This window comes from Aurantimicrobium sp. MWH-Uga1 (assembly GCF_003325955.1).
In the GTDB taxonomy this organism is placed as follows: domain Bacteria; phylum Actinomycetota; class Actinomycetes; order Actinomycetales; family Microbacteriaceae; genus Aurantimicrobium.
Map to the genome: position 1 here is coordinate 1256558 of NZ_CP030929.1, position 56824 is coordinate 1313381.

Consider the following 56824-nt stretch of genomic DNA (forward strand, 5'->3'; position numbering starts at 1 on the left):
AGCGGCTATTGAAAAAGAAGCTTTGGGTTCATTGCCCCAGGAATTAGCTGGACTTCTCGCTAGTGAGGATTTCAAAGCAGGTGTTGCTTCCTTTGCGACGAGGTCAAAGCCAGAGTTCACTGGCAAGTAGGCTTAACGAACTATGGATTGGCAAGATTCCGCCGATAACCTGCCGTCAGGATTCATCACTGACGAGCAGGTTCGTTCTGTTGCCGGAAAACCTCCCGTCACCGGTGCGTGGCGCGATGGCGATGCACCAGGGAACCGCCAGTTTGCCAATCTAGGACCGTTTGATTTTGAATGTGGTGGCTCACTTCCCCACGTTCGCATTGCCTACGAAACCTGGGGAACACTCAACAACGCTAAAGACAATGCCGTTTTGGTTCTTCATGCCCTCACTGGTGACAGCCATGTTGTGGGGCCCGCCGGAGGCGGTCACACCACAGCTGGCTGGTGGAATGAAGTTGTTGGACCGGGGCTTGCTATTGACACTGACAAGTGGTTTGTTGTTGCACCCAATGTTTTGGGCGGTTGCCAAGGTTCTACTGGACCTGCATCGCTTGCTCCTGACGGATATGAATGGGGCTCTCGCTTCCCCTACACAACAATCCGTGACCAAGCGCGTGCCCAAGCACTTTTTTCTCAAGTAATTGGCATAGACAAGTGGGCGGCGGTTATCGGCGGCTCCATGGGGGGAATGCATGCACTCGAATGGGGTGCGATGTTCCCTGAGCGCGTCGAGCGCTTGGCGGTGCTTGCCGCACCGCCAGCAACAAGCGCTGATGAGATAGCTCTCAACACTGTTCAGATCGAAGCAATCATGCTAGATCCTGCTTTTCGCGCAGGGCACTACTACGAGGCAGCAGATGGCGTGGGCCCCTATCGGGGCTTGGCATTGGCTCGCAGAATTTCTTTCCAGAACTTCCGTACCCCCGCTGAGCTCAATGAGCGTTTTGATCGTTCCTCGCAAAGCGACATCAGTCCTTTAGGTAAGGGTGGTCGTTTTGCAGTGGCCAGCTATCTGGACTTCCATGGCAACAAATTCACTCGCCGCTTTGATGCCAACAGCTACGTCACCCTAGTTGAAGCCATGAACTCCCACGATTTGGGTCGTAATCGAGAAAGCATTGAATCAGTGCTGGAATCGATCACGATTCCCACACTGATTATTGGTATTGATAGCGACCGTTTCTTCCCCCTGGCAGGCCAACAACGACTCGCTGCCCACATCCCCGGAAACATCAACGGCGATGAGCCTGCGCTCTTGAAATCAGACTTTGGTCACGACGCCTTCTTGATCGAATCTGAATTTGTGGGAGAACAACTCAGCAGGCTTCTTGCAACCTAAGTGCGGTATTACTGCTTCGAGGTAAAGTCCTTGAGCCAATCAGTGAATTCGCTACCTAGGTCTTCACGCTCACTTGCGAGCTCCACAATTGTCTTGAGGTAAGAAAGTCGGTCACCTGTATCAAAACGGCGGCCTTCAAAGACCAGTCCAATAACTGGACCAGCTAATTCTGGGTGAGCCGCCATCTCATTCAATGCATCAGTGAGCTGATATTCCCCACCCAAGCCTGGCTTGAGGTTTCTGAGAACCTCAAAGACTCCTGGTTGTAATACATAACGACCAATCACAGCAAAGTTCGAGGGTGCCGCTTCTGCTGATGGTTTTTCAACGAGCTCTGAGACTTCTACGACGTTGTCGTGACGATTTGCTGGCCGAATAATTCCATACTTGTGAACGTCACTTTCAGGAACTTCCATCAACGCAACCACGTTGGCTTGAGTATTTTGGGCAATCTCAATCATGTCTGTGAGGAGAGTGCCGTTTGCTTCAATGAGATCGTCACCGAGAAGCACGGCAAACGGTTCATTGCCCACAAAAGTTTCGGCTTTCGAGATTGCGTGGCCTAGTCCTAACGGATCTCCCTGACGGACATAGTGCAAATCAGCAAGACCTGTTGCCTCTGCAACAACACCTAAACGATCATTGTCACCTTTTTCAATAAGAAGATTTTCTAGCTCAACCGCGCGGTCAAAATGGTTTTCTAAAGCGTTTTTGTGTCGTCCTGTAATCATGAGCACATGTGCAAGGCCTGCGCCAACAGCTTCTTCAACAACGTACTGAATCGCTGGCTTATCAACTACGGGCAGCATCTCCTTAGGTAATGCTTTTGTCGCAGGAAGGAACCTTGTTCCTAATCCTGCTGCAGGAATAACTGCCTTTGTAATGTTGCTCACGACTCAACACTACCTGCGAGGTTGTGAGGCAAGGACGTGGCTTTCGGCTTAGATTCATAAAGAATCCACACTGAAACTGCTAGAAGCACCACTTCTCCGATATTCCTCAACGTCAGCAGACTCAATTCAAGAGGTTGAACGCTCAGTAGACCTGCATAAAGGTAAGGGTAGAAGCTCTGTGTCAATGCCGCCAAGACCAGAGCGATTACTGCAGGGGCAAGGAAGCGTGCGCGCTCCATCACTAGCCCGGCAATAATGGGGGCAGCAAGCCAGCCGATGTATTGAGGCGAACCAACTTTGTTGAACACAATGAGGACCATAGTGAGTCCAAGCGCAACCGCGGGCAAAACATGGCTAGGACGTGAGCCCTTTCGATGAAGCAGCATTCCCCAGCCCAATATGCCCACAAATCCCAGAGCAATGAGGACCGAGGAGAGATCTGCAGCAATAGTCGTTCCTTCACCCGTTACTTGGAAGGTCAGAATGACGGTGTCGTAGTAAACGGCATAACCTTCCTGCCCCAGCGCAGCAAGCCAGAGAAAAGGAGTTGCGAGAGGAGCTTCTATTTGTAGGCCCCGCGTGGTTTGTTGTCCAAGGAAACTGAACAGGTTACTTGCACCACCCAGAATCACCGCAATGGCAAAAATCACTCCGGAGGTGACCAACACAGAGATAAAGACTGTTTTACGGCGATCAACGGCAACCAGCACAGCCGCTAATAGAGCAGCCGGAGAGACTTTGATCCATGTGGCAACAGTGAGCAATGCTCCCGCTACAGCCGGGCGTTCAACAGCAACAAGCAAACCGATTGTTGCCAAAGGAGTGATGACTGAATCTAGCCGCGCCACTGCAATAGGTCCCAACAGTAACAAAAAGGCGAGCCACCACCATGCAGCTATGCGTTGCACCTTGTTTCGGGTAGTTCCCCGAGCTGAATACAGCAAATACGCGAAGGCGGCGGCATTCAGAACAGTGACGAGAACTATCCAGCCCAGGGCATATAAGCCTTGCCCGGCAAGTAGCGGCAGCAATATGGGGACCAAGGCCAAAACGGGATAAACCCACACAGTGTCAATGCCGATTGTTCCTGCACCTTGAGCTGCTTGTGCTGCCCACATCTCATATACGAAAGAGACATCCCCGTATGGGACTGCTTCTGCGACGTAGCCTTGCCAGCCCAGCCAGACGCCGACCACAACAAAAACCGCCCACAACACTAGTGAGCTCCCCCAGATTCGTGACGTCATAACAGTGAAGAGCTGCCCTCTGATATCAGTTCATAAACAGCGTGGGATACCAGCTTGGCAACTTCAAGTGCAGGAAATGGGCCCTGCCTAGCAGCGCGAAGTCCTACTTGCCCATGAATATAGACACCGGTAGCTGCATATTCAGCAAGCTCTGTGAGTTGTGGAACTCGATTGTGGCTCTGCGTAGCAATGATAGCGGCAATAATTCCTGCGAGAACATCACCTGTTCCTGCTGTGGCTAACCACGTTGTTGGTGCTGTCACGCGGGTAATGAACCTGCCACCGGATTCATATTCAGGCGCAGCAATGATTGTTTCGTAGCCTTTGAGAACAACCACGACACCGAGTTCATCAGCTGCTCTGGCTGCCCAGCGCTCATTGGAGTCTTCGCCTTGAGGAACGAGTCGCTCGAGTTCTCCTTCGTGCGGAGTAATGACCGCTGGCGCAGATACTTGGTCCAATAAAACCAATCCCCCAGCATCCACGACTACGGGTTGAAGCCCCAAGCATGCACGAGCAAGATCAGGCAATTCTGGATTGAAATAGGGGTCTGCCACCATGCCAGAACCGACTAGCCAGGCATCGATGGCCCCAGAAACTGTCACTGTTTCAGGCCGTCTAGCCAGAACCAATGATGCAGGTTCTTTTTCGCCGAGGAATCTCACCATGCCGATGCCTGTGCGATGGGCTGCCTCGACTCCCAGAACAGCAGCGCCTGGATAGGTTGCTGATCCTGTAACTACTCCGAGTACCCCATGAGAGTACTTGTTGTCTTTTGGCGTGGGAATACGGATGTGCGCAGCTGCGTCAGCTGCTCCCCATTCGCCGATGTGATGCATGTTCCCAGTCTTGTTCATTTGGGAAAGAACTACCACCGGCGGGTGGCATCGTTGACTTCACCCACAAGCTCTTCAATGATGTCTTCCAGGAAGAGCACACCGGTCGTTTCCCCCTTGGCATCAACAACGCGAGCCAGGTGAATACCTGTGCGCTGCAGTTGAGCCAATACGTCTTCGAGATCAGTGGATTCACTCACGGAAGCTAGTTGCCTAATGCGCTTGGTTTTGATGGGACCTGTGTGGGTTCCTGCTTCAGAAATGTCATCGTCATAGGTGAGCACGTCTTTGAGGTGGATATACCCCATAGGTTCCTGTTGGGCATCACTGATGACGTAGCGAGAGAATCCATACTTCGCTACTGCCTGTTCCAGCTCACTCACGGTGGAGCTTTCACTCAGGGTGACCAAGTTATCTAGTGAAACTTTGATGTCGCCTGCTTTTTTCGTGGTGAAATCAAAGGCAGCAGAGAGGGTTCCCGAACTGTCCTCGATGGTTCCTTCTCGGGTGGAATGGGAAACAATCGTGGCTACCTCGTTGAGAGTAAAAACACTGTTTGCTTCTTGGCGAGGTTCAACCCGACACAACTTCAGCACACCGTTAGCTATCTCGTTCATGACCCAGATCACAGGCTTCACAACGCGTGCAATAAAGACCAAGGGCGGAGCAAGGATCAGGATGGCCTTGTCAGGAACGGAGAACGAGGCGTTCTTGGGAACCATTTCTCCAAAGATCACGTGCAAGAAGGTGACCAGCACTAAAGCGATGGTGAAGCTTATTGCTGAAATCCAGCCAGGTGCCAAGCCCGTTCCATACAGTGCCATCTCCATTAGGTGGTGAATGGCTGGTTCAGACACGTTCAAAATAAGCAGCGAAGCAACAGTAATGCCCAACTGGCTTGTGGCCAGCATCAAGCTCACGTGCTCCATGGCATAGAGCGCCGTCTTTGCAGAAGCTTTGCCCTTTTGCGCAAGTGGTTCAATCTGCGAGCGCCTCGCAGAGATGACAGCAAACTCTGCTGCCACGAAGAAAGCGTTGACGGCTAAGAGAACGACAAGCCAAATCAGTCCAGCCCAATCACTCATCGCTCTCACCACCCTCGTAAACAGGTGCGGGGGTGAAACGGAGACGATCGATGCGGCGTCCATCCATGCGAACGACCTTGAACTCTCCGCCAGGAACGTGGACAGTGTCTCCCTGTTCGGGAATTCGACCTAATTCACTCATTACGAAACCGGCTACGGTTTCGTAGTTCTCGTTTTCTGGGACGGTAATTCCAGCGCGCTCTTCGAGCTCATCTGGTCTGAGAGATCCAGGGAAGGTGAGGTAGTCAGCAGTGGAGACAATACCTGCGCGAGAGCGGTCGTGTTCATCGGCGACTTCACCCACAAGTTCTTCTACGAGGTCTTCGAGTGTGGCAATTCCTGCCGTGCCACCGTATTCGTCGACAACCATGGCCATCTGAAGGCCTTTGCCACGCAACTCTGCCAAGAGAGCATCAAGAGACATGGTGTCTGGAACTCGTAATGGCTCACTCATCAACGCAGAGACGGGAACTTCACTGCGTCGCTCACGCGGAACAGATATTGCGTTCTTGACGTGCACAACACCGACAACATCATCGAGGCTATCTTCGGCCACGGGAAAACGGGAGAATCCCGTTTTCCGGGCCAACTCAAGAACGGCTCGAGCCGAATCTCCTGGTTCTAAAGATTCGATACGTAAGCGTGGGGTCATGACATCACTGGCAGAAAGTTCGCTGAATGCCAGAGTCTTGCCCAGCAAGGTTGCCGTATCTGCCTCCAAGGCACCCTCGCTGGCTGATCGTCGCAGGAGTGATGAAAGTTCTTCAGCAGAACGTGCCCCTGAGAGCTCTTCCTTGGGCTCTAAACCAAATCCTCGCAAAACCGAATTGGATAGTCCGTTGAGGAAAGAAATAACTGGTTTGAAGATGAACGTGAAAGCTGTTTGAAAAGGAATGACAACTTTGGCTGTGGCTTGAGGAATGGCCAGGGCAAAGTTCTTGGGAACGAGTTCACCAATAATCATTGAAAGTACTGTGGCTATCACTACCGCACTGACACCTGCAACGGTGCGAATAACGGCCTCATTCCACCCCAGCGAGGAAAGCGGTTGGAAAAGCAGAGCAGAAAGCGCAGGCTCCATCAAGAAACCTGTCAGCAACGTGGTGAGGGTAATTCCTAGCTGAGCACTGGAAAGATGCGTTGACGTGATCGTCAACGCTTTGATGGTCATGCTGAGGCCTTTGACGCCTCGCTCTCGCTGCGCTTCAAGTTCTGGGCGATCGAGATTGACTAAAGCAAACTCGGCAGCGACAAAGAACCCAGTTCCGACGGTCAGCAGGAGACCAAAGCCGAAAGCAATCCACTCGCTACCCACAAGAACCACCACGCTCTCTGCGTGAGCATGACAGAGCTATGTCGTGGTTTCGGGCTCGCGGGGGGTCGTCCATTGCTCTTGTAGTTTAGCGAAGAAGCTGAATAAAGCCTTGACGTACTACGAAGAGATGCTGAGAAACCGCAGAGGAACTTCAATAGACACATCAGTACCACCTTCAGGAGCTGGACCCCATTCGATACTGCCACTGAGCTCGCCTTGGATGAGTGTTTTCACAATCTGTGTGCCCAGTCCGTCTCCGATTTCTCCCTCGGGCAGTCCAGTTCCGTTATCGACAATGTGAACGCTCAAGAGCTCATCTGTGCGCTGGGCTTCAATAAGCACAGTGCCTTCACGCCCTGCTAGACCGTGCTCAACAGCATTTGTGACGAGTTCTGTGAGAGCAAGCGCCAGTGGGGTGGCATATTCGCTGGGAAGAACTCCGAAGCTTCCAGAAAGCTTCGGGTGAACTGTTGTTCCGTGAATGGCGGCAACTTCAGCACTGAGCATCAGTACTCGGTTAAAGACATCATCAAAGTCCACGTTTTGACTGAGGCCCTCAGACAGGGTGTCGTGAACCACCGCAATGGACGCAACGCGTCGCATCGCTTGGGTGAGTGCTTCACGCGCTTCGTCAGACTGAGTTCTGCGTGCTTGGATACGAAGCAGGGATGCCACTGTTTGTAGGTTGTTCTTTACACGGTGGTGAATCTCACGGATGGTGGCATCTTTGGTAATGAGTTCCATCTCTTGATTGCGCAACTCAGTGACATCGCGGCAGAGCACAATTGCACCGGTTCGCTCACCAAGGTGGCGAATAGGAATTGTGCGAAGCGAGATCGTCACACCCCTGGCTTCGATGTCTGCACGCCAGGGTGCTCGACCGGTCACAACGACAGGTAGTGACTCATCCACGTTGATTTTGCCTGTCAGCACACGAGTAGTGACCTCAGCTAGAGTTTCACCCTCGAGCTCATCATTGAAACCAATACGGTTGAAGGCTGACAGTGCGTTAGGGCTAGCAAAGGTCACCACCCCATCAACATCCAGACGAATCAAACCATCTGTTGCACGGGGTGCCCCACGTCGTGGCGAAGCAGCTGCTTCAAGGTCAGGGAAGTCTCCCGTGGCAATCATGTCAAAGAGATCATTGGCACAAGAATTGAACGTCAATTCCTGTCGACTGGGTGAGCGACTTTCGGAAAGGTTGGTGTGCAGAGAGATGACCGCAATAGGGCTGGTAGGTGCAGGGTCACTTGAGCCCTGGCGGACTCTGCGCACGACAGGAACGGCACGAACTCGAGTAGGAGTTTCTTCATACCACGCTGGAGAAGAAGACTCGATAATCTCTGAGGTTTCGTATGCTTCGTTGACCTGAGCTCGCCACTCTGCTTTGATTTTCTGGCCGACAAAGTCGCGATAGAACAAGGTGGCGGAGCTAGATGGGCGGGCGTGTGAGACTGCAACGAAGGAGCCATCGGTAGTGGGTGCCCACAACACAATGTCGGCAAAGGCCAGGTCAGCAATGAGCTGCCAGTCACCAATAAGCATGTGAAGCCATTCAATATCGGCGGCCGATCCAATTCCTTGGGCTTCCATGATGTTGCTAAGTGTCGACATACCTCTAGCCTAGAGTCATGCGTAAGAAGTGGTTGTGGCGAACACTGGCTGTTCTCGCCGGGATTATGGTGGTGACTGTTGTGGCATTTACGATAAGCCCCTGGCCCAGTGCCTTGATTATTCGTGAGGTATTCCAAGATGGCGCGAAAAAAGTAGCAGCCATCATGGCACCCTATGCACCCACCAGCGGTGTTGATTCTGTCTTGGACGTTCAATACGCCGAAGGCTCAACCGAGCCCTACGTCACACCATCCAGCTTTACGCAGCTGGACGTGTTTTTTCCCACGGGGACAACGGAACCACTAGGAACCGTGATTTGGACTCACGGAGGCGCGTGGATTTCAGGAAACAAGTCCAATGACCGTAGTTACTTTGAAATCTTGGCTTACAAGGGATACACCGTCGTAGGACTCAACTACACCTACGGGCCTGAAGCGCAGTACCCCACTGCAGTTTTTGAACTCAACCAAGCACACAAGTTTTTGCTCGAGAACGCAGACAAGTTCCACATCAACCCTGATGCGATTGTGCTCGCAGGTGATTCTGCTGGAGCGCAGCTGACCAGTCAATTGGCAACCATCATTACTAAGCCCTCTTATGCCGCTGGCATGAAGATCACACCTGCCCTTTCACCGGACCAGCTTCAAGGAGTTGTGCTCAACTGTGGCGTATATGAAGTGATGTCACTTCTGGGACAAAAGGGAATTTTGGGCTGGGGTGATGACGCATCACTCTGGGCGTACACCGGAGACCGCGATCTAGCTAACTCTGCGGCCGTTGCGGAAATGTCCACTATCCACCACGTGGATGGCAACTTCCCCGCAACCTACATCTCTGGCGGTAATGCTGACCCACTGACGGCTGAGAACTCCAAGCCATTCGCTGCAAAGCTGAAGTCACTGGGTGTGAACGTCACGGAGCTGTTCTGGCCGGATGACTACACCCCGCCACTACCACACGAGTACCAGTTCAGGCTGAATCTTGATGCTGCTCAAACTGCTTTGACCGAAACGCTTGCTTTCTTGGACGAGAGAATTGGTTCAAGCACACAGAACTAATTTGTCAGTGGGTCATGCGAATATTCATGAATGAACCCGAAACCCAGCGCAATTATTTACGTTGACGCATTCAATTTGTACTACGGGTCACTTCGCGGGATGTCATTTAAGTGGCTTGATTTAGAGGCTTTGTTTGACCGGTTGCTTCCAGATTTTGACGTTATTTCCATCTACTACTTCACTGCGCGGCTGCGAGAAAATGCGAATCCTCGAGACCCAGATGCCCCAAACAGGCAAAAGACTTATCTCAAAGCACTTTCGACGCTGAAAAGGGTCAAAGTGGTCTACGGGAACTTTTTAGTTCTTCCGTCTTGGGCTCCCAAACGAAGAAGGTCTCGTATTGCAGGTTTCAAGTTGCCAAAAAGTTGGAGCTTTGGTCGCAACACCAAAATCTGGAAAGTAGAAGAAAAAGGATCGGATGTTTCTCTTGGTTCAAGAATGACTATTGATGCTTCTAATCAAAAAGCTGACTTGTATGTGATGGTCTCAAGCGATTCTGATCTGGCTCCAACAATTGACATGATTCTTTCGGAAACAGACGCAAGGATTGCCCACTGTCCTCCTCGACCTAACAAAAGCAAGCGGCTTAGCGCATGCGATTTTGTATTCACTATCCGAATTTCACATGGCGCATTAAGGGATTCCCAGCTGCCTACTGAGATTGTTCTTCCAAATTCCGGAGCAAAAATAAGCGCACCCATAAGTTGGAAAAAATAACGCCCCGAGTTGAATTCGGGGCGTTAGGCCCAGAGACGAAACCCTGGGGGTGATATACATCAAAGATATCAGACTCCTCTGACAGTGATTCGAAAATGTTTCACAACTTTGTTGTCAAGCAACATTTCTTTGAAGTTGAAGCCCTTGTGCAATTCCAGCAAACTTCTTGCGCACCTTGCTGTTGTGAGCCGACATGCTCAATGGTTTTCCGCTTGCGTAGCTAGCGTTGAGTGCTTTCTCATCCAGAGGGAGCTCGTACACTTCGTGCAAACCAGCAAAGCGGCTTAGTGTTTGTGCCGCATGGGAGCTTCCTCTGGGATCAAGTCCAGTTCTGACTTTGTTCACCACAATCAATCGCAGTGACTGAGGGTAAAGATCAACCAGGACATCGTGAGCGCGAATAAACCGAGCTATGCCTAGCGCATCAGCACTGGCAACCTCCACGATGCAATCAGCATGCTTCAGAACTGTGAGAGTAGCCGCATTGCGTCTGGGGGCGAAAAGATCACTGGTGATTTCTTCATCTGTTTCTAGGTTGAATCCCACATCGACAACAATCACGTCATAAGTTTCTGCGGCACAGGCCAGAACATTCTTGACCCGCTCTGCCGTGAGCTCTGGCCACCTATCCGTTCTGGTTATCCCCGATAGAACGCGCAGCTTCCCAGCTGATGTTGAGACGGAGTGAGAGAGATTTTCTATGTCTCCCGCTGTGAGAGTTCCAGACTCTGCTAAGCGGCATGCTGCTGCAAAGCCAGCCGCATCATCGATGAGTCCGAGTGTGGGAGCAATGGCTCCGCCATAGCCATCAGCATCGATAAGGAGCACCGATTGTCCCATCTCAGCTAACTCAGCTGCCACATTGATGGCCACAGTGGTTCGACCTGGCGCCCCGGTAGGTCCCCAGACAGCAATGAGTTGACTCATGAGGTCTTCCCGCGAGTGGGGACAAGAGACAAAGCATCTCCGTTTGCTTGAGACTCTAGGAGGGTAGCAACTTTGTTTTGTGGAACAACGAGTTCAACTTGCACTCCCCCGTTAGATGCTGCCAAACCGGTTGCCTCGGTGATGTGTGCAATCTGAGCACCCGAAATGATGACCGAGGGTGGGCCAAAGACGCCCTGCCCCACTGACATCGATGCCCAGACATCCACAGAAGAGCCGACCACAGCTTCAGAAGCAAGTGGAACATCAAGCTGGACCACCACGTTCGTGGTGGCGACCTGCTTGGCTGTTCCAATTGCACTGACGGGTACCAGTTCCCCTGCTGCCACAGCTTTTGTTACAACGGAGCCAGGCGTGAAGTCCTGTGCGGTGAGGTACGACGTACCTGATTTCCCCAGCTTCACATCAGAGAGAACAAGATCATTCTTGTCGAGAACGTGACCTGGGGTGAGCGTGGTTGAGGCGACATAGACAGCTGTGGTGTTATCTGTCGCCGTGACGAGGGTAAAGCCTCCCAGTGCAGCGCCTACGACGAGCGCTAATCCGATGAATAGTCGCGTATCGAAGCGACGAGTCTTGATTTGAGTCATGAGAAGAATCTTCTCGAAAGCATTCACGGTCCCGAGAAAGTTATCCACAGATTGTTTTCTTATCGGTTATTGGGCCCCGTACTTTCCTAATCTGGATGCATGAATGATTTTGGCTCTACTGATGTGAATACTGACCGTTTTCTTACCGTGTCCGAAGCAGCGGAACTTTTGAAAGTCTCTGTTGCGGATGTCCACGAACTTATCTCCTCGGGGGAACTTCAAGCTTTCCAAGTGGGAAGCCGGGGGCCGTGGCGAATAGAACACCACATTCTTGAGCTGTTTATTGCTGAGCAATACGAGATTTCACGTCGCAGTGCGATGTGGAATAACTCTTCTGTGGCCTCAGCGAACAACATCACTGATTTCTAACCTTTCAAAAGAAAGAAATGCTTCCCAGGGAATGTGGGAAGCATTTCTTTTTTTTTGCTTTTCAGTGTTCTTACTAGTTGTACTTATTCGATACGGACGTAGAGCACTTCCGTCAATGCGCAAATGAGCATTCCATGGGATGTGCGCAGGTCAAGATGGTCCTGTCCCACATGATCGATGGTTCCTCGAATGTTCTGCGTTTGTGAGGCAATGGTTACTGTTTTGCGTCTGCGGCCAATGTCGCGCAGGACGAATGCCAAATTCACCTTCTGTGCGAGCCTAGTGCGTGAAGAAAGTGATTCCAAGGCACTGTCTGTGACCTCACCAACCTGATTTCCTAAGCTCAGGCGTTCACACTCGATTGGAATGCGAATTGACCGGAGAGCGAGAAGGGAAACAATCAGTGCCCCGTGGAGTTCTTGAGGGGTGTCAACCTCAATAGCTACCCAGTCTTTGCCTACGTTCTTGATAGAGCCCGTGATTTCTCGTCCGGCAGTGAGATTGAGAGAAATCTGATGAGGGTCTTGATCTGCCTGGATCGCGATCAGGCGGTCTCGAAGCGTCAGCTTGGAACGCCTCTCACGCTCCTCGTCTTCTAGGCGGTTGAGCAACTCTGCATCCAGCTCACGCTCAAGTTGGCTCTCTAGATCGTGAAAGAGGTTATCTAAGGTCATAGTCAGCGAAGGTAGGCAGCGAAGCTGAGAATCTGCTGGAGTTATCCACATCTTTCCTGAGAATTAGACTTTTGGTCTATTTACTGTGTCACAGTGTTTCCATGACTCCAGCACAAGCTCTCAATACACGGACATCCACCTTCGACCAGGATGAATATTTCGGATATCAACCGACCGCTACCTCTGCACTGCCCGACCCGCAACCGATGGTGGAAAACCTTGCCCGCTCCGTCATGGAAATACTTGCTGACTGCCGAGAACTCGATCAGATAGCACGTTGGGTCAGCGATGAGGTCTATCGCAACCTCCTCAAACGCGTACACATTTCCCGTCGAGCACGTGCAGTAAAGAAAATGCCTGCAGTGCGCCCCACCTTTGGCTTAGGTCGCACCATCATTACAAACCCCACAGATGGTGTTGTGGAATCTGTCGTGATTGTTCACGGCAAAGCCCGCACGCGCTCTATTGCCATCAGGCTCGAAGGTATTGATGGAAGGTGGCGTGCGACCGCAATCCACGTGCTCTAAACCAGAGCGGGCTTTTCTTTGTTGTAGCGAACAAACAGCATGCCGACCCGAAATGCTGATTCGCTCACGATCAACAGCAGCCCAGCCGTGATCAATAGGCTCACCGCATAGTTGGAAAAAGTGCTGTTCTCCGACACCGTTTTCACGACAACAAGGAAAACTAGAGCCAGGTACTCGGCACCACTGTTACGCACAACCACAGCTTTTTTCTCGGGAAGTGGGCGAACCCACATGATCCGTGTTCGGTAGCGAGCAAAGAAGTAGCCACAAACAACTCCTATGCCTCCAGCAACCCAGTGGAGTGGATCTTTAGTGAGGTCGTCCCACAGCACGATTCCGATAAAGAGCACTTCAAAAACGGGGTCAAAGATGGCAAGCCAGAGAAGACTCACATATTCACGTTTGGGCAAGTGGAGAACGTTTTTGCCATAGTTGCGAGCTTTGAGATCGAAAATGATCATCACGACTATCAGTGGCGACAACCACAGAAGCAAGAGCCAATCATTCTCCATGGCAGAAGCTTAGCCCTGGAGTTACTAGCTCAGGAGAAAGAAAAAGGTGTTACTTTTTCTTCTTCTTGCGACGCTCAGCTCGGTTACCCGCGGGTGCTCCGGCAGTCTGTTGACCAAACGCACCACGTGTTGCCACGGTGGGGCCGGTGGGGCGGTTGTTCTCGGGAACAATCTGGCGTCCATTGTCGGCCGCCTGCTGGGCACGAGCAGTCTCAGCCTGCTCAACTCGTCCACGCTCGTCACGAACCTCCACCTGGCCGTCTTCTGACGGTGCGGTGTAGCTCAATTGCGCGTTGGCATCTTCAGACTGGCCCAGGCCCTTAGCAGCGATGCTGGGGTGTTCTGGATCGCCTTCAGCAACATTGACCTGAACTTCGAGGTTGAACAAGAAGCCGACCGATTCTGCCTTGATGGAAGCCATCATGCCTTGGTAGAGGGCAAAACCTTCACGCTGGTACTCAACCAGTGGGTCACGCTGCGCCATGGCACGCAGACCAATACCGTCCTTGAGATAGTCCATCTCGTAGAGGTGGTCACGCCAACGACGATCCACCACGGAAAGGACTACACGGCGCTCCAGCTCTCGCATGGCGGTAGAGCCCAGCGATTCTTCACGGCGCTTGTATGCCAAAAGAGCATCCGACTGGATTTCGCGGCGCATGAACTCCTTGTTCACACGACCCTTATTTCCAGCTTCTTGGATGACTTCGTCGATCGTGATCGAGACAGGGTAGATGGTCTTCAGTTCCGCCCAGAGCGCGTCGAAATCCCAGTCATCTCCGTTGCCTTCGCTGGTGTGAGCAGCAAGAACTTCATCGACAACATCCTCAAGGAACTTGTGAACACGATCTTGCAGATCGTCACCTTCAAGGATGTGAGCACGGTCGGCATAAATAGCCTCACGCTGACGGTTGAGAACGTCATCGTATTTGAGAACGTTCTTACGCATTTCAGCATTGCGTGCTTCAACCTGTGACTGAGCAGAGCGAATAGCACGGCTCACAATCGAAGATTCGATAGCAGTGTCATCGGGAATGTTGCTGCGGGTCATGATGGCTTCTGCAGCACCCGAGTTGAACATACGCATGAGGTCATCAGTCAAGGAGAGGTAGAAGCGGCTTTCACCGGGGTCACCCTGACGTCCAGAACGTCCGCGAAGCTGGTTGTCGATACGACGGGATTCGTGGCGTTCAGTTCCCAGAACGTAAAGACCACCAACGGCAATAACCTTCTCTGCTTCTTCCTGAACACGTGCCTTGACCTTGGAGAAGGCCTCTTCCCAGGCAGCTTCGTATTCTTCAGGAGTTTCAAGCGGGTTGAGTCCCTTAGAGGCGAGCTCGGAAACGGTCAGGTGCTCAGCGTTACCACCGAGCATGATGTCGGTACCACGACCAGCCATGTTGGTGGCAACGGTTACCGCACCCAAACGACCAGCCTGAGCGACGATAGCTGCTTCACGAGCGTGGTTCTTGGCGTTGAGAACTTCGTGACGAATGCCCTTCTTGGCCAGAAGCTTAGACAGGTATTCGCTCTTCTCAACCGAGGTTGTTCCCACGAGGACGGGCTGGCCCTTGGCGTGGCGTTCAGCAATGTCGTTGGCAACTTGCTCAAACTTGATGACTTCGTTCTTGTAAACCAGGTCAGGCTGGTCAATGCGCTGCATGGGCTTGTTGGTGGGGATGGGAACCACACCAATCTTGTAGGTGCTCATGAATTCGCCGGCTTCAGTTTCGGCCGTACCGGTCATACCGGAGATCTTCTCGTACATACGGAAGTAGTTCTGCAAGGTCACCGTAGCCAAGGTTTGGTTCTCGGCCTTAACCTCGACGCCTTCCTTGGCTTCGATGGCCTGGTGAATACCTTCGTTGTAGCGGCGGCCAGCAAGAATACGACCGGTGTGCTCATCAACGATGAGAACTTCACCGTTCATCACGACGTAGTCTTTGTCGCGCTTGAACAAGGCAACTGCCTTGATGGAGTTGTTCAAAAACGAAATCAGCGGGGTGTTTGCAGACTCGTAGAGGTTGTCAATACCGAGGTAGTCTTCAACCTTTTCAATACCTGGCTCGAGAACACCAACAGTGCGCTTCTTCTCATCGACTTCGTAGTCAACGCCAGGCTCAAGCGTGGTGGCAATCTTGGCAAACTCGGTAAACCAGCGGTTGGCTTCACCGGAGGCAGGTCCAGAAATAATCAGTGGGGTACGAGCCTCATCGATAAGGATGGAGTCGACCTCATCGACGATGGCAAAGAAGTGTCCGCGCTGAACTTTGTCAGCAGCGCTCCAGGCCATGTTGTCGCGCAGATAGTCAAAACCAAACTCGTTGTTGGTTCCATAGGTAATGTCACACAGGTACTGTTCACGGCGTACCGCTGGCTGCTGACCGGCGGTGATCACACCGGTGGTCATGCCTAGGGCGCGGAATACGCGACCCATGAGTTCAGACTGATAGCTAGCAAGATAGTCGTTCACTGTTACTACGTGAACTCCACGGCCTGCAATCGCGTTGAGGTAGGCGGGAAGAGTGGCAACCAGAGTCTTACCTTCACCGGTTTTCATTTCAGCGATGTTGCCCATGTGCAGCGCGGCACCACCCATGAGCTGAACATCGAAGTGGCGCAGGCCGATGGTGCGTCGTGCTGCTTCACGCGCGGCAGCGAAAGCTTCAGGCAGCATGTGGTCGAGAGATTCACCCTCGATGTAGCGCTTACGGAAATCGGTGGTTTCAGCACGAAGCTCTTCATCGGTGAGGTTGATGAATCCCTCTTCAAGTTCGTTGACGGCCTTCGCAAGGTTTTCTAGTTTGCGTAGGGTTCGGCCTTCACCAACGCGAAGGACCTTGTCAAGAATGTTTGCCACTGAAACTCTCCAAATACTGGTGCGCTGTGTTTATTAACGGCATGCACATAAGGGCGGTCTCACACAAAGTGCAGACCGCCCTCAATGCTACCGGGAATGAGCTTGCCCCGCCTGTACAGATGCTGGAGGCGGGGCAAGAATCAACTGTTAAGCAGCTGCAGAAGGTTTTGTAGCGGACACTTCTTTGGCAATCCGCTCAATGTCTTCTGGGGTTGCAGGAACGATATCGACCTGCGCAAAGGCGTCAGCGCTTGCTTCATGAATCGACAGTGGCTTTTGGTGGCCGTTGTGGTGGACTTTCTTCTTATCCCTGGCGCGGCGCAGCTGCTCCATCATGCGACCCATGGCGAGATCAAAGGCGGCATATTTGTCTTCACCATCGGAAGCGGCACGGACAACTGGTCCGGCTTCTACGAGGGTGAGCTCCACATGATCACCACCAACCAAGCCTTTTCCGCCGTGATGTTTACTGACGGTTACATCAAGTTCGAGAGGGCGATCAGCCAGTTTCTCAATCTTGTCGACCTTCTCGGCGACGTAGTTACGGAATCGGTCGGTGATTTCGGTGTGGCGGGCGATGAAGTTCAGTTCCATGATGACCTCCCGTAGTTGGCGTTTACGCCCAACTTTTGGGCGAGTCCTTTCACGCCAATAGATGTTGTTTGAAATGTAGTCCTGTTTGGATAAAAATGTCACGCATTTTTTCTGCGAGTGTCCTGAAAGTTTTTTGGCGTGTAGGCCAACACCGCAGCCCCAATGATGTGGGCGCCCTCGGCACGCAGTGCCCGGGCGCATTCCACCAGGGTCGCCCCTGTGGTGAGAACATCATCGAGGATGATGACAGAGCGCCCTTCAAGGTTCTTCACTGCCCGAAATGAGTCGCGCATATTCTCAAAGCGTTCCATTCTGCCCAGGACGGATTGATCGACTCTTCGGCGGGTATTCACTAATACCCTCTCCGGTTTGACACCTGCTGCCTGAGCTAAGACGGTGATAGGAACATACCCGCGGTGTCTAAAGTTTGCTCTGCTGCTGGGTGGCACTACCCAAGTGATCTGCACTGCGGTGCCTGTGTCCTCAGATTGGCCAGCTGCATACGCAGCTTCTAGAACTGCAAAGAGGGGCTTCGCGAGGTGTTTCGCGACAGAGGTTCTGCCCTGCTCTTTGAATTCATGCAGGACAGAACTGGACACTTCCGTGAGCTCCAAGGAATACCACAGAGGAAGCCTGAACTGCGATATCGGGTCGAACAGTTCACGGTATTGAAGCTCTGGACCTAGGTCAGCTTGGCACGCAGGGCACAGGTTGTAATCGAGTTCGCCACACCCGGCACAATTGACCGGTAAGACTAAGGAGAGTGCTTCTCTTGCTGCGTTGGTGAACCAGTCACGAAATGATTCGTTCGTCATACTCACAAGTGTGAAGAATGCGAGTTACTCCACCTCACCACAAGCACTACGAAGTGGATAAGTTGTGACTATTGCTGAACAGCGAGGGTAGTGACGCCGCTCAGAGCATTTTGCCACTGGGTTCCACCCCGCAGTGAGAGCAAGATTCCGCCTGAGGTAAGCACGCGTAAACCTGAAACAGTGTTGGCACCAGCTATCGAGATGGGAGTTCCCTCTGTGACGGAACTGAGTTCTTTACTCTGGCCACCAATTTCTTGAGAACGGACAATTCCTACGCCGGCAGAGTTGATGGTGACTGTTGCAATCGTTGTGGCATCAACCCACGCGACACTAACCGGGGTTCCTTCAGAAAGAGTCTGAGCAAAGAGCGGACCTAACGCCACAGGGACAGACTTATCGCCCCTGACCAATGCACTAGCGACCAATTGGTAGCTGCCATTCGTCTCTAGAAGGGCCACAACTTGAGTTCCGTCATGTGAGATAGCTAGAGACAAGATCCGGTCAGCGCTCGTCCACGAGGTTTCCACTTGCTGAACTCGACCATCAGTACTGATGGCTTGTAGTTTGCTGGGCTGATCTGTAGGAACCGACCAGACATAGCCAAAGTTGTCGACGGTGGGGGCAATCAAACCAGCACGAGAATCCACGAGTTGATTAATTCCATTACGAACAAGCGAAACACCCTGTGGTGTCAGGGTTGCCGCGATGTTCGTCAGCGTGCCGATCGAGATTGCACTGGGTTGGGTTTGAATCATGACGTTGGCGAACGAGCCAAAAGTATCAATCTTTGTTCCATCCCAGTATCCGAAGTCTTTGGAAGTGAGCACCAAAGGCCGTGAATCAATGGGGGGTGGCAAGACATCACTGGCAGAGTCACTAATGGAGTTATTCAACACCGCTCCATCAACGAGCAGATCAACCGAGTTGATGGTGGCAACCGATTGCAGGCTTGCTGAGGTTTGCTGCTTCATCCGGCGGATCACGGCAGGATCCGCCGACAATGCAGCAGCATTTAAGTCAACCTTGGCCACACCACGTGTGACAGGAACCGTGTCGGCTACGAGAGCAGTGCCCTCGGGGAAAGAAGTCTGTACGGCACCGTTTGCTTGTAACCATTGAGAGGGCCCAGCCAACAGTGCTTTGGTGATGCGCGTGCTCGCTGAAGCACCAGCGGGGAAGAATCGCACGTCAGGAACAAGCATGGTGTTGGTGGAGTCAAAGAAGTAGAGCGGGTGTGACTGGTAGACCTGATCGAATGTGAAACGATCAATCACCACTCCATCTGGTGCGGAGCTGATGCGCCATTGACCGTCGACCTGCTGGAAGGTGTAGTCAAAGGTGGTGGGGACTGCAGGATTTATTTCTGAATAATTTCCTTGGGAGCCAACTTGTGCTGTGAGTGCGAAAACCAGACGCCCAGTGTTATCCCCAGTTTGTGAAACCGCTCGCAGACCTGAGTCAATATTCACTGCAGTTGTGGCATCCCAGGCAGGAGCGAAATCTGGGGTGAGGAACTGTCGGGCGATGGCGTAATCACTGACAGGAGAAGACGACGCTTCAATAAACCCACGCAGGATTTGCTCAATGGAGCCGTTCTGAATGGGGCCAGCTGGAAGGAATTCGATGGCGTCGTTTTCAACAGGAACCACGGCAGAACCCTGGTTCACCCCGCTTGAGCGGGGAATACCTGAACAGGCAGCCAGCACAACAACACATAACAGTGAGAAAAGTGCTGCCAGTGAACGCTTGAGAGAGGTAGACATCATTGTTCCTCTCCATCGTGGCGTTCATCAGGGTTCAACGGCAGGGGCGAGACCGCAATGGGCACGTCAATATCTCGAGGCAGTGTTAGGCGGAAGATTGCCCCCTCACCTGGAGCGGCCCACACATCCAGTTGACCGTTGTGAATGCGGGTGTCCTCAAGTGAGATGGCCAAACCCAGACCTGTTCCGCCAAGTGTTCGCTGGCGGGATGGATCAGCTCGCCAGAAGCGACTAAACACATTCTCTAACTGTTCAGTAGTCATACCCACACCGTGGTCGCGCACGCTTATGGCAACCGCGGTGGCATTACTGTCCACAGCAACTTCAATAGGCTTGCGTTCACCGTGCTCGATGGCATTGCCAATCAGGTTCATCAAAATACGGCGGACCCGACGAGGATCAATATCTGCATCGAAGTGACCGCCGGGTGCCATCAGCGACAGGTCGCAGCCGTGCTGTTCTGCGAGCGTGGTCATAGTTCCCACGACATCTTGAACCAGTCCTGCAACATTGGTGGGTTCTGGTTCGAGGTTGACACTTCCTGCGTCATAGCGGCTGATCTCAAGCAGGTCCGACAGTAACTTTTCGAAGCGGTTCACTTGGGCATTGAGAAGTTCAGTACTGCGCCTGGTTTTATCGTCAAAGTTCTCTCGCTCTTGGAAAAGAACATCGCCAGCAAGTTTGATTGTGGTCAGCGGGGTGCGGAGTTCGTGAGAAACATCAGAGACGAAGCGTTGTTGCATCACCGACAGGTCGGCAAGCTCGGTGAGCTGACGTTGCATGCTGCTGGCCATGTCATTGAATGAAGTCGCCAGCGTTGCCACAACATCTTCACCCTGAACGGGAATGCGCACTTCCAAATCACCGGCAGCAAGTTTTTGACTGGTCTCAGCAGCGTTTTGGAGGGGTGTGACCACCATGCGCGAGACCACCCACGCAATGGCACCAACAAGAATCAACAGACCGAGTCCAGAAAACCAGAGAACTTGCTGGATGAACTGCAAGGTCTGTTCAGATTGGGCAAAGTCATAGCCAATAAAGAGCTCATAAAGACCGGCGCCAGGGATATCGAGCTGGGAGCCCACAACAACGCCTGGTACTTGTGTTCCGCCTACGGTGAGTTCAACGGACTGCCAAAACTGTTGATCTGCGTTAGAGATCACTTTCTCCTGCAGCTCCTGACTAATCACACCACCGGTGAGTTCCGTGCTGGAGAAGTTCTGGGGAGCTAGTGGGTTGGGTTCTTGGTCGGGAACGCGATAAACCGCCACCAAACCGCTCGATGATGCATCACGAATGGCGGTTCTGGCCGCATTCATGACCGATTGCATCGAAGCCTGATCGGTTGCATCAGCTGAGTCAAAGATGCGTTGAGCTGCAACTTGAGCACGTTGGGACTCTGAAAGCACTTGGTCAAGCCGGGATGCAAAGAGGTCATTGCTGATGGAAAAGGACATGTAAATTCCCACCAACACAATGGCAAGACCTGACAGGGCCATTGACACCACGACCGTTCGAAGCTGCAGTGAACGTCGCCACAATCGCGCTATTCGCGAAGGCAGTCCAAAGAAGTCGAAACGGCGAACCTTCATCGCACCGCTAAATCACAGCTCCGGCACGGTAACCAATGCCGCGCACGGTTGTGACGATGGTGGGGTTATCAGCATCAAATTCCACTTTGCTGCGCAGGCGCTGCACGTGCACATTCACCAAACGCGTGTCTGCCTTGTATTGGTATCCCCACACTTTTTCAAGAAGCATCTCGCGAGTGAATACCTGTTGTGGCTTGGATGCCAGAGCAACCAAGAGATCAAATTCGAGTGGAGTGAGGTTGATGGCCCTGCCCTCACGCTTAACCTCATGGCCGTCGACATCAATGGTGAGATCACCAATACGCAAAGTCTGCGCTGTGGCAGCCGCAGGCGCCATGGAGCGCAGACGTGTGCGGATGCGAGCCACCAATTCACCCGGGTTGAAGGGCTTGACCATATAGTCGTCTGCGCCGGCTTCTAAACCCGCAACCACATCGGTGGCGTCCCCCTTTGCCGTGAGCATGATGATGGGAATGCCCGATTCTTGACGAATCTGGCCACAAACTTCAATCCCGTCGAAACCAGGCAACATCAAGTCCAGCAGGACGAGGTCAGGCTTGCTTTCCCGAAAAGCGATGAGCGCCTCGGCACCATCGGAACAGAAGGTGGGCGTAAAGCCTTCACCCTCTAACACTATGCCGACCATTTCAGCTAGTGCGGCGTCGTCATCGACTACCAGAATGCGTGCACTCATGGGTTAGAGCCTAGTCTTCGTTGCTTAGTAGCGGTAATGGTCAACTTTGTAGGGACCCTCAACGGGCACACCAATATAGGCAGCCTGCTCTGGTGTAAGGGAAGTGAGCTTCACACCCAAAGCATCCAGGTGCAGACGGGCAACCTTCTCATCGAGGTGCTTGGGAAGAACAAAAACTCCCACGGGATAGTTTTCGCGGCGAACATAAAGTTCCATCTGAGCCAGCACCTGGTTGGCAAAAGAGTTGCTCATGACGAAGGAGGGGTGCCCGGTGGCGTTTCCGAGGTTCATCAGGCGACCTTCAGAGAGCACGAGAATGCTTCGTCCGGAAGGCATGCGCCATTCGTGCACCTGAGGTTTGATTTTGACCTTCTCGGCCCCAGGAAGATTCTCGAGGGCAACCATGTCGATTTCGTTGTCGAAGTGACCAACATTGGCCACGATGGCTTGATGCTTCATCTCAAGTAAGTGTTCAAGACGGATCACGTCTTTATTTCCTGTGGTGGTGACAAAAATATCTACTTGGTCCACCACATTCTCGAGAGTGTCCACCTGGTAGCCATCCATGGCTGCCTGCAGGGCACAAATGGGATCAATCTCGCTCACAATGACGCGGGCACCCTGTCCGCGTAATGCCTCGGCAGATCCCTTACCCACATCGCCGTAGCCGGCAACGAAAGCAACCTTGCCGCCGATGAGAACATCGGTGGCACGATTCAAACCGTCAGGCAAAGAGTGGCGGATGCCGTACTTGTTATCAAACTTGCTCTTGGTGACAGAGTCGTTGACGTTGATGGCGGGGAACAGAAGTTCTTGCTGTGCGAAGAGTTCATAGAGGCGGTGGACACCGGTGGTGGTTTCTTCAGTAACACCAATGATCTCAGCTGCAGTGGTTTGCCACCTGGTTGGGGTTTCGCTCAGTGTCTTTCGCAAGAGATCCAGAATGACTGCGTATTCAGTGCTGTCTTGGGAAGTAGTCGCAGGGACTGCTCCTGCCAATTCGAATTGGCGGCCCTTGTGAACGAGGAGGGTTGCATCTCCACCGTCATCGAGGATGAGGTTAGGTCCAATCCATGATTCTCCTGCGGCTTGTGCTTCTGCCGACCAGTCAAAGATACGCTCGGTGCACCACCAATATTCCTCGAGGGTCTCTCCCTTCCAGGCAAAGACAGGAACACCTGCTGGAGATTGGGGAGTTCCAGTGGGACCCACAGCAATGGCTGCGGCAGCTTCATCTTGGGTGGAGAAAATGTTGCAACTTGCCCAACGAACCTGTGCACCTAGTGACACCAGGGTTTCGATCAAGACTGCAGTCTGCACGGTCATGTGCAAGCTTCCTGCAATGCGAGCACCCTTGAGCGGCTGGGTGGGGCCAAACTCTTCACGCAATGCCATCAATCCCGGCATCTCATTCTCTGCCAGACGAATCTGGTGACGTCCAGCTTCAGCGAGGGAGATGTCTGCGACTTTGAATTCAAGATTCATGGCAGCAGAAATGGCAGAAGTAGTTGATGAGCTCATGCCTAACAGTTTAGGCGTGGAATGCTAAGCGCGAATCAGTGCAAGAACTTCATCACGGATCGCAACCATAGTTGCCTCATCCCCTGCCTCAACATTCAGGCGTAATAAGGGCTCTGTGTTGGAGGGACGAACCGAGAACCACCAGAACGGTTCACCTTCTGAAGTGGTACCGGTGATGGTCATGCCATCCAAAGAATCCTCGGTGCCACGAGAAGCAAAAGCCGCGCGAACGCGCTGAGTTGCCTCAACCACGTCGCTCACGGTGGAGTTAATTTCTCCACTGATGGCGTAGGGCATGAACTTCGCTGCGAACTCGGACAAGGGCTTGTCCTGGTGGCCAAACTCTGCCAACACATGCATTGCTGCCAGCATGCCGTTATCTGCACCCCAGAAGTTACTGAAGTAATAGTGGGCAGAGTGTTCACCGCCAAAGACAGCACCGGTGGCTGCCATTTGATCCTTGATAAGAGAGTGGCCAACGCGGGTGCGAACTGGGGTTGCGCCAGCACCAATGATGGTTTCTTTCACAATGTTCGAGGAAATGAGATTGTGAATGACAAAAATTTCTTCATTGGGGGTTGCAGCTTTCGCCCGTGCGATTTCTCGCAAGGCAACGATGGCAGAAACGGCAGACGGAGTGACCGGGGCGCCCTTCTCATCCACGACGAAGCAGCGGTCGGCATCTCCATCGAATGCCAGACCGAGATCTGCGCCATGCTCAACTACTGCCTTTTGCAGGTCAACCAAATTCTTGGGTTCGAGTGGGTTGGCTTCGTGGTTAGGGAAGTTTCCATCCAGTTCGAAATACATCGGAATAATCTCGATGGGTAAAGCAGCCAAACCGGCTGCAGTGCCTAACACGGCAGGAACAGTCATTCCTCCCATGCCATTCCCGGCGTCAACAACTACGCGGATCGGGCGAATACCTGAAAGATCGACTAATGAACGCAGATAGCCTGCGTATTCCGCAAGGATATCTACCTCACGGTAGGTACCAGGGGTTGCAACCGAATCAATTCCGTTTTCGAGGTAGTCACAGGCACGATCGCGAATGGCAGCCAAGCCAGTATCCAAGCTGATTCCCTGAGCACCGGCGCGTGAGAACTTAATACCGTTGTAGGCAGCTGGGTTGTGACTAGCAGTAAACATGGCAGCTGGAGCATTCCACGAACCAGAGGCAAAATACGTCTCATCCGTTGAGCACAAACCCAAGTTCACCACATTGGCGCCACGGGTTTGAGCCCCGCGAGCAAAGGCAGCGGCAAACCCCGGGGAAGAATCGCGCATGTCGTGACCGACAACAATCTCTGCGCCTGCTCCTTGGATCTCATCGACAAAACCGGCAGCGAGTGCTTCCACCATTTCCTCGGTGAGCTGCTCCCCCACAAGGCCTCGAACGTCATAGGCCTTCACGATAGAACGGAGGCTCTCTACTGCGTTTTTAGTCATTGCTTAAGTCTATGTGACGCAGTTGTTGCCAGCCTTGAGGCGGGACAAAGCCCACCGCATGTTTACGGCATAAATCATGGGCGAGGGCTTCTGGCTCGGGCGAGAGTGGACCGAGGACAGCAAGTTTGTCGTCGTAGTCATAGGTGAGTGAAAACTCTGCTTGCTGCTTGCAGCGCCCCTTCGTACACAGACGTTCCATGCGTTCAGGCTATCGAAGAGCTAACATGGGCGCATGGATAGCCCGTTTGCGACCTCCGTGCCCAACAGGGGACTTAGTCGTGACCGTCATGGCCGCGGAATGCGCGGCCCGGTGACGGGCCCCCACCTGCCACAGCTGCGAGGGCGCTATGAAACGTTCATGATGACCGTGGCACACACGGTTGATTATTTGCGCAGCATGTGGTCGGAAGAATTAGCGGATGTGCACTTCGATGTGGCACCCACACCCCCTCGTGTCTCCGTTAACGGTGTGGTTGAACGCTGGAAGGTTGATCACGAGCGCCGGCGAATAGTGCTGTATCGCGTTCCCATTCAACGCATGAGCAAACTTCACAAAGACGATGCACTCCACCGCCAGATGATGGTCGAAAGTGTAGTTTTTCGAGCCGTCGCTGAGTTGTTGGGCAAAGACCCCTGGGATTTAGGCCCTGAGCGACTTCGCCCTTAGGTAGTGATCTCTAGCGGGGATAAACCGTGATGGGCGAGCCGAGGACATTAGCTGGGTTGAGCGCAATCGCTGATCCCAGTCCTGGACCGCTGAAACTAAGCCCACCCAGCAAGCCTTGAGCCCCGGTCACGGTGTAGTTCGTGGCTGCCAACAGTGGCGTTGTCACCATCTGACCCTTCTTCACGCTCAGCACAATATCTTTTTGGCCTTGAGCAGAGAGTGTTACTTCCGAATCTGCTTTACCGGGGTTGTAGAAGGTGACCGTAGGAGCAGTTCCTTGAGGCACGGGAATCAAGATTTGATCGGTGAGGAAAGAACTGGAACTCATCCAGGCAAAGTCACCACCAGTGATGGGGGTGCCAGGGGCCGCGGCAGCATCGGTGAGCGAATCCTGAACTGTTCGAACACCAGCTGCGATGGGCTGCTCACTGGTAACAATGACGGTGTAGGTGCCATCGGCAATACCGGTCAGAGGCAGTTGTACTGCCTTCTTTGCTTTGAGCTGTGCTGAGTATTCAGTCTTTTCTCCTGTGCTGGAAAGCAGAGTGACTGTGACTTTGCTGTCTTTATCTCCAGGAGCAACAACACGGATACCCGGATCAAGATCGCTGATCACGTCACCAATCTCTGATCGTTCGTGATCTGCCTGACCGGTGACAAACACTCCGGTGATGATCTGTTGTGTAGCAAGTCCAGCACCGGGAACAACCCATTCAACTCCGGAAGGAACAAGGGTGCGTGTGACGGATTGCTGCAAACTCGCGAGAACCTGCCCGCCATTACTCAACACCCGCACAACTGGTGAATACACATCGGGCGCATACCCGGCCAGAGAAACAATGCGTTGCTCCCCGGGTTCAACGATGATGCCCTCGGTATTTGTGGCGTCGACATAGCCATTCTCGGTGAAAACTTCCAGGGTCACTGTTGCGGTGACATCGGTGGGGTTAGCCAACATCACCAGTGTTGTGCGACCAATCTCCGTCGATCCACCCACAAGCCAGAGGTCATTCGCAGGCTCTGTACACGCTGCAGCAGCTAAACCAGAAAGAGATTCGGTTGCCAGGAGTTGTTCCTGGTTTCCAGCAAGCAGAGGCGCCTGCTCTGCGCTAGCGGCAGGCGGCACAGAGATAACCTGTGGTGCACCATAGACAACACCGCTTTGGTTATCTGGTGCGTTCAGCCACGAATTATCAAAATTGTCTTCACTCGAGGCTTGCGCATATTCGGGCTGACCATTTGAGATGAACGTAATGTCTGCAGTTCCTTGCGAGAGAACATCTACGAGAGGACCTGGGCACACTCTTTGCTGCACAGCAGGAACTGGAGCAATGCTCAAAGCTGGTGGTGTGCCCACAAAACCTGGAATAGGCAACGTCACGAGGGCAACAATTCCAACGGCAACAGCCCCAGCGCTCACAATTCCGGTTACACCGGTTACACCAGCGCGGACGAGTTTAGTTTTGTTCGTCATCTTGATCACCTGCCAACGGGTCTATTGAGGCAAGTTCCTCTTCGCTTTCAATCAAGCCGGGAAGATATCGCTTGGGGCGAGCATCGAGCATGACACTGCCGGTAGGGATAGCTAACAGCAATGTCAGCAAAAGAATCAGTCCCTGAACAGAACCGATGATGATGCGCCAGGGTTCAACTGGGAGAACCGATTGAAGTGGAGCAACTGTGTCAGGTGAATACCCGGGGTAGCGCCAGAGTAAACCAGCATCAGTTTTTCCCACAATCTCAATACCTGCATTGGCATCCAACGTTGCTTTCACACGAGCAGCCATTGCCTGAGCCTGAGGCGTGGGGTTCTCGCCAAGTTCTGCAAGCGGATCAGTCAGTACAACAAAGCCCACACCCAGCGCAGTAAGTTCTGTGGCTGAATCATTACCGCTGACCGAAGCAAGGTTACTCACCGTCTCGGCAAGAAGCTTCTCCTGGGCAGCAAAACCTGCGCCTGTTGTAACAAACGTGGAGGTTGCTTCGAGGGTCATGCCAGTACCGCGCACCAACACCGAGCCCAAACCACCGTCAGGTTGGGGTGTGAGAACGAGAGTTCCTACTTCTGGAGAGATGGCAGCTTGTGCAACAACATAAGCAGGAAGTGTTTGCCCATTGCTAGGGACCACTCGAGAGTTCCCCAAGCTGGATGCTGCCAACGCAGGCAGTGCCAGTAAGGACACGGCAGCAATCCCAGCCAGGGCTGGGAAATACGAGAAGCGACGAAGAATAGAAGCACCGGTACCAGCTGCCACCATCAATCCCAGCCATGCCAGGGACAAACCACTGCCCGGCCAGACATTGACCGGCACGGACCCGTTGAAAGACACCTGCAAACCTGAGGCGAATACTGCGGTGACAATACCCAACACCATCACAGCAACAGCAAGTTGCGCCCGGATAGGGTATTGCGAGAAGAGCCCAACGAAAGCCAACGCGACAAGGACACCCACCAATATGGCGACCCAGACGCTGGCAACTGGATTAGCCCAAGGAAGGAAGCTGGCAGCTTGTAACCATCCTCCTAGACCTTCAGTGGGGAAGCCGAGGGCAAGCTGCCAGTGAGGTGCAACAGCGCTGGCAGCAGCTGGTCCTGGGTCGGCGGCAAGTCCAAAGAGGTTGAGACCAAAAACTTGAATCAACACGATGGGTGCAACCAAGGCAGCTGCAGGAATGGGGATGGCCAAGAACCGTGGCACATACCGACCGGTCAATAACAATGTTCCAATCCAGACGACCAGTAGGGCTGGAGTCAAGGATGGTGAGCAGGCCACCACCGCGGCGAATAGCAGTGCAGTCGTTGCAGAAGCAGACCAGGAACGAGCGGCACGAATGCCGGCAAAAAAGAGGAAGGGCAACAGTATGTGCGTCATCACGGCGGCAGGGCGACCGTCATGGAGTGCGCCCAGAAGTGCTGGGCTTAGCCCGTAACCGATAGCGATGAAGGCGCGAATCCCTCCACGCTGAGTAAGCCTTGCGGCCAGAAGCCAGGCACCAAGACCTGCCAGAGGCATGGCTAAGAACCACAGGAGCACTAACGAGAATGATGGTTGCCAGAAGGTGAGAGTTCCCAGCAGGGCAACAACGAGCGAGAACCCATCAGCCGGGCCCACCACACTGAAAGCGCCCTCACGCCAACCCCACAGTGCCTGCATCCAAAGATCTGAGACCTGCGCACCCAAGGGCAGCAGTGCACCACCTGAAATAGCGTTGGCGCCAACGAGGGTTGAGAACGCTCCAATGGACACAATAGTCAAGATGAGGGTGATCCACGCTCCACCACCGGAGAAGAAGTGCAGAGGCTTCTTTTCACCGTGCATGCGGATCTGAATCGCTTCACGAGCAAGAGATTCTCGGCGACGAACATCAGCACGAGAAATTCGCAAGGGTGCCAGCGAAGACCAGGGAGCTTGGCGGATGCGCTTGATGTTCTTGCGTGCCCGACCGACTGCACCGCCAGAGAAAGCAGCAAACAGGGCAGCGCGGAATTCACCTGAAACAGCGCCGGGGCGCTTTGCCAGAAGTTGACCCAGGGAGCGAATGACCGCAGCTGGCATGAGCGCAAGCCAGTGCCACATCAACATTCCTCGACCTGAGTAAACCAGGCGACGATAGAGCTCTGCGGAACGATATTGACGCGCACGCTTTTTGCGAGCGCGGTAGCTGTCGGTACCCACGGCACCAATAACGCCATCTCCGGCGTTGAGTACTCGTGCGGTGGGGACGACAGATACGCGATGTCCAGCTAAACGGGCGCGAACACAGAAATCGAGGGCGTCATCGACAACGCGTAGCTGGTGATCAAACCCACCGAGCTCACTCCATACGTGCTGGCGAACAAGCATGCCGTTTCCCCCGACACCCATGACATCACTCATCTGGTCATGTTGTGCCTGATCAAGTTCATCGGTAACCAGTGAGATGGTTCGCCCACCCTGAGCAAGAGTCAACCCGTATTCACGAATGTAGTCAGGACTTTCCCAATCCATTTGTTTGGGCCCCACTACTGCAACCGACGGGGCAACTTCGAGAGCACCAATCAGTTCTGCAAGTGCGGTGGGTTCTGGAGCACTGTCCTGAGCCAAGAACCACAGCAGATCATCAGGCCCAGTTACGGCTGGGAAAGCTCGTGCGGCAACATCAAGTGCTTCGCCAAAACTCAGACGTCCTTTACCGGCAAGAACTTGGCTTACCCCGAAGGCCTGGAACTGCGCTGAGGCATTTTGTTTGGGGGAATTATCCACCGCAAGAATGACATCTGGTTGCCGTGTTTGCTTCGAGAGTGCATCAAGGGTTCGCGCAAGATGCTCGCCTCCTTGGCGCGCCACGATTACCGCTGTAACTCTCGTTTTCATCCTCCCCACAGCCTAGGCAGGGGATGCCAAAAACCCACCCAAATGGGTGGGCGTGGCTTGGAAAGAACTACTTCTTCGAACGCATTATGCGCGGCGACGCAGCTTGCGACGCTCGCGCTCGCTCAGGCCGCCCCAGATACCAAATCGCTCGTCGTTAGACAACGCATATTCGAGGCATTCACTGCGAACTTCGCACGAGGTGCAAATCTTCTTTGCATCTCTGGTCGAACCACCCTTTTCAGGGAAGAAAGATTCTGGGTCAGTCTGTGCACAGAGTGCATCTGCCTGCCACGCGAGAGGGTTGTCATCGAGGTCGATGTTGCGAGAAGAAGGGGTTCCTGGAACTCCCAAACGAACTGGATCAACAAACCAATTCTCTGGAACGCTAGCGCGATATTCCGGTGCCATAAAGAACTCCCACCCCGGTGTCTCTTCCGCACGCCACCATGGCGTGTCTATGTAATTACACCGTTGTCATTCGTATACGTCAAGTCCAGATATTGAAACTTTGAAGACGCGCTGGAGAGTTTGCCCACAATTTAGGGAATATCCCCTACAGCGCGATGAAGAGTTCGCCGGTCCCGCGGACTGTAATTGTCTGTTCATCCGCAGAAATAAAGGCATGTTGGCCTTGAGACAACTCAATCTTGGACTCGTGCCCGGTGATGAAGAGCTTTCCTGACGTACACGTAACAATTGCGTGACGGCGTAACACAATGGCATCCGTCTGCGTGATGTGGTCTTCGAGATGGACGTGTGCCAAAGAAAAATCAGGAACATCTGGTTCAAAGATCTCAACCCCCGGGCACACTTGAACCGGTTCGAGAATGGGTACGGGAAGCACGTCAGTTTTCACAACATCGAGCAACTCGGGAACATCAACATGCTTGGAGGTGAGCCCCCCGCGCAGGACATTGTCGCTGGCCGCCATGATCTCAATACCCAGACCCCGAATGTAGGCGTGCATATTTCCAGCGGGCAAATACAGTGCTTGGCCACGACGTAGTGTCACACGGTTGAGTAGCAAGGCAACCACGACGCCGGGGTCTCCGGGGTAGTCACGAGCGAGCTCCATCAGCAGCTCATCTTTGATGAGAGCTCCTGCTGTTGAGATCTCGGCCACCAGTGCACGAGCATTATCTTCACTCAGTGCCCATTCAACAGCCCAGGAAAGAGCATCTGCTCCTCGGTTGAGTAGCTGCTGAGAAAATTCCGTCAGTGCCGAAGTGGGCGAACAAGCTTGCGCATTGGCCGCGGCGAGACGCTCCAGTTCGGCAATCGTTTCCTGAACTGTTCTAAAACCGCAGAGTGCTTCAAAGCTCTCACTGAGGGCATAGATCAATTCAGGTTTGTGAGAATCGTCTTTGTAGTTCCTAACCGGCGAATCGAGGGCAACACCCGCTGCGTTTTCACGGTCATACCCCTTACGTGCTTGTTCTGGTGACGGGTGTGCCTGAATGGACAGAGGGTGGGCAGCAGCCAATATCTTCAACAGATATGGCAGCGGTGCATCCCCTCTTTGGGTAAGAAAATCTGCAATGGTCCCTGCTCCATCGGCCTGCGCCACGTCGAGAATCTGGGTGGGCGAACCTGGATGTGTGCCCAGCCACAATTCTGCTTCTGGCTTTCCGGTGGGCTCAACTCCCCTGAGCTTGGCAATATCTGTCAACGAGCCCCAGGCGTAGTCGCGTGGAGTGTTATCGACTCGAATCATCACATTAGTGAGCCTAGTTTCTGGGCCGAATTTCGGGCTGGAGACTTCCTGACATTTCTCAAAGCGAGGCTCTGCCTAGAACAGCACTGCGCATCAATTCATCACTTCGTCTAGCCTTGATACATGCCCACCAAAGAATATAGAAAAGCCAAGACAGGCCTTGCCGTTGTTGCGCTATTCATGCTTTTTGCTGGGGAAGCAATTCGCAACCTCGTGGGTTGGGATATCTTCATGGGCCTCAGTGTCGTTCTGACGCTGATTTATATCGTGGTCATCTTCCGTGCCCGCCACCTCATTCACTGGAGAAGTATCCCGTTCTGGCTGGCATTCTTCTCCTTATGGGCAGTGGCATCCCTGCTGTGGGCGTATTCACCACCGAACACTGCTCTCACGTTGTGGCCTTTTGTTGAAGTCACAATTGCTGGTGTGGGCATTGCACTCACCCTGCCGTGGGGTGATTTTGTTCGCGCCTTGGGAACAACCCTGCGTTGGATTTTGGGTCTCTCCCTCGTCTTTGAGCTGTGGGTAGCCGTTTTTGTAGGCCATGCTATTTATCCAGTGTGGGTAGATACCAGCGAAGGAAAAATCCCAGCTGTCTACCAATGGAGTCGAAACCTCCTGTTTGAAGGTGGCCCCATCCAAGGGATTGTCGGAAACCGTAACCAGCTGGGCTTCATCGCGGTTATCGCGCTCATCATCTTCTTTGTCCAATTGGCGGACAAAACTGTGTGGCGCAGCTGGGGCTTCATCTGGGTTGGCCTCTCCCTGTTTACGATTGCCTTCACACGTTCGGCAACAGATTTAATTGCACTTGTTGTGGTCATGATTGTGGCGTTGTTTGCGCTCTGGGCACGAGCCGTTCCGCAAAGTAAACGTCGCCCCGTGTATTTCACCGCCGCAGGGTTAGTTATCGTCGCTGCGGCCTTCATCACCTTCGCCCAAGGATTTATTTTGAGCCTGCTGGGTAAGAGTGAGGATCTCACTGGTCGCAGTGACACCTGGGCTGCGGTGGCCGAGCTTGCTCAGCAACGACCCATCGTGGGTTGGGGTTGGCTCAGCCCCTGGGTTCCTTGGTTAGAACCCTTCAATAACTTGGCCGTACACAACGGTGTTCACTACCTACAAGCACACAACACCTGGTTGGATGTATGGCTGCAGGTTGGCTACATCGGAGTCATTGCCTTGGCCTGCGCCATGATTGGACTGCTCTGGCGATCCTGGTTTATTGCTGTGGATCGGCCTCGTTGGGATTTGGTTGAAGACCGTCCCTACAGTGCTAATTCTCTGGTTCCCGTCTTAATTACGGCAGCCTTGCTCACCCAGAGCTTTGCTGAAAGCCAGCTCATTGTTCAATCCGGTTGGGCTCTTGTGGTGGCATTGTCGCTGACCGTAATGGTTCCTACACGCATTACGAAAGCCATTCGCTAGGCAGGGATTGTGAAAGAAACACACTCCCCAGCTGCTGAAGCTGCCTACGCTTTCTTCTCTCATGCCCGCTTTGCTCAGGCGCTCAGCCTAATCCTGATCGGAACAGCCTTTGGCACACACGCACTGCGTGCCCTGCTAGGAATTGCAGGGCTGACTGCCCTCATCGCAGCTGAGCTTGTGTTGCTGACACTGATGTTGATTGCTCGTCGCCGAGTAGTGCGATGGAATGTGTTTGTTCCCATCACCTTGGCTGTCTTCCTTGCGTGGACAATTGCCAGCTGGTTTTGGTCCTACTATCCGCGTGCTACCGCGATCGGTTTAGCATCGCAATTGAGCTTCACGGCACTCGCATTAGGTATTTCTGCCTCGCGAGACACTATCCAACTCATTCGTGCTGTTGGTGATGTGTTGAGAGTTTTGTTGGCAACCTCGCTGGTCTTGGAGATCATTGCCGGGGTACTGATCGACAGCCCCATCTCGTTCTTAGGAATCAAAGGCAACCTCGTCTCAGGTGACGGCATTCAAGGAATCTTTGGTTCACGCAATGCGTTCATGATGATTTCTCTCATTGCGGTGATTACCTTCTTTGTTGAGTGGCGAACGCAGTCCGTGTCACGACAGCTTGCATTCTGGTCGTTGACGGGGTCTGCGGTGTGTGTGCTCTTGGGAGCATCTCCCGTCGGTTATGTCACCGCACTGATAGTGGTTCTGCTGGCTGGATTTATTGCCGTGTTACGCAAGATGGAACCTGGACTGCGCCGCGGAACAGAGATTGCGGCCGTAAGCGCTCTAGGTGTGGTCATGCTTGTGGTGTGGACTATCCGAAACTCGGTACTGGAATGGCTCAGTGGTTCACCCGTGCTGCAGTATCGACTTGCGCTCTGGTCTGAAGAATTGCGCTTGGCCAAGATGAAACTGCTTGAAGGCTGGGGTTGGGTTGGGTTATGGCCTCGCAAGACACAGCCGTTCACTGTGATGAATTCCAGCAGTGGTGATATTCACAATTCAGGTTTGAACATTTACCTGGATGTCTGGCTTCAACTGGGAATCGTCGGCTTGGCGTTATTCCTCATTCTTATTGGCTTTGCTTTTGTACGCAGTTGGACACTGGCTGTGACAAAGAAGAGTGAGCTCTACATCTGGGCGCCACTGGTGCTCTCTGCACTACTCGTCTCGGGCTTGGCAGAAAGTGCAGCAATTACCGAGTGGGGTTGGTTCCTTGTTGTCCTGATCGTCGCCCGCAGCTCAGCGGAGCTGAGCTGGCGACGTACAGAGTAAACAGATCTACGGCGTAGGCGTAGCTGTTGGCGTTGGTGGGTGAATTACCGAGTCAATGTACGTCCTGATACCTGGGTAGTCAGGGTATTCGGTATCAACAGGGAACGGTTCGTAATACGGAGTCAGCTCAATGTGCGTCACGGGAAGCTCTTTGGTCTTCAAACCCAGATCAACGAAGTAGCCAAGCATGGACTGTGGAATGTCCGTCTTCACAACCTGAGTTCCGGCAGCAGCAATCTCTTGGAACTTGGCTAACACGTTGGCAGGGTTCATCTGGCGAAGTAATGCTTCCTGAACCTGCTGCTGACGCTTCATCCGGTCATAGTCACCGGTGCCTGACCAGCGAGAGCGCATGTACATCATGGCGTGGTAGCCATCCATGTGTTGCTCACCGATTTCAATCCACTCAGGGACCTGATCTTCAGGTGTTCCTGGTTCAGCAATAGCAATGCGTTCTTCAACCGTGATGGTGACACCACCGAGTGAATCAATGAGGTTTTGTAAACCCTGCATGTCAATGAGGACGTAGTACTGAATATCTAGACCAGTGATGGCCTCAGCCGCATCACGCATGGCCTCGATACCAGGTGATCTTCCATTAGCTGCGGCGTCAGGATACAGATCGGCATGGTTGAGCTCACCAGCAACATAGACCGTGTTTAAACACGCCCACCGAGTGCAGTACTCGCCAGTTTCTTGGCTATAGCCACCTGGGTAGAGCGAATACATCGGGGAGTCTTCATTGAAGGGGACGTTCTGCAGATCGCGGGGCATACCGATAATGGTTGCTTGGCCTGTTTCTGCATTAATGCTGACAACCTGTGCGGTGTCTGTTCTCAAACCGTCACGATCTTCACCGGCGTCGCCACCAAGTAAGAGGAAGTTGTACTGGCCATCGACGGGAGGAACACTAGGGCCGGCAACGAAAATCTTGCCTAGTGCGCTGTTCAGGCTTCCTGTCAGGGAGGCGGCATACGCAGCGCCACCGGAGACAAGAACCATCATGACGACCGTCACACTGGCAACCCACCACCTGGCACGAGGTCCTGTTTTGACGATGCGAATTAACCGCAGGGTGTCAAGAGTGAGTACCAGCCACAAAATAGCGTAAAAGAACAGTGCAATTTGCCCCACAAAAAGCGTCGGACCCCAGGTGAAGATGAAGAAGACTGCCGTTGGCCAGAGCAGCCCCAGCAGCAGAACTAGCACAGCAAAGATAACGAGGGTGAGCGTTGCACCCAGACCAATCTTTCCCAGACGCTTATTCCCCGCCAGAGCTTGAACTGATCCGGGGATCAGAAAATTGAGTATGACGAGCCACCACGCACGCGTGGTCATCACCTTTTGCGAACTGGTGTCGGGATAACGCAGTGGACTTGTTTGACTCATAGCTGAGACTTGAGCGCCGCGTTCTTTTCTTCGACCAGATCAGCTAAGCCTGCAGAATATGCTTCAACGGCTTGGAGGAGTTCTGGGTTACTAGTTGCCAAAATCTTGACGGCGAGAAGTGCCGCGTTGGTCGCACCGCCAATGGAAACGGCGGCCACCGGCACACCAGCGGGCATCTGCACGATAGACAGCAATGAATCCATACCATCGAGCTTGGCCAGAGGAACAGGAACGCCCACAACAGGAAGCGGGGTCACACTGGCGAGCATGCCAGGCAAGTGGGCTGCACCGCCGGCACCTGCAATGATCACTTTGAGGCCACGCCCTGCAGCCGCCTTACCGAAGGCAATCATCTTCTCAGGAGTGCGGTGTGCAGAAAGCACCTCAACTTCGAAGGGAATGCCAAAGTCGTTGAGTACGTTGGCTGCCGAACTCATGACTGTCCAGTCAGAGTCAGAACCCATTACTACGGCGACGAGTGCATGCTTTTCGGCCATTGTTCAAGGGTAGAGCTCAGACCTGAAAGAACCCTGCTGCGCCACGCGCCTGATACACAACCTCAGGCAAATCATCACCACTGGCGTTCACGTGGCCAACTTTGCGTCCTGGCCGGGGTTCCTTGCCATAGGTATGAATTTTCACGGTGGGGTGGTCCGCCATGGCGCGAGGGTAGGGAGCGAGCATATCTCCGGAGGAAGGTCCTCCCAGAATGTTGACCATGACCGTATGGGGTGCAGTCAATCCTGTTGCACCCAAAGGCAGGTCCAACACTGCACGCAAGTGCTGTTCGAACTGGCTAGTGGTGCTGCCATCTTGAGTCCAGTGCCCCGAGTTGTGCGGGCGCATGGCTAATTCGTTCACCAATATGCGATCATCGGTAGTCTCGAACAGCTCCACTGCCATGACGCCGGTGACATACAGTTCAGCGGCAATCTGGCTGGCGATAGATCCGGCCATGTCAGCAATCTTGCCTTGGGACAGTGGCGCCGGAGCAATCACTTCATTGCAGACACCATCTGTTTGGATGCTTTCCACAACAGGCCACAACGCCATCTCGCCACTGGGGCGACGGGCAATCAGCTGCGAGAGTTCGCGACGAAAATCCACTAACTCTTCGAGCAAGATCGACTCTCCGGGCCCGAGTTTCTCTAGCCAATCGCTCACATCTGCAGCTGAGTTAATGACGCGAACACCTTTGCCGTCATATCCGCCGCGAGCAGTTTTGGCCACCGCTTTACCACCCCATTCCTCAAGGAAGGACTCAACATGAGCTTCCTCTGAGGCACGCATCCAGCCAGGAACGGGGATGCCTAATTCTGCTAAGCGCTCACGCATCCGCAGTTTGTCTTGAGCAAACTCCAGGGCGTGAGGCCCGGGGTGGACAGCTATTCCCCGCGAGATGAGCTCAGCTAGGACGTGGGCTGGAACATGTTCGTGATCGAACGTGATGACATCGCAGTCGGTAGCAAAAGAGACGACCGTATCGACATCGGTGTAGTCGCCCACCTGCGTGGCAGCAATCTGCGCAGAAGAACCCTCATTCTCAGCGAGTACCCGAATATCTAGTCCAAGATTGATTGCTGGGGGCACCATCATGCGTGCCAATTGGCCGCCGCCTATAACGCCAACTACAGTTGTCAACAGCTCATCTTTCGCGTGGTTGAACGGGTTAGTGAAGTGCAATACACCGGGAGAAACATGTCAACATCGGAGCAGATATCTGCACCAGCTGCTTCCCCGAGCCTGTTTACTCGCTTGCGTTTAGGCCTGGTGGGCTACTTCGTCAAGTTCGGACTGGTCGGTTTAGTCGGCTTAGTTGTCGACGTTTCTCTCTTTAATCTACTCTCCCTCTCAGGCGCTAGCTGGTGGTCAGAACCTCTGGTGGCAAAGTTTGTTAGCACCTCCGTAGCCATCGTGGTGAACTGGCTGGGAAACCGTTACTGGACCTTCCGAAGAGATAAGCGGTCAGATGTTGCTAGAGAATTCGTGGAATTCGTTGTTGCTTCTGTCGCCGGCATGGTGGTTACCTTGGCCACGCTGTGGTTTACGCACTATGTTCTCGGGTTTGATTCTCTGATTGCCGACAATATTTCGGCAAACATTATTGGCCTTGGCTTGGGCACCTTGGTGCGCTTTGCGCTTTATCGTTGGTGGGTATGGAGTGTGAGGCGATGAGTGCCCTCGTCATCATCCCCACCTACAACGAGGTCGACAACCTACCTTTGGTCGTTGCTGCTGTTCGCCACGAAGTGCCCGAGGCCAACATTCTCATCGTGGACGATAACTCCCCCGATGGCACTGGCCGCAAAGCGGACGCTCTAGCTGCATCTGACCCTTTTGTTCATGTGCTTCATCGCAGTGACAAAACCGGTCTTGGTGATGCCTACTTAGCTGGTTTTGACTGGGGTCTCGAGCGAGGTTTCGAAATCTTGGTGGAAATGGATGCAGATGGCTCCCACCCTGCACATCGCCTGCCAGCTATATTGGGTGCCGTGTCTGGACCGACAGTTCCAGGCGCTCACTTCCCAGGTCTTGCAATTGGTTCGCGTTGGGTCAAGGGTGGTTCGGTGGTGAATTGGCCTGCTCACCGGCTTCTTCTGAGCCGAGGAGCAAACGCCTATGCTCGCCTGGCTTTAGGAATTTCGATCAAAGATTCCACGGCAGGCTTTCGAGCTTTTCGAGCAGAAGTGTTGCGTGGAATTCATCTCGAGGAAGTGAACTCACACGGTTACTGTTTCCAAATTGATCTCACCTTGCGGGTGCTTGATGCCGGATACACCGTGGTGGAGTTACCCATAGAGTTCACCGAGCGCACCGTGGGTCAGTCGAAGATGAGCAAGAACATCGTGTTTGAGGCGATGCGCAGTGTGACCAGCTGGGGCTGGCAGCGCCGCTTTGGCCGCAAGAAAACCTCGACGGTCTAATAGTCCTGCGTGAAACGCTGATCATCCCGGCGCAGCTGAGCAGATAGCGGAGATTGTTTATCAACAAGCTCTGTGAGTGCGGAAAGCACCAAGTTTGCCTTGGGTAAGTCATAGAGACGAATAGGTTTTTCAGCACCCGTGTTCAGCAACAAATCTCCAGCACCGAAGACCGCCTGCACTGCGTTTTGCCTCACCGTTACATCATGGATGCGCCCGAAAAGCACTTCTTGCCGCGTTCTGGTAAAGATTCCTCGATAGATAATGACCCGGCGGGTAGTGATGATGACGCGGTTACCTAACCACGTCACCAGAGGGAAAACCCACAACACAATAAGCAGCAGTGCACTGGAAAGCCAGAAGGTCAGCGTCATCCAGAACTCAGGGAACCCCATTGAGAAATAGCCCCAGGCGGTAGCAATACCAATCAGTGCCAAGGTGGGCATAAACAAGATGCGACCGTGTCGGCGTAAGCGCACGACAATGGGCTCAGCAGCCTCAGTGGGGGCAGGGTCAAAAGCAACAGTGGGTTGGGACATCACTTGTAATTATGGAGGTTAGATCACGCGCAGGTGCGTGACATCGCCGGCAGAAACCACAAGTGGTTCGGCACAGTTGGCCATCTCCACCACCAAGGAGCCTTCCTCATTAATTCCGATTGCGGTTCCGACCGGGTTCTCGCCACTAGGAAGCTCTACTCGAACTGAGCGTCCTATCGTGTCGCATTCATCACGAATCTGTTCTAGCAATCCGGAACTGCGCACATTACCCGCCGCAGAAACAAAGACCTTCGTAATGCGGGAGAACTCGGTGAGATACGCGGAAAGAAGTTCATCCACGGATGTGTGGGCTCCCTCAATCGCCAGAGAGGTTGCTGTGGGGACAGGTAACTGATCTTTGGCGAGGGCAATGTTGATTCCGGTTCCCACAACCAAAGCAATGCCCTCAGGTGTAGGGACGAGTTCACTGAGAACTCCACATACTTTCTTGCCGGAGATCAATACATCATTGGGCCACTTAATCATGGCCTTTTTCCCTTCCGGAAGGACGAAGTTACACGCCCTGGACATAGCCAAACCTGCCAATAAGCCAAACCAACCCAAGGATTCTGGGGGAAGTGGTCGACCTGCTGGGGTTTGTGGACGCAACAGCACAGATACGGCCAATGAGGCTCCCGCAGGTGCGGTCCAGTCTCGGCCTAACCGCCCCTTGCCGGCTACTTGGTTATCTGTGGCCACAACCGAAAAATCTGGCCACAAACTGCCATCCTCAGTGACCACTCGAGCGACAAGATCAGAGTTGGTCGAGCCAACTTCATCCAGCCAGAGCAAGCGAGAGGCAAGCGGAGTGCTCAACGAAAGATCCATAAGAACAGTTTGCCACTTCATTTTTGTAGAGAAGCTCCAACCCTTTTTAGATACCTATGGCAAGTAGAGTGAAAAGCGTGACTGAAAACGCAAAATCAATTGACCCGTTCACTACCGCTGGAAAGCTCGCCGATCTGAAAGCCCGCTACACCGAAGCGGTTATTGACAGCGGAGCTAAAGCAGCTGAGAAGCAGCACGCCAAAGGCAAGATGACTGCTCGTGAACGCATTGAAGAACTTCTCGATCCAGGTTCCTTTGTTGAATTGGACGAATACGTGCGTCACCGCACGACCGCCTTTGGCATGGATAAGAACCGCCCCTACGGTGATGCTGTTGTGACCGGCACCGGAACTATCCACGGCCGCCAGGTTGCTGTCTATTCTCAAGACTTCACTGTCTTCGGTGGATCTTTGGGTGAAGTTGCCGGTGAAAAGATCATCAAGGTGATGGACCTGGCCATCAAGACAGGTGTTCCCATCTTGGGCATCTTGGACTCCGGTGGTGCCCGTATTCAAGAGGGTGTTGTTGCCCTGGGCAAGTACGGTGAAATCTTCCGTCGCAACACCGCTGCCTCGGGTGTGATCCCTCAGATCTCCATCATCATGGGACCTGCTGCCGGTGGCGCTGTGTATTCCCCCGCATTGACTGACTTCGTCATCATGGTGGACAAGACCAGCCACATGTTCGTCACGGGTCCTGATGTGATCAAGACAGTGACCGGTGAAGAGGTGGGCTTTGAGGAACTCGGTGGTGCGCTGACCCACAACACCGTCTCTGGTGTTTCTCACTACCTGGCTGCTGATGAGAGCGATGCGCTTGACTACGCCCGCACCCTGGTTGGCTTCCTGCCTGATAACAACATGGCCGAACTTCCCGTCTACGAGTCCGAAGTTGAACTGGAGATCACCGATGAGGATAAAAAGCTCAACACTCTGATTCCAGATAGCCCCAACCAGCCGTATGACGTTCACGAAGTGATTCGTGGAATTGCTGACAACGGAGACTTTCTAGAAGTTCAAGCACTTTTTGCCCCCAATATTGTTATTGGTTTTGCTCGAGTAGAAGGCCGAACTGTCGGTGTCGTGGCCAACCAGCCATCACAGATGGCCGGAACGCTCAACATTGAAGCTGGCGAAAAAGCGTCCCGTTTCGTTCGTTTCTGTGATGCGTTCTCCATCCCCATCCTGACGCTGGTGGACGTTCCCGGATACCTTCCCGGAACCGACCAAGAGTGGGCAGGTGTGATTCGTCGAGGCGCGAAGCTGCTCTATGCATACTCCGAAGCAACCGTGCCACTGGTCACAGTCATTACCCGCAAGGCATACGGTGGTGCGTACATCGTGATGGGCTCGAAGCAGCTCGGTGCTGATATCAACCTCGCCTGGCCCACCGCTGAGATTGCTGTGATGGGTGGTCAAGGTGCGGTGAACATTCTCTACCGCGGTGAAATTAAGAAGGCTGAAGAAGCTGGACAAGACGTAAACGCCGTGCGCACCAAGCTGGCCAATGAATACACCTACAACGTGGCAAGCCCCTTCTTAGCTGCCGAACGTGGTGAACTCGATGGCGTGATTGAACCTGCCCAAACGCGAGTAGCCGTGGTGAAAGCTCTGCGTGCCTTGCGCGGCAAGCGAGCCTCACTTCCTCCTAAGAAGCACGGAAATATCCCGCTATGACCTTGGACAACGTTCGCTTTCTCACTCGGGGTGTTACCCCCGAAGAGAAAGCTGCCGTGCTCGCTGTTCTCGATGCCCACATCGAAGAAGAGTCCGCTATTGAGCACGAGATTCAAGGCGCTGGAATGAACGCATGGCAAAAGTCTCAGCGCGGAATCCGCGAAGATATCAAGAGCGGTTCTCGTCGCTTTGGCTGGGACTTCGGCCGCTAGCAAACATTCCTTCATTCCCTGATAATTAGGGCATGCGCTTAATCATTTACCCAATCTGGGCTTTTGCATTGTTTCTTGGGCTTATGGTTATGGCTTCAGCACCGGCATTTGCGACTACAGCTTCAAATTCACCTAGCCAAATTGTTGGTGGTCCTGATAACCCAAGTGACATTTTTGAGTTCGATGGAGCCCTGTATTTCAACGCAGAAACTACCCCAGGAGATATGGGGATTTGGAAGTATGACGGAAATCAGTTCTCAGTTATCTCGCAACACATCGTCATGATTCCTAATTCCCATGTGGAATTTCGTGGTGAGCTCTACTTTGCCGGATATCCCTTCTCAGGATCCTCAATTACTGACACAAAGCTCTATAAAGCAACTGCTTCAGGCTTGTCAGATCCGATAGCACCTATGGGTTTTGACGAAGAGGCACTTGTCGTCTTCAACGATGTTCTTTATTTCACGGGAGAGCACCCCACCTACATAGTCCAAACATTTGACGGCACCAATGTGGGAACGGCATCTGGTTTTCCATGCTGCCTGCAACGCGGAGTTGTTTCTGGAAACAAACTCTATTTCTCTGGATGGCACCCCCCTGGGTCTTTTGATTTATATAGCTTCGACGGAACCACTGTGACGCAGCACAGCACAGTAAGTCAGGTACCCCGTGAAATTCAGGTTCTCAATGGTTCCGTCTATTTTGTTGGAGTAATCGATCAGTCAATCAACTGGGACAAGGCATGGTTCACTCCCACTTCGACCTCAGTTGCGGCAATTTCTTTACCGTTCCAGCCAGACACCGTTCCGACAGTTCAATTCAACAACCAAATCATCATCAGTAAACCAAATACCAACGAACTGTATGGCTTTAATGGCACCGGCGTTGAGCTGTTTTCTCAAAATTATTCAGGTTATGGACGTATGGCTGCTTCACCATCTTTTGTGTATTTCGAGGGAATTTCCACCACATCAAATAGCCAGCTCTACTACTCAGATGGAGTTATGGAAGCGGTAATTCCAAATACTGAATATTCCAATGGAATTGCAACTATGGGCACTATTGGGTCCCTGCTTTATTACTTTGATAATGACAATTCTCAGTGGTGGGTTTTTGACCCGTTCAAAAGCACTCCTCAGGCACAATTAGCTGCCACAGGTCAACAGTCCGTTTGGCTGGTAATGGCCATGGGATTTATGACCATCGGGCTTGCCTTTGTGTTGATGGGGCGTAAACCAATCAGAATCTAATGAATCGAGCAACCGCTTCCACGTGGTGCGTGTTGGGAAACAGATCAAAAGAACGTAACTGCTGGAGCTGGTAGCCACGCTCTGCCAGCAGAGCAACATCTCGTGCCAACGCGACCGGGTCACAAGCTACATAAACCAGCTGTGCTGGTGAGAGTTCAGCAATCGAATTCACGACATCTTTGCCCGCTCCTGCACGAGGTGGGTCCAACACAATCGTGGCAGCTTCGAAGCGTGCCTTCTCGATTGCGTTGAGGTCTTGAAGCACCGACTGGAGATAACGGTCTACCCGAGCGGTAACAGCCCTTGCCCCCACCCAATCAACGAGATTTTCTAAGGCATACTCGGTTGCCATCTCATCTGACTCAACCGAGATGATGCGGGTGGTGGAACCAAAACGATCTCCCACAGCGGCAGCCAAAAGTCCCACCCCGCCGTAGAGGTCAAGGTTTGCTGCCCGAGGGTCAAAGAGTGCCTCGTCAATCATGGAGCTGACAGCATCTGAAAGTGTGGCAGCAGCGTGACGGTGAACCTGCCAAAAGCCGCGGACGTCTACCTGGAAACTACGCGTGCCCACAATCTCGGTGACGGGTTCAGCTGCTGGGCGCTTCTTGTTTTTTGCCGTGTCGAGATTGCCCGCAATTGCCCTCGCGGAATCACCACTGGGCCCAACGAGGTCAATAAAGTCAATGCCCTGAACACGTTGACCGAAGGGGGCCAGTTCCGTAATTCGTGAGGCAGCGAGCGGGAGATTTTCAACCTCGATGACGTTGTGGCTACGCGCTGCATAAGGGCCAACTTTTCCTTCTGCATCGACGTGGAGCCGAACGCGGGTTCTCCACTGTGTTCCCCGAGATTCGTCATCACCTGGTAATGCTTCAACAACGACATCTGTGTCTAGCTTGGCCATGCGTGAGAGTGAATCTTTGAGAACAAAGGCTTTAAGCTCGCGTTGGAAGGCGAGGTTAATGTGGCCAAACTCTGCACCACCGGCACGTTGGGCGGGATCACGCTCAACACTGGCGGCAGACCAGATGTGTTCTTGGCGGTGATCGGATGCCTCGAGAACCTCAAGGGTGTCGGCACGCCAGAAACTTTTTTGTGATGCATCCGTGATGCGTGCCAAAACACGTTCTCCTGGAATCGTGTCAGCGACGAAAATCACTCGACCCTCATGGCGGGCAACACACACACCACCGTGAGCAACGTTGGTAATGTCGAGCTCACAGAGTGTGCCCACAAACTCGGAACCACGTTGAGGGGAAGATTTTTTGGGTGTTGTTCTCTGTGCCATCATTCGAGCATTCCATACCTGAAGGGTCTTCCGCGTGCGCTTGTATCTTGCTTCCACGTCACCAGCACGTTTAGCGACGTTACGCAGTTCAGGAATTGAACCAGTGGTTGTTCCCAGCGAGGTTGACGAGGATGCCGCTGTGGCTGCCGCGGAAGCGGAAGCCGGCGGCCCCCTCTCCCCCGAAGACATGGTGCTCTTACTTGCGAGGGCGAAAGCAGAAGCTGTTCTCACCCCAGAGATAGATGGATTAGTTCTTGGCGGTGATTCTGCTTTTGTGCTTGATGGTGTGACCTATGGCAAGCCACACACTCCTGATGTTGCCTGGCAGCGCTGGCAACTACAGCGTGGTCGCACCGGCAAGCTCTATTCCGGACATTGGCTCATCGACCACACACGCGGCAGCACACACTCTGCCATTGGAGAAGTCACAGTTGCGGAGGTGACGTTCTCAGCAGATATTTCCGATCAGGAGCTTGAGGCCTATATCTCCTCGGGAGAGCCCCTGAAAGTTGCTGGCGCATTCACGATTGATTCCCTCGGTGCTGCCTTCATAGAACGCATTGACGGAGACCCCTCGACCGTGGTCGGGGTCTCCATACCTGCTGTACGCCGGATGGCAAACCAACTGGGTGTGTTCTGGCCTCAGTTGTGGAATAACTAGGTTGTTGTAGGCATCGTCTACGACTCGCGCACTTTTTTGTTGAAGATGCCCAACTGAACTGCCTCTGGCCTTACTAGGCTGGAGGCTATGTCGCGCATTACAAAGGTCCTCATTGCGAACCGTGGAGAAATTGCCGTTCGTATCATCCGAGCAGCCAGAGACTATGGAATTGGTTCTGTCGCTGTTTACGCTGACCAGGATCGTGATGCGTTACACGCCAAACTTGCCGATGAGGCATATGCCCTCAATGGAACCAACAGTGCTGAAACTTACCTCGTCATCGACAAGCTTCTTGCCGTTGCGCGCAAGTCTGGTGCGAATGCTGTTCACCCCGGATATGGATTCCTTGCTGAGAACGCAGACTTTGCCCGCAGAGTCATTGACGCAGGGTTGATCTGGATTGGTCCCAGCCCCGAAGCAATTGAACAGCTCGGCGATAAGGTCTCTGCTCGTCATGTGGCAGAAAAGGTGGGCGCTCCGCTAGCACCCGGAACTATCAACCCCGTTTCGGGAGCTGACGAAGTTCTTGAATTCGTGGACATTCACGGACTCCCCGTTGCTATCAAAGCTGCCTTCGGTGGTGGTGGTCGCGGGCTCAAGGTTGCACGCAATCGTGAAGAGGTTGCTGAGCTCTTTGATTCCGCCACTCGTGAAGCAATCGCTGCCTTTGGCCGCGGTGAATGTTTCGTGGAGAAATATCTCGACGAGCCTCGACACGTGGAAACCCAGTGTTTGGCAGATGCTCACGGAAACGTCGTCGTTGTCTCCACACGGGACTGCTCACTGCAGCGCCGTCACCAAAAGCTGGTCGAGGAAGCACCAGCCCCATTCTTGACCCAAGAACAAACAGATGAGCTCTACCGCGCGTCTAAAGCCATCTTGAAAGAGGTTGGTTACCTCGGTGCCGGAACCTGTGAGTTCCTCATCGGTAAAGATGGCACAGTTTCCTTCCTCGAGGTCAACACCCGCCTTCAGGTTGAACACCCTGTCTCCGAAGAGGTGACCGGAATTGACCTTGTTCGTGAGCAGTTCCGCATCGCCGAAGGCGGCGTGCTGGATTATCCAGACCCAGTTGTTACCGGCCACTCCTTCGAATTCCGCATCAACGGTGAAGATGGTGGGCGCAACTTCCTGCCCGCACCAGGTCCTGTGCACGTCTTTCGTGCCCCGGGCGGCCCCGGTGTTCGCGTTGACTCCGGTGTTACTGCAGGGGACGTGATCTCTGGCTCATTCGACTCGCTCCTAGCCAAGCTCATTGTCACCGGTGCCACCCGTGAGGAAGCACTCGAGCGTTCGCGCCGCGCCCTCGATGAGTTCGAAGTTGCCGGTCTTCCCACGGTGCTTCCCTTCCACCGCAAGATTGTGCGTGATCCCGCATTTGCTCCAGAAGGTGACAAGCCATTCCAGGTGTACACCCGCTGGATTGAAACTGAATTCGTCAACGACATCGAACCGTGGAGTGGCGAGGCTGAAGAAACTCCTTCTCAGGCCAAGCGCCAACACGTCACCATCGAGGTTGACGACCGCCGTATTGAGGTTTCTCTTCCAGCCAAGCTGTTGCGCGCCAACGCAGCAGATTTGGCCACCCAAGGCCCTGCCCCCGTTCGTAAGGTAGCCTCTCACGCAGTCGGAGGCGCAAGCGGCTCAACCGTGAAAGCACCCATGCAGGCAACGGTTGTGAAGATTGCTGTCGAAGAGGGACAGAAGGTTGTCAAGGGTGACCTGATTCTGGTTCTCGAAGCCATGAAGATGGAACAGCCCGTTGAAGCCCACAAAGACGGCATTATTTCTGGCGTCAACGCTGAGGTGGGCCAGACCGTCTCCAGCGGTCACGTTCTGCTCAATATCGACGACATCGAGTAACTCACCTTAACCGTGTGTGGGCCCGCCAGATGGTGGGCCCACACACGGTTAAGGTTCTCTTTGTTGCTACTTGCGTTCTACTTGGTGAAGAGCACGAGCCGCATCAACGATGCTTCCCGAGATCGAGGGATAAATAGCAAAGGACTTCGCCACGTCATCGACCGTGAGGCGATGCTCTACTGCCAGGGCGATGGGGAAGATGAGCTCTGATGCGCGCGGTGCAACAACCACTCCACCGATCACGGTGCGGGAAGTTGTGGTGGTGATGAGTTTGACGAAACCATCACGAATACCTTGCATCTTGGCGCGGGGGTTAGCCGTCAACGGGAGCTTATAGACCGTGCCTCGAATGATGCCCTGTTCAATCTCTGCTTGGCTCCACCCCACTGAGGCAACCTCAGGCTGGGTGAAGATGTTCGCGGCAACGTTGCGCTCGTCAAAAGGCGTGACCGCATCGCCAAGAGCGTGGAAGGCAGCGGTGCGTCCTTGCATCATGGCCACAGACGCAAGTGGCAGAGCTGCAGAGCAGTCACCCACACCGTAAATGTTGGGCACGCTCGAGCGCGCAACACGGTTGACCACGATGCGCCCTGCGTCATCGAGTTCAACCCCGGCGTCTTCAAGGCCTAAGTTCGCGGTGTTCGGAATAGAACCTACGGCAATCAAACAGTGACTGCCTTCAACGGTTCTGCCATCAGCCAAGGTCACAAAAACGCCGGACTTTGTGCGCTCCACGCTCTGCATGCGTGCCTTGGACATCAAGGTCATACCGCGGCGGACAAACACATCTTCCAAGACCGCAGCAGCATCAGCGTCTTCACCAGGAAGCACTGTGTCACGACTGGAAACCAACGTGACTTTAGAACCCAATGAACTGTAGGCAGAAGCAAACTCAGCACCGGTCACACCAGATCCCACCACGATCATGTGTTCGGGCAGCTCAGTGAGGTTATAGAGCTGTGTCCAGGTGAGAATGCGCTCCCCGTCTGGTTTTGCAGTGTCGAGCACGCGAGGACTTGCCCCCACCGACACAATGATGGTGTCTGCTTCAACGCGATCAAAATCAGTTCCGCCAGGTCCGGTTGAGGCAATAACAGCATGCGTGCCGTCAAGACGGCCATGACCTGGAATGACATTCACGCCGGCTTCTTTGAGAGCAAGCTTCATGTCTTCCGAAGTGTCGTGTGCCAAGCCGAGCAAACGCTTATTGACGGTCGCGAGGTTGATGGCAATTTCAGGCTTTTGAGCTTTCTTATCTTCTCCTGTGACGAAGTATGTGACACCCAGTTCAGAAGAACGCTCCAGCGTTGAGGTGAACTCAGCAGTAGCAATGAGGGTCTTCGAGGGAACAACATCGGTGAGCACGGCGGCACCACCAATACCCGATCGTTCGATCAAGGTGACTTCAGCGCCCAGCTGTGCAGCAGCAAGTGCTGCCTCATACCCTCCAGGGCCACCACCCAAAATCGCAATACGCTGCTTACGTTCAAACTCAAAAGACATACGCTCATTCTGCCAGTAGAGGGGCAATAGGCTTTGGTTATGCTCAGCTCTGGTGAGTGGGGTTTCAACCCACTGGAAGATCCCACGCAAAATCCGTCAGATATTGCGAAACAGGCTGCGTTCGAAATTGCGGTCGCAACCGGTATTGGCCACCACGATATTGCGTTGACACTGGGTTCAGGCTGGGGCAACGTCGCAGATCGCATCGGCAAAACAACAGAAGAAATCCCTGCCGAAGAAATCACCGGATTTAGTGCCTCAGGCATTCCTGGACACTTAGGGACTATTCGCAGTGTGCTGCTGCCAAACAATAAGCGTGCTCTCGTTATTGGAGCACGGACCCATCTTTATGAAGGCAATGGCCGTCACGGGTTTGTTCGCCGTGTGGTGCACAGCGTTCGCACTGCAGCAGCAACAGGCGCCACCACCATGATTCTCACCAGCGGTGTTGGAGGAATACGTCCAGCTTGGAAACCTGGCACGCCAGTGCTCATCAAAGACCATCTCAACCTCACAGGAACCACACCTGTAGAGGGAGCCGAGTATCTCGACCTCACTGAGGTCTACAGCTCGCGCCTGCGCGGTATTGCCCTCAGCATCGACCCATCATTGGGTCAGGGTGTGCTGGCGCAGGTTTCAGGCCCTCAATATGAGACTCCCGCCGAGGTGCAGATGCTGCGTGGTTTAGGAGCAGACCTTGTCGGAATGTCTATTGCCTTGGAGGCAATCGCAGCACGACAAACAGGTATGGATGTCCTGGGGCTTTCTCTCGTGACAAACCTTGCTGCCGGCATTTCCGACCACCCCTTATCTCACAAAGAAGTGCTCGAGACGGGTGTCGCAGCAGAACCACTCATTGGCAATCTGCTTGCGCAGATTATGCAGAAGATCTAGCGAGCGTTTTGCACTGCTTCGATAAATCCCTCAGTGATGGCATCGGCGAGCGCTTCACGGTCCTCCAGCGGCAAGAAGGCAGAAGCAGCAGCATTCTGCTGGAATGCTTCCAGGTCACTGAGGCCATAGGAGAACGCATCGGCAACCAGCCAGAGTTCTTTGGACAGGGTTGTTCCACTTTGGAGACGGTTGTCGGTGTTGACGGTAACCGTCATCCCCAGTTGATAGAGCAAATCAAAGGGGTGATCGAGAATGTCTGTCCCCCAGGCTGCGATAGCACCTGTTTGTAGGTTTGAACTGGGGCTGAGCTCAAGTGTGATGCCGCGATCTTTGACCCATTGAGACAAGGTGCCTAAGGTAACGAACGTGGCTTCCGCATCTGATCCGTCAATGGTGATGTCTTCTGCCAGGCGCACGCCGTGCCCCAGACGCAAAGCACGACCGTCATAGAGCGCGCTTTCAATACTGGGCAAACCATCAGCTTCGCCAGCGTGGATGGTGACCGGGAAGTGTTCCTGAGCTAGATAGTCAAAGGCAGCCTTATGTAGTGAAGCTGGAAAACCGTGCTCAGCACCTGCGATATCGAATCCAACAACTCCATTGTTGCGGTGCCTGAGAGCCAATTGAGCGATTTCTTCCGACCGATCTGCATGGCGCATCGCGGTAACCAGCTGACCAATACGAATGGTCTGGCCTTGAGCTGCAGCATCTTCTATGCCTTGTTCAATACCTTCTTGAACATATTCCACGACCTGATCGAGTGTGAGACCGCGAGTGAGGTGTTGTTCCGGAGCCCACCGAAGTTCTCCATAAATCACACCATCTCGTGCCAGGTCAATGACTGACTCTCGTGCTACTCGTGTGAGGCCTTCGCGAGTCTGCATCACAGCACAGGTCAGATCGAAGGTCTTGAGATACTCAACGAGGGATCCTGAGTTAGATTGCTCAGCAAACCACAGACCAAGTCCGTCAGAATCCAAGACGGGAAGTTCAATGCCCTCGGCTTCAGCGAGCTCAATAATGGTTTCGGGTCTCAGCGACCCATCCAGGTGATCGTGAAGCGAAACTTTGGGCAGTGTGGTGACGTCGACGCCGTCCACAAGATATGAGGTGGTCATGAGTACTTTCTTTGTCGCTTAGAGGACGTCATCGCGACCAGAGATGCGCAGAGCATCTACGACCGACTTTACTTTTTGAGCTTGTGCTGTGGTGGTCACCAATAGGGCGTCGGGGGTGTCCACAACGACGATGTCTTTGACTCCCACCAGTGCGATGGTGCGGCCCGTGTCAGTGATTAGGATTCCCGAGGAAGCATCCGAGAGCACGCGTGCTCCTTCGCCCAAGATGGCCAGGTCTTTTTTATATCCACTGGAGTGCAACTTCGCGATAGAGGCAAAGTCTCCTACGTCATCCCAGTCAAATTCGCCGGGGATAACAACGAGTTTGCCTGCAGCAGCAGCCGGTTCCGCCACGGCGTAGTCGATGGCAATCTTTTTGAGTGTGGGCCAAATCTTGTCTACTGCGGGTCCACGCTTGGCGTGGTCGTCCCACACATCGGCGAGCGCGAGAAGTCCAGCGTGAAGCTCAGGCTGAGTCTTGGCGAGTTCTTCCAAAAGCACAGATGCCTTGGTGATAAACATGCCCGCGTTCCACAGATAGTCACCGCTGTTGACGTATTCCTCAGCGGTGTGGGCGTTGGGCTTTTCCACGAAGGAATCTACTTTCAACGCTGAGGGAGCACCCTCGAGCTCGGTTTCTTCCGTTGCGTGGATATAGCCAAAACCGATGGCGGGTTCTGTGGGAACGATGCCGATGGTGGCGATGAAGCCAGCGCGGGCTGCTTCCACAGCTTCGGCGACAGCCATATTGAAAAACCGTGTTCCCTTAATGACGTGATCGGCAGCGAAAGATCCGATGATGACGCCCGGTTCACGCTTTTCCAAAATCGCCGCTGCTAAACCGATGGCGGCAGAAGAGTCACGGGGCTCGCTTTCTAAAACAACGTTGAGATCAGCCAGTTCTGGGAGCTGTTCTTCCACTGCTGCACGGTGGGCACGTCCTGTGACAACCATGACACGTTGTTCCCCGGCAAGTGGAGTCAAACGATCCCATGTGTCTTTCAGGAGGGAGCTTCCAGACCCAGTGAGGTCATGCAGGAACTTGGGGGCATCTGCCCTGGAGAGTGGCCATAGCCGGGAGCCTATTCCACCGGCCGGAATAACTACATAGAAGTCGCTCAGTGGGGTCGATAGTCGTGCCATAAGACCAGACTATCGGGCGTAAAGTTATGAGCAGTTATTGCCCACAACCAAGGAGGGTTGTTCGTGTCTACGATCTCGGCACCACGCTCTGAAAAAACGCCCCGCCCAGGTGGCACGCTATACCGCGGCTACACCGGCATGTGGTCTTGGGTTTTGCACCGGATTACCGGTGTTGCCATCTTCTTCTTCCTGCTTGTCCACATCTTGGACACCGCGCTTGTCCGCGTGAGCCCTGAGGCCTACAACGCGGTCATGAGCACCTACAAGAACCCCCTCATGGGTCTGGGCGAAGCAGTTCTTGTAGGAGCTATTGTCTTCCATGCTCTGAACGGTTTGCGCATCATCCTGGTCGACTTCTGGAGCAAGGGCGTGAAATACCAGCGCTACATGTTCTGGGGAGTCATTGGTGTGTGGGTGGTTCTTATGGCCGGATTCTTGCCACGCCACCTCATGAACGTCTTTAGCGAAGGGCACTAATCATGACGACTATTGCTGAACCTCGTTCTCCTTACGCACGCTCCCCACGCACAGGCACCAACTGGGAAAAGTGGGGCTGGGTCTACATGCGCGCCTCGGGCGTGATTCTTGTTGTCCTCATCTTTGGTCACCTGTTCGTCAACCTGATGGTTGGTGAGGGCGTTAAGGCTATTGACTTTGCTTTCGTCGCTGGAAAGTGGGCAACCCCCTTCTGGCAGTGGTGGGACCTAGCCATGTTGTGGCTGGCACTCATCCACGGTGCAAACGGTATGCGCACCATTGTCAATGACTATTCAAGCTCGGTGCGCCTGGGCAAGATTCTTCGCGGAGCAATCTATGCCTCTGCCGTCATTCTCATCATCTTGGGCACGCTGGTGATTTTCACCTTCGATCCTTGCCCCTCGGTCAGTCCAGATCAGCTCGACTTGCTGCCCTCGTTCTGCCCACCCCAGTAATTCTTTAGATCACCCCTACTTACGGAGTTTCACTCGTGGCAACTAAGAGCAACGACACATACGAAGAAACAAAACTCATCGATGGCGTCTACTACCACCAGCACGATGTCGTCATCGTGGGTGCCGGTGGTGCCGGCATGCGTGCAGCAATTGAGGCAGGCCCCAACGCTCGCACCGCTGTGATCAGCAAGCTCTACCCCACCCGTTCACACACTGGTGCCGCTCAGGGCGGTATGGCTGCTGCTCTGGCCAATGTGGAAGAGGACAGCTGGGAATGGCACACCTTCGACACCGTCAAGGGCGGGGACTACCTCGTTGACCAGGACGCAGCTGAGATTCTTGCCAAAGAAGCCATTGACGCGGTTATCGACCTGGAAAACATGGGTCTTCCCTTCAACCGCACGCCCGATGGCAAGATTGACCAGCGCCGTTTTGGTGGGCACACACGTGACCACGGTAAGGCACCGGTGCGTCGCTCCTGCTACGCAGCAGACCGCACCGGTCACATGATTTTGCAGACCCTGTTCCAAAACTGTGTGAAGCTCGGTATCGAATTCTTCAACGAGTTCTATGTTCTTGATCTGGTGATGACCAAGGTCAAGGGCAAGCAGGTTCCTGCTGGAGTTGTTGCTTATGAACTGGCGACCGGTGACCTCCACGTCTTCCAGGGCAAGTCCATTGTCTTTGCTACCGGTGGTTTTGGAAAGATCTACAAGACCACCTCGAATGCCCACACCCTCACCGGTGATGGCGTTGGCATTATCTGGCGCAAGGGTATTCCTCTGGAAGACATGGAGTTCTTCCAGTTCCACCCCACCGGTCTTGCCGGTTTGGGCATCCTCTTGACCGAGGGTGCTCGTGGTGAAGGTGCCATCTTGCGTAACGCATCAGGTGAGCGTTTCATGGAACGCTACGCTCCCACCATCAAGGACTTAGCGCCTCGTGACATCGTCTCGCGGTGCATGGTTCAGGAAGTAGCTGAAGGCCGCGGTGCTGGCCCCAATAAGGATTACGTTCTCCTCGACTGCACCCACTTGGGCGCTGAGGTATTGGAAACCAAGCTTCCCGACATCACCGAGTTTGCTCGCACTTACTTGGGTGTTGACCCCGTTGTTGAGCCCGTTCCCGTGATGCCAACAGCTCACTACGCCATGGGTGGTATCCCCACCAACATCAAGGCAGAAGTGCTCTCTGACAACGACACTGTCATTCCTGGCCTTTACGCCGCCGGTGAATGTGCTTGTGTATCTGTTCACGGATCAAACCGTCTGGGAACAAACTCCCTACTCGACATCAACGTCTTCGGTAAGCGTGCTGGAAAGTACGCTGTCGAATATGCCAAGAAGGCAGACTTTGTTCCGCTGCCTAAGGACCCTGCCGGTCCTGTGCGCGAGATGATCGAAAGCATCCGCAATGCCAACGGCACCCAGCGTGTTCCTGCCCTACGTAAAGAGCTGCAGGAAGAGATGGACAAGAACGCTCAGGTATTCCGTACCGAAGAGTCTCTCAAGTCGGTCACCAAGACCATTGAGAAGCTGCGTGAGGAATACAAGAACATCTCCATCCACGACAAGGGCAAGCGCTACAACACCGACCTGCTCGAAGCAGTTGAGTTGGGCTTCCTACTCGACCTCGCCGAAGTGGTTGTCTACTCCGCTCGTAACCGTAAGGAAAGTCGCGGTGGTCACATGCGCGATGACTTCCCCAACCGCGACGACAAGAAGTTTATGAAGCACACCATGGCGTACCTCACCGGTGACGCCACCAGTGACGACGCTGGTGATCACATCAAGCTTGATTGGAAGCCTGTTGTCATTACCAACTACCAGCCGATGGAAAGGAAGTACTAAGAATGGCTACCGCAGTCGCAACACAGGCAGCAGTACCCGAGGTACAGGCCTTCAACATCACCTTGATCATTCGTCGATTCCTTCCCGAAGTTGATGACGAAGCACGCTGGGAATCCTTTGACGTTGAGGTCTACTCAACCGACCGTATTCTTGATGCTCTTCACAAGATCAAGTGGGATCAGGATGGCTCGCTCTCCTTCCGTCGTTCCTGTGCTCACGGTATTTGTGGCTCTGACGCGATGCGTATCAACGGTCGTAACCGTCTGGCCTGTAAGACCTTGATCAAAGATCTCGACATCTCTCAGCCCATCTATGTTGAGGCCATCAAGGGTCTTCCCCTGGAGAAGGACCTCATCGTAGACATGGAGCCTTTCTTCGCTGCCTACCGCGAGGTCAAGCCCTTCCTCATCTCTAACACCACCCCTGAGGCCGGGAAGGAACGTCGCCAGAGCATTGAGGACCGCGAGCGCTTCGATGACACCACAAAGTGCATCTTGTGCGCTGCGTGCACCACCAGTTGCCCCGTGTTCTGGACTGACGGTCAGTACTTCGGTCCTGCCGCCATCGTGAATGCACACCGCTTCATCTTTGACTCACGTGACGATGCGGCCGAGGTTCGCCTCGACATCCTCAATGACAAAGAGGGTGTGTGGCGCTGCCGTACCACCTTCAACTGCACCGACGCATGCCCTCGTGGCATCCAGGTCACTCAAGCTATTGCTGATGTGAAGCAGGCAGTATTGCGCGGACGACCTTAACGTCAATTTGTGAAACAAAAAAGACCCGGCCTGAATCAGACCGGGTCTTTTGTATTTCTGCAGGTCGTCTCCCCTGCAGAAGCTTTATTCGCTGCCGAGTTTGCGAGCCTGTGCTGCAGTTCGACCACTCAGCGCTCGTGCTGCACGTGCTTGTGCTTCCTCGAGCGTGACAGTGAGAAGCGCTGCACGCACATCAGCCAGAGCAGCTGGAGTCATACTCAAGGTGGTGACACCAAGACCAACAAGAACTATGGCGAGGTTGGGGTCAGCCGCAGCTTCGCCACAGACACCCACGGGCTTGCCTGTTGCTTTACCAGCGTCACCGAGCTGCTTGATTAATCGAAGCACTGCAGGGTGCCAGGGGTCTTGGTAGGAACCTACTGAGCCGAGCATGCGGTCAGCAGCCATGGTGTACTGAGTGAGGTCATTTGTGCCAATGCTCACAAAGTCAGCAGATTCCAATACTTGGTCTGCGACCAAGGCGAGTGAAGGAACTTCAGCCATCACACCAGGAACACGAAGTCCCAGTTCACGGCACAGTCCAACGAAGTAGTCGGTCTCCTCCGCATCAGCAACCATGGGAGCCATGACCCACAGATCTGCTTCTGTTTTGTTTTGTGCGTTGACTAGTGCAGTGAGTTGATCGCGAAGAATGTTCTCTTTCACACGCAGGGCACGTAGTCCACGAAGTCCCAGTGCTGGGTTTTCTTCTTTGTCTGCGTTGAGGAATGCCAGAGGCTTATCTGCACCAGCATCGAGCGCACGAACAACAACCTTTTTACCCGGGAATGCTTCAAGTAGTTCGGTGTATTGGGCTTCTTGTTCTGCGACGGTAGGGGCTGTTTGTGAATCTAGGAAGAGGAATTCAGTGCGGAACAGGCCAACACCTTCGGCCCCGAGAGCGAGAGCTCCAGCTGCTTCTTTAGGTGAGCCCAGGTTTGCCAGCAAGGGAACCTTGTGACCGTCTTTGAGCGCCCCATCAGTGATGGGAGCGTTGGATGCCTCCAGCCATTCGGAACGCTTGATCAGAGCTGCCTCAACTTCTGCCTGGCTCACGCCCGCAGTGATGGTGGAGGTTCCTGCGTTGACAACAACGAGAGTGTCCTCAGCTAGTTCTACAGCACCGGCGCCCACGCCCACGATGGCGGGAATAGATTTTGCTCGCGCGAGGATGGCGGTGTGTGAGGTGGGACCACCGTCACGCGTGACCAAGGCATAGACCTTGGTGAAGTCAAGAAGGGCTGTGTCCGCAGGGGCGAGGTCGTGAGCGACAAGGATGAAAGGTTCATCAGATTCTGGAACACCTGGTGCGGGTACCCCACGCAGTGAGGCAATAACGCGCTGAGCCACATCAGCTAAATCGGCAGCTCGTTCTCCCATATAGCCGCCCATGCTTTCGAGCATTTTCTGGAAAGAAGAGAAGGCGTCAAAGACGGCACGCTCTGCGGTTTTGCCCGATTCGATCCGCTTGGCAATATCTTTTGCCAATGCAGGGTCGCCGGCCATCAGTGCTTGTGCGTCAAGAACGTCCTT

At 53.6% G+C, this 56824-nt stretch carries 54 protein-coding genes (2 of these 54 cut by a window edge); 21 read left to right on the forward strand and 33 right to left on the reverse strand.

Annotation, left to right across the window (positions count from 1 at the left end):
- Both AURUGA1_RS06200 and AURUGA1_RS06205 read left to right on the forward strand, forming a co-directional pair.
- Positions 1-130, forward strand: partial view of a crotonase/enoyl-CoA hydratase family protein gene (locus tag AURUGA1_RS06200; protein WP_114129344.1) — the 3' portion only. 656 nt of this gene lie to the left of the window's left edge; the window shows 130 of its 786 coding nt (coding positions 657-786); its start codon lies beyond the left edge, outside the window; its stop codon occupies positions 128-130.
- A 12-nt stretch (positions 131-142) separates the two neighbouring features.
- Positions 143-1348, forward strand: a complete 1206-nt coding sequence (locus AURUGA1_RS06205) for a homoserine O-acetyltransferase (RefSeq protein ID WP_114129345.1) — start codon at positions 143-145, stop codon at positions 1346-1348.
- A gap of 8 nt (positions 1349-1356) precedes the next feature.
- Here the strand turns inward: AURUGA1_RS06205 and galU are convergent, their stop codons facing one another.
- The 6 genes from galU to AURUGA1_RS06235 all read right to left on the reverse strand — a co-directional run bounded on the left by galU (position 1357) and on the right by AURUGA1_RS06235 (position 8341).
- On the reverse strand, positions 1357-2241 hold the full coding sequence (galU, locus tag AURUGA1_RS06210) for a UTP--glucose-1-phosphate uridylyltransferase GalU (protein ID WP_114129346.1): 885 nt from the start codon (positions 2239-2241) through the stop codon (positions 1357-1359).
- Positions 2238-3458, reverse strand: coding sequence for a glycosyltransferase 87 family protein (locus AURUGA1_RS06215; RefSeq protein WP_162784079.1), 1221 nt, complete (start codon positions 3456-3458; stop codon positions 2238-2240). The genes galU and AURUGA1_RS06215 overlap by 4 nt, the downstream gene beginning before the upstream one ends.
- A 26-nt stretch (positions 3459-3484) precedes the next feature.
- On the reverse strand, positions 3485-4327 hold the full coding sequence (locus AURUGA1_RS06220) for an ADP/ATP-dependent (S)-NAD(P)H-hydrate dehydratase (protein ID WP_114129744.1): 843 nt from the start codon (positions 4325-4327) through the stop codon (positions 3485-3487).
- Positions 4328-4356: 29 nt separating this feature from the next.
- Positions 4357-5409, reverse strand: coding sequence for a hemolysin family protein (locus AURUGA1_RS06225; RefSeq protein WP_114129348.1), 1053 nt, complete (start codon positions 5407-5409; stop codon positions 4357-4359).
- Positions 5402-6733 carry a hemolysin family protein gene (locus AURUGA1_RS06230; protein WP_240187417.1) on the reverse strand — a complete coding sequence of 444 codons (1332 nt, stop codon included), beginning with the start codon at positions 6731-6733 and terminating at the stop codon, positions 5402-5404. Before AURUGA1_RS06230 ends, AURUGA1_RS06225 begins: the two co-directional genes overlap by 8 nt.
- Before the next feature lie 108 nt (positions 6734-6841).
- Positions 6842-8341 (reverse strand): sensor histidine kinase, encoded by a 1500-nt coding sequence (locus AURUGA1_RS06235; protein ID WP_114129349.1) that lies wholly within the window; start codon positions 8339-8341, stop codon positions 6842-6844.
- Positions 8342-8358: 17 nt separating this feature from the next.
- On the opposite strand from AURUGA1_RS06235, the gene AURUGA1_RS06240 reads away from it, so the two are divergent.
- Together AURUGA1_RS06240 and AURUGA1_RS06245 are read left to right on the forward strand one after the other, a co-directional pair.
- Positions 8359-9399, forward strand: coding sequence for an alpha/beta hydrolase (locus AURUGA1_RS06240; protein WP_114129350.1), 1041 nt, complete (start codon positions 8359-8361; stop codon positions 9397-9399).
- Positions 9400-9429: 30 nt separating this feature from the next.
- Positions 9430-10116 carry an NYN domain-containing protein gene (locus tag AURUGA1_RS06245; protein ID WP_114129351.1) on the forward strand — a complete coding sequence of 229 codons (687 nt, stop codon included), beginning with the start codon at positions 9430-9432 and terminating at the stop codon, positions 10114-10116.
- Between the two features lie 114 nt (positions 10117-10230).
- Here AURUGA1_RS06245 and AURUGA1_RS06250 read toward each other — a convergent pair whose 3' ends face one another.
- The gene (locus AURUGA1_RS06250) at positions 10231-11043 is read right to left on the reverse strand and encodes an AAA family ATPase (protein WP_114129352.1); all 813 of its coding nucleotides are present in this window, start codon (positions 11041-11043) and stop codon (positions 10231-10233) included.
- Positions 11040-11651, reverse strand: a complete 612-nt coding sequence (locus AURUGA1_RS06255) for an SAF domain-containing protein (protein WP_162784080.1) — start codon at positions 11649-11651, stop codon at positions 11040-11042. The genes AURUGA1_RS06250 and AURUGA1_RS06255 overlap by 4 nt, the downstream gene beginning before the upstream one ends.
- 99 nt (positions 11652-11750) lie before the next feature.
- On the opposite strand from AURUGA1_RS06255, the gene AURUGA1_RS06260 reads away from it, so the two are divergent.
- Positions 11751-12020 (forward strand): helix-turn-helix domain-containing protein, encoded by a 270-nt coding sequence (locus AURUGA1_RS06260; protein ID WP_114129354.1) that lies wholly within the window; start codon positions 11751-11753, stop codon positions 12018-12020.
- Between the two features lie 83 nt (positions 12021-12103).
- Here AURUGA1_RS06260 and AURUGA1_RS06265 read toward each other — a convergent pair whose 3' ends face one another.
- Entirely contained in the window at positions 12104-12745 is a 642-nt protein-coding gene (locus AURUGA1_RS06265; protein WP_114129355.1) for a hypothetical protein, read from the reverse strand.
- A 50-nt stretch (positions 12746-12795) separates the two neighbouring features.
- On the opposite strand from AURUGA1_RS06265, the gene AURUGA1_RS06270 reads away from it, so the two are divergent.
- Positions 12796-13221, forward strand: a complete 426-nt coding sequence (locus tag AURUGA1_RS06270; RefSeq protein WP_114129356.1) for an Rv3235 family protein — start codon at positions 12796-12798, stop codon at positions 13219-13221.
- Here the strand turns inward: AURUGA1_RS06270 and AURUGA1_RS06275 are convergent.
- From AURUGA1_RS06275 to AURUGA1_RS06320, 10 genes are all read right to left on the reverse strand, one after another.
- Positions 13218-13733, reverse strand: a complete 516-nt coding sequence (locus tag AURUGA1_RS06275; protein WP_114129357.1) for a hypothetical protein — start codon at positions 13731-13733, stop codon at positions 13218-13220. The two genes, AURUGA1_RS06270 and AURUGA1_RS06275, sit on opposite strands and share 4 nt — an antisense overlap.
- 49 nt (positions 13734-13782) lie before the next feature.
- Positions 13783-16593 carry a preprotein translocase subunit SecA gene (secA, locus tag AURUGA1_RS06280; protein ID WP_114129358.1) on the reverse strand — a complete coding sequence of 937 codons (2811 nt, stop codon included), beginning with the start codon at positions 16591-16593 and terminating at the stop codon, positions 13783-13785.
- 147 nt (positions 16594-16740) lie between these two features.
- The gene (gene hpf / locus AURUGA1_RS06285; protein WP_162784081.1) at positions 16741-17187 is read right to left on the reverse strand and encodes a ribosome hibernation-promoting factor, HPF/YfiA family; all 447 of its coding nucleotides are present in this window, start codon (positions 17185-17187) and stop codon (positions 16741-16743) included.
- A gap of 98 nt (positions 17188-17285) precedes the next feature.
- Positions 17286-18002 carry a ComF family protein gene (locus AURUGA1_RS06290; protein WP_114129360.1) on the reverse strand — a complete coding sequence of 239 codons (717 nt, stop codon included), beginning with the start codon at positions 18000-18002 and terminating at the stop codon, positions 17286-17288.
- 68 nt (positions 18003-18070) lie between these two features.
- Positions 18071-19765 carry a GerMN domain-containing protein gene (locus AURUGA1_RS06295; RefSeq protein WP_162784082.1) on the reverse strand — a complete coding sequence of 565 codons (1695 nt, stop codon included), beginning with the start codon at positions 19763-19765 and terminating at the stop codon, positions 18071-18073.
- Positions 19765-21357 carry an MtrAB system histidine kinase MtrB gene (gene mtrB, locus AURUGA1_RS06300; protein WP_114129362.1) on the reverse strand — a complete coding sequence of 531 codons (1593 nt, stop codon included), beginning with the start codon at positions 21355-21357 and terminating at the stop codon, positions 19765-19767. Before mtrB ends, AURUGA1_RS06295 begins: the two co-directional genes overlap by 1 nt.
- A gap of 7 nt (positions 21358-21364) precedes the next feature.
- Positions 21365-22051: an MtrAB system response regulator MtrA gene (mtrA, locus tag AURUGA1_RS06305; protein ID WP_114129363.1), complete on the reverse strand. Its 687-nt coding sequence runs from the start codon at positions 22049-22051 to the stop codon at positions 21365-21367.
- Positions 22052-22075: 24 nt separating this feature from the next.
- On the reverse strand, positions 22076-23572 hold the full coding sequence (ahcY, locus tag AURUGA1_RS06310; protein ID WP_114129364.1) for an adenosylhomocysteinase: 1497 nt from the start codon (positions 23570-23572) through the stop codon (positions 22076-22078).
- A 24-nt stretch (positions 23573-23596) separates the two neighbouring features.
- Positions 23597-25021, reverse strand: a complete 1425-nt coding sequence (locus AURUGA1_RS06315; protein WP_114129365.1) for a phosphomannomutase/phosphoglucomutase — start codon at positions 25019-25021, stop codon at positions 23597-23599.
- Positions 25014-25220, reverse strand: a complete 207-nt coding sequence (locus AURUGA1_RS06320; protein ID WP_114129366.1) for a DUF3499 family protein — start codon at positions 25218-25220, stop codon at positions 25014-25016. Before AURUGA1_RS06320 ends, AURUGA1_RS06315 begins: the two co-directional genes overlap by 8 nt.
- A 33-nt stretch (positions 25221-25253) precedes the next feature.
- On the opposite strand from AURUGA1_RS06320, the gene AURUGA1_RS06325 reads away from it, so the two are divergent.
- Positions 25254-25688: a metallopeptidase family protein gene (locus AURUGA1_RS06325; protein WP_114129367.1), complete on the forward strand. Its 435-nt coding sequence runs from the start codon at positions 25254-25256 to the stop codon at positions 25686-25688.
- A 10-nt stretch (positions 25689-25698) separates the two neighbouring features.
- On the opposite strand, the gene AURUGA1_RS06330 is transcribed toward AURUGA1_RS06325, so the two are convergent.
- The 4 genes from AURUGA1_RS06330 to manA all read right to left on the reverse strand — a co-directional run bounded on the left by AURUGA1_RS06330 (position 25699) and on the right by manA (position 31757).
- Positions 25699-27162: a DUF5719 family protein gene (locus AURUGA1_RS06330; protein ID WP_114129368.1), complete on the reverse strand. Its 1464-nt coding sequence runs from the start codon at positions 27160-27162 to the stop codon at positions 25699-25701.
- Positions 27146-30043 (reverse strand): glycosyltransferase, encoded by a 2898-nt coding sequence (locus AURUGA1_RS06335; RefSeq protein ID WP_114129369.1) that lies wholly within the window; start codon positions 30041-30043, stop codon positions 27146-27148. Before AURUGA1_RS06335 ends, AURUGA1_RS06330 begins: the two co-directional genes overlap by 17 nt.
- An 84-nt stretch (positions 30044-30127) precedes the next feature.
- Positions 30128-30451: a WhiB family transcriptional regulator gene (locus AURUGA1_RS06340; RefSeq protein WP_096380190.1), complete on the reverse strand. Its 324-nt coding sequence runs from the start codon at positions 30449-30451 to the stop codon at positions 30128-30130.
- Between the two features lie 145 nt (positions 30452-30596).
- Positions 30597-31757 (reverse strand): mannose-6-phosphate isomerase, class I, encoded by a 1161-nt coding sequence (gene manA, locus AURUGA1_RS06345; protein WP_371412371.1) that lies wholly within the window; start codon positions 31755-31757, stop codon positions 30597-30599.
- 123 nt (positions 31758-31880) lie between these two features.
- On the opposite strand from manA, the gene AURUGA1_RS06350 reads away from it, so the two are divergent.
- On the forward strand, positions 31881-33185 hold the full coding sequence (locus AURUGA1_RS06350; protein ID WP_114129371.1) for an O-antigen ligase: 1305 nt from the start codon (positions 31881-31883) through the stop codon (positions 33183-33185).
- A gap of 9 nt (positions 33186-33194) precedes the next feature.
- Complete coding sequence (locus tag AURUGA1_RS06355) at positions 33195-34463, forward strand: O-antigen ligase (RefSeq protein WP_114129372.1); 1269 nt, start codon at positions 33195-33197, stop codon at positions 34461-34463.
- Between the two features lie 6 nt (positions 34464-34469).
- On the opposite strand, the gene AURUGA1_RS06360 is transcribed toward AURUGA1_RS06355, so the two are convergent.
- Genes AURUGA1_RS06360 through AURUGA1_RS06370 form a run of 3 tightly spaced genes read right to left on the reverse strand, consistent with a single transcriptional unit; the run spans position 34470 to position 37535 of the window.
- Complete coding sequence (locus AURUGA1_RS06360) at positions 34470-35852, reverse strand: LCP family protein (protein ID WP_114129373.1); 1383 nt, start codon at positions 35850-35852, stop codon at positions 34470-34472.
- Complete coding sequence (gene purE / locus AURUGA1_RS06365; RefSeq protein ID WP_114129374.1) at positions 35849-36349, reverse strand: 5-(carboxyamino)imidazole ribonucleotide mutase; 501 nt, start codon at positions 36347-36349, stop codon at positions 35849-35851. Before purE ends, AURUGA1_RS06360 begins: the two co-directional genes overlap by 4 nt.
- A 16-nt stretch (positions 36350-36365) precedes the next feature.
- On the reverse strand, positions 36366-37535 hold the full coding sequence (locus AURUGA1_RS06370; RefSeq protein ID WP_114129375.1) for a 5-(carboxyamino)imidazole ribonucleotide synthase: 1170 nt from the start codon (positions 37533-37535) through the stop codon (positions 36366-36368).
- A gap of 15 nt (positions 37536-37550) precedes the next feature.
- Between AURUGA1_RS06370 and AURUGA1_RS06375 the strand changes: the two genes are divergently transcribed.
- Both AURUGA1_RS06375 and AURUGA1_RS06380 read left to right on the forward strand, forming a co-directional pair.
- Positions 37551-38027 carry a GtrA family protein gene (locus AURUGA1_RS06375; protein ID WP_114129376.1) on the forward strand — a complete coding sequence of 159 codons (477 nt, stop codon included), beginning with the start codon at positions 37551-37553 and terminating at the stop codon, positions 38025-38027.
- A complete protein-coding gene (locus AURUGA1_RS06380) occupies positions 38024-38776 on the forward strand; it encodes a polyprenol monophosphomannose synthase (RefSeq protein ID WP_114129377.1) in 753 nt (250 codons plus the stop codon). The genes AURUGA1_RS06375 and AURUGA1_RS06380 overlap by 4 nt, the downstream gene beginning before the upstream one ends.
- Here AURUGA1_RS06380 and AURUGA1_RS06385 read toward each other — a convergent pair.
- A complete protein-coding gene (locus tag AURUGA1_RS06385; protein WP_114129378.1) occupies positions 38773-39312 on the reverse strand; it encodes a PH domain-containing protein in 540 nt (179 codons plus the stop codon). The two genes, AURUGA1_RS06380 and AURUGA1_RS06385, sit on opposite strands and share 4 nt — an antisense overlap.
- Before the next feature lie 18 nt (positions 39313-39330).
- Positions 39331-40140, reverse strand: coding sequence for a biotin--[acetyl-CoA-carboxylase] ligase (locus AURUGA1_RS06390; protein ID WP_114129746.1), 810 nt, complete (start codon positions 40138-40140; stop codon positions 39331-39333).
- Positions 40141-40217: 77 nt separating this feature from the next.
- Between AURUGA1_RS06390 and AURUGA1_RS06395 the strand changes: the two genes are divergently transcribed.
- The 3 genes from AURUGA1_RS06395 to AURUGA1_RS06405 are packed head-to-tail and all read left to right on the forward strand — an operon-like array spanning position 40218 to position 43278.
- Positions 40218-41816 (forward strand): acyl-CoA carboxylase subunit beta, encoded by a 1599-nt coding sequence (locus tag AURUGA1_RS06395; RefSeq protein WP_371412353.1) that lies wholly within the window; start codon positions 40218-40220, stop codon positions 41814-41816.
- Entirely contained in the window at positions 41813-42028 is a 216-nt protein-coding gene (locus AURUGA1_RS06400) for a hypothetical protein (RefSeq protein ID WP_114129379.1), read from the forward strand. Before AURUGA1_RS06395 ends, AURUGA1_RS06400 begins: the two co-directional genes overlap by 4 nt.
- 32 nt (positions 42029-42060) lie before the next feature.
- Entirely contained in the window at positions 42061-43278 is a 1218-nt protein-coding gene (locus tag AURUGA1_RS06405; RefSeq protein WP_114129380.1) for a hypothetical protein, read from the forward strand.
- Here AURUGA1_RS06405 and AURUGA1_RS06410 read toward each other — a convergent pair.
- Positions 43268-44569, reverse strand: coding sequence for a class I SAM-dependent RNA methyltransferase (locus AURUGA1_RS06410; protein WP_114129747.1), 1302 nt, complete (start codon positions 44567-44569; stop codon positions 43268-43270). The genes AURUGA1_RS06405 and AURUGA1_RS06410 overlap by 11 nt on opposite strands.
- A 34-nt stretch (positions 44570-44603) precedes the next feature.
- Between AURUGA1_RS06410 and AURUGA1_RS06415 the strand changes: the two genes are divergently transcribed.
- Both AURUGA1_RS06415 and AURUGA1_RS06420 read left to right on the forward strand, forming a co-directional pair.
- Positions 44604-45230 carry a nucleoside triphosphate pyrophosphatase gene (locus AURUGA1_RS06415; RefSeq protein WP_114129381.1) on the forward strand — a complete coding sequence of 209 codons (627 nt, stop codon included), beginning with the start codon at positions 44604-44606 and terminating at the stop codon, positions 45228-45230.
- Between the two features lie 87 nt (positions 45231-45317).
- Entirely contained in the window at positions 45318-47093 is a 1776-nt protein-coding gene (locus AURUGA1_RS06420) for a biotin carboxylase N-terminal domain-containing protein (protein WP_114129382.1), read from the forward strand.
- A 66-nt stretch (positions 47094-47159) separates the two neighbouring features.
- Here AURUGA1_RS06420 and AURUGA1_RS06425 read toward each other — a convergent pair whose 3' ends face one another.
- Positions 47160-48596, reverse strand: coding sequence for an NAD(P)H-quinone dehydrogenase (locus AURUGA1_RS06425; RefSeq protein WP_114129383.1), 1437 nt, complete (start codon positions 48594-48596; stop codon positions 47160-47162).
- Positions 48597-48635: 39 nt separating this feature from the next.
- Between AURUGA1_RS06425 and AURUGA1_RS06430 the strand changes: the two genes are divergently transcribed.
- A complete protein-coding gene (locus AURUGA1_RS06430; protein ID WP_114129384.1) occupies positions 48636-49490 on the forward strand; it encodes a purine-nucleoside phosphorylase in 855 nt (284 codons plus the stop codon).
- Here AURUGA1_RS06430 and AURUGA1_RS06435 read toward each other — a convergent pair.
- Both AURUGA1_RS06435 and AURUGA1_RS06440 read right to left on the reverse strand, forming a co-directional pair.
- Entirely contained in the window at positions 49487-50608 is a 1122-nt protein-coding gene (locus AURUGA1_RS06435; RefSeq protein ID WP_114129385.1) for an adenosine deaminase, read from the reverse strand. The genes AURUGA1_RS06430 and AURUGA1_RS06435 overlap by 4 nt on opposite strands.
- An 18-nt stretch (positions 50609-50626) precedes the next feature.
- A complete protein-coding gene (locus tag AURUGA1_RS06440) occupies positions 50627-51751 on the reverse strand; it encodes a mannose-1-phosphate guanylyltransferase (RefSeq protein WP_114129386.1) in 1125 nt (374 codons plus the stop codon).
- A gap of 63 nt (positions 51752-51814) precedes the next feature.
- On the opposite strand from AURUGA1_RS06440, the gene sdhC reads away from it, so the two are divergent.
- The 4 genes from sdhC to AURUGA1_RS06460 are packed head-to-tail and all read left to right on the forward strand — an operon-like array spanning position 51815 to position 55291.
- On the forward strand, positions 51815-52228 hold the full coding sequence (sdhC, locus tag AURUGA1_RS06445) for a succinate dehydrogenase, cytochrome b556 subunit (protein ID WP_256372952.1): 414 nt from the start codon (positions 51815-51817) through the stop codon (positions 52226-52228).
- 2 nt (positions 52229-52230) lie between these two features.
- A complete protein-coding gene (locus tag AURUGA1_RS06450) occupies positions 52231-52683 on the forward strand; it encodes a succinate dehydrogenase hydrophobic membrane anchor subunit (protein ID WP_114129388.1) in 453 nt (150 codons plus the stop codon).
- Between the two features lie 35 nt (positions 52684-52718).
- Positions 52719-54533 carry a succinate dehydrogenase flavoprotein subunit gene (gene sdhA / locus AURUGA1_RS06455; RefSeq protein ID WP_114129389.1) on the forward strand — a complete coding sequence of 605 codons (1815 nt, stop codon included), beginning with the start codon at positions 52719-52721 and terminating at the stop codon, positions 54531-54533.
- Between the two features lie 2 nt (positions 54534-54535).
- Complete coding sequence (locus AURUGA1_RS06460; RefSeq protein WP_114129390.1) at positions 54536-55291, forward strand: succinate dehydrogenase iron-sulfur subunit; 756 nt, start codon at positions 54536-54538, stop codon at positions 55289-55291.
- Positions 55292-55375: 84 nt separating this feature from the next.
- Here AURUGA1_RS06460 and ptsP read toward each other — a convergent pair whose 3' ends face one another.
- Positions 55376-56824, reverse strand: partial view of a phosphoenolpyruvate--protein phosphotransferase gene (gene ptsP, locus AURUGA1_RS06465; RefSeq protein ID WP_114129391.1) — the 3' portion only. The gene runs 195 nt beyond the window's last position; the window shows 1449 of its 1644 coding nt (coding positions 196-1644); its start codon lies off the right edge, out of view; it ends in the stop codon at positions 55376-55378.

Bases quoted from the DNA above. Each gene is read 5' to 3' on its own strand.
- AURUGA1_RS06205 (WP_114129345.1), top strand. From the start codon at position 143: ATGGATTGGCAAGATTCCGCCGATAACCTGCCGTCAGGATTCATCACT.
- AURUGA1_RS06220 (WP_114129744.1), bottom strand. From the start codon at position 4,327: ATGCATCACATCGGCGAATGGGGAGCAGCTGACGCAGCTGCGCACATC.
- AURUGA1_RS06225 (WP_114129348.1), bottom strand. From the start codon at position 5,409: ATGAGTGATTGGGCTGGACTGATTTGGCTTGTCGTTCTCTTAGCCGTC.
- AURUGA1_RS06235 (WP_114129349.1), bottom strand. From the start codon at position 8,341: ATGTCGACACTTAGCAACATCATGGAAGCCCAAGGAATTGGATCGGCC.
- AURUGA1_RS06240 (WP_114129350.1), top strand. From the start codon at position 8,359: ATGCGTAAGAAGTGGTTGTGGCGAACACTGGCTGTTCTCGCCGGGATT.
- AURUGA1_RS06245 (WP_114129351.1), top strand. From the start codon at position 9,430: ATGAACCCGAAACCCAGCGCAATTATTTACGTTGACGCATTCAATTTG.
- AURUGA1_RS06250 (WP_114129352.1), bottom strand. From the start codon at position 11,043: ATGAGTCAACTCATTGCTGTCTGGGGACCTACCGGGGCGCCAGGTCGA.
- AURUGA1_RS06255 (WP_162784080.1), bottom strand. From the start codon at position 11,651: ATGACTCAAATCAAGACTCGTCGCTTCGATACGCGACTATTCATCGGA.
- AURUGA1_RS06260 (WP_114129354.1), top strand. From the start codon at position 11,751: ATGAATGATTTTGGCTCTACTGATGTGAATACTGACCGTTTTCTTACC.
- AURUGA1_RS06265 (WP_114129355.1), bottom strand. From the start codon at position 12,745: ATGTGGATAACTCCAGCAGATTCTCAGCTTCGCTGCCTACCTTCGCTG.
- AURUGA1_RS06270 (WP_114129356.1), top strand. From the start codon at position 12,796: ATGACTCCAGCACAAGCTCTCAATACACGGACATCCACCTTCGACCAG.
- AURUGA1_RS06275 (WP_114129357.1), bottom strand. From the start codon at position 13,733: ATGGAGAATGATTGGCTCTTGCTTCTGTGGTTGTCGCCACTGATAGTC.
- hpf (WP_162784081.1), bottom strand. From the start codon at position 17,187: ATGGAACTGAACTTCATCGCCCGCCACACCGAAATCACCGACCGATTC.
- AURUGA1_RS06290 (WP_114129360.1), bottom strand. From the start codon at position 18,002: ATGACGAACGAATCATTTCGTGACTGGTTCACCAACGCAGCAAGAGAA.
- AURUGA1_RS06295 (WP_162784082.1), bottom strand. From the start codon at position 19,765: ATGTCTACCTCTCTCAAGCGTTCACTGGCAGCACTTTTCTCACTGTTA.
- mtrB (WP_114129362.1), bottom strand. From the start codon at position 21,357: ATGAAGGTTCGCCGTTTCGACTTCTTTGGACTGCCTTCGCGAATAGCG.
- mtrA (WP_114129363.1), bottom strand. From the start codon at position 22,051: ATGAGTGCACGCATTCTGGTAGTCGATGACGACGCCGCACTAGCTGAA.
- ahcY (WP_114129364.1), bottom strand. From the start codon at position 23,572: ATGAGCTCATCAACTACTTCTGCCATTTCTGCTGCCATGAATCTTGAA.
- AURUGA1_RS06315 (WP_114129365.1), bottom strand. From the start codon at position 25,021: ATGACTAAAAACGCAGTAGAGAGCCTCCGTTCTATCGTGAAGGCCTAT.
- AURUGA1_RS06320 (WP_114129366.1), bottom strand. From the start codon at position 25,220: ATGGAACGTCTGTGTACGAAGGGGCGCTGCAAGCAGCAAGCAGAGTTT.
- AURUGA1_RS06325 (WP_114129367.1), top strand. From the start codon at position 25,254: ATGGATAGCCCGTTTGCGACCTCCGTGCCCAACAGGGGACTTAGTCGT.
- AURUGA1_RS06330 (WP_114129368.1), bottom strand. From the start codon at position 27,162: ATGACGAACAAAACTAAACTCGTCCGCGCTGGTGTAACCGGTGTAACC.
- AURUGA1_RS06335 (WP_114129369.1), bottom strand. From the start codon at position 30,043: ATGAAAACGAGAGTTACAGCGGTAATCGTGGCGCGCCAAGGAGGCGAG.
- AURUGA1_RS06340 (WP_096380190.1), bottom strand. From the start codon at position 30,451: ATGGCACCGGAATATCGCGCTAGCGTTCCAGAGAATTGGTTTGTTGAT.
- manA (WP_371412371.1), bottom strand. From the start codon at position 31,757: ATGATTCGAGTCGATAACACTCCACGCGACTACGCCTGGGGCTCGTTG.
- AURUGA1_RS06350 (WP_114129371.1), top strand. From the start codon at position 31,881: ATGCCCACCAAAGAATATAGAAAAGCCAAGACAGGCCTTGCCGTTGTT.
- AURUGA1_RS06360 (WP_114129373.1), bottom strand. From the start codon at position 35,852: ATGAGTCAAACAAGTCCACTGCGTTATCCCGACACCAGTTCGCAAAAG.
- purE (WP_114129374.1), bottom strand. From the start codon at position 36,349: ATGGCCGAAAAGCATGCACTCGTCGCCGTAGTAATGGGTTCTGACTCT.
- AURUGA1_RS06375 (WP_114129376.1), top strand. From the start codon at position 37,551: ATGTCAACATCGGAGCAGATATCTGCACCAGCTGCTTCCCCGAGCCTG.
- AURUGA1_RS06380 (WP_114129377.1), top strand. From the start codon at position 38,024: ATGAGTGCCCTCGTCATCATCCCCACCTACAACGAGGTCGACAACCTA.
- AURUGA1_RS06385 (WP_114129378.1), bottom strand. From the start codon at position 39,312: ATGTCCCAACCCACTGTTGCTTTTGACCCTGCCCCCACTGAGGCTGCT.
- AURUGA1_RS06390 (WP_114129746.1), bottom strand. From the start codon at position 40,140: ATGGATCTTTCGTTGAGCACTCCGCTTGCCTCTCGCTTGCTCTGGCTG.
- AURUGA1_RS06400 (WP_114129379.1), top strand. From the start codon at position 41,813: ATGACCTTGGACAACGTTCGCTTTCTCACTCGGGGTGTTACCCCCGAA.
- AURUGA1_RS06405 (WP_114129380.1), top strand. From the start codon at position 42,061: ATGCGCTTAATCATTTACCCAATCTGGGCTTTTGCATTGTTTCTTGGG.
- AURUGA1_RS06410 (WP_114129747.1), bottom strand. From the start codon at position 44,569: ATGGCACAGAGAACAACACCCAAAAAATCTTCCCCTCAACGTGGTTCC.
- AURUGA1_RS06420 (WP_114129382.1), top strand. From the start codon at position 45,318: ATGTCGCGCATTACAAAGGTCCTCATTGCGAACCGTGGAGAAATTGCC.
- AURUGA1_RS06425 (WP_114129383.1), bottom strand. From the start codon at position 48,596: ATGTCTTTTGAGTTTGAACGTAAGCAGCGTATTGCGATTTTGGGTGGT.
- AURUGA1_RS06430 (WP_114129384.1), top strand. From the start codon at position 48,636: ATGCTCAGCTCTGGTGAGTGGGGTTTCAACCCACTGGAAGATCCCACG.
- AURUGA1_RS06435 (WP_114129385.1), bottom strand. From the start codon at position 50,608: ATGACCACCTCATATCTTGTGGACGGCGTCGACGTCACCACACTGCCC.
- AURUGA1_RS06440 (WP_114129386.1), bottom strand. From the start codon at position 51,751: ATGGCACGACTATCGACCCCACTGAGCGACTTCTATGTAGTTATTCCG.
- AURUGA1_RS06450 (WP_114129388.1), top strand. From the start codon at position 52,231: ATGACGACTATTGCTGAACCTCGTTCTCCTTACGCACGCTCCCCACGC.
- AURUGA1_RS06460 (WP_114129390.1), top strand. From the start codon at position 54,536: ATGGCTACCGCAGTCGCAACACAGGCAGCAGTACCCGAGGTACAGGCC.